This is a genomic window from Prevotella sp. P4-119, from assembly GCF_002251345.1.
Classification (GTDB): Bacteria; Bacteroidota; Bacteroidia; order Bacteroidales; family Bacteroidaceae; genus Prevotella.
This window is the reverse complement of record NZ_NPJB01000027.1, coordinates 1-49,628: the sequence shown is the minus strand read 5'-3', so window position 1 is coordinate 49,628 and position 49,628 is coordinate 1. Positions and strand designations below refer to the sequence as shown.

Annotated in this window: 41 protein-coding genes and 2 pseudogenes; 19 read left to right on the top strand and 24 right to left on the bottom strand. The window is 44.8% G+C overall.

Features of this window, described 5'->3' with window-relative positions; translation table 11 throughout:
• Positions 1 to 442: 442 nt before the first annotated feature.
• On the top strand, positions 443 to 2,344 hold the full coding sequence (locus CIK89_RS03075) for a HAMP domain-containing sensor histidine kinase (protein WP_158214961.1): 1,902 nt from the start codon (positions 443 to 445) through the stop codon (positions 2,342 to 2,344).
• Positions 2,345 to 2,759: 415 nt separating this feature from the next.
• Here CIK89_RS03075 and CIK89_RS03070 read toward each other — a convergent pair whose 3' ends face one another.
• The 3 genes from CIK89_RS03070 to CIK89_RS03060 are packed head-to-tail and all read right to left on the bottom strand — an operon-like array spanning position 2,760 to position 5,235.
• The gene (locus tag CIK89_RS03070) at positions 2,760 to 2,891 is read right to left on the bottom strand and encodes a dehydrogenase (protein ID WP_094389973.1); all 132 of its coding nucleotides are present in this window, start codon (positions 2,889 to 2,891) and stop codon (positions 2,760 to 2,762) included.
• 8 nt (positions 2,892 to 2,899) lie between these two features.
• Positions 2,900 to 4,378 carry a DUF4270 domain-containing protein gene (locus CIK89_RS03065; RefSeq protein ID WP_254046602.1) on the bottom strand — a complete coding sequence of 493 codons (1,479 nt, stop codon included), beginning with the start codon at positions 4,376 to 4,378 and terminating at the stop codon, positions 2,900 to 2,902.
• Positions 4,379 to 4,437: 59 nt separating this feature from the next.
• Positions 4,438 to 5,235: a glycogen/starch synthase gene (locus CIK89_RS03060; protein WP_094389971.1), complete on the bottom strand. Its 798-nt coding sequence runs from the start codon at positions 5,233 to 5,235 to the stop codon at positions 4,438 to 4,440.
• 176 nt (positions 5,236 to 5,411) lie between these two features.
• Here CIK89_RS03060 and panC point away from each other — a divergent pair, with 176 nt between their 5' ends.
• Positions 5,412 to 6,263, top strand: coding sequence for a pantoate--beta-alanine ligase (panC, locus tag CIK89_RS03055; RefSeq protein WP_094389970.1), 852 nt, complete (start codon positions 5,412 to 5,414; stop codon positions 6,261 to 6,263).
• Positions 6,264 to 6,265: 2 nt separating this feature from the next.
• The gene (gene panD / locus CIK89_RS03050) at positions 6,266 to 6,610 is read left to right on the top strand and encodes an aspartate 1-decarboxylase (RefSeq protein WP_094389969.1); all 345 of its coding nucleotides are present in this window, start codon (positions 6,266 to 6,268) and stop codon (positions 6,608 to 6,610) included.
• A gap of 152 nt (positions 6,611 to 6,762) precedes the next feature.
• Here panD and CIK89_RS03045 read toward each other — a convergent pair.
• From CIK89_RS03045 to CIK89_RS03030, 4 genes and pseudogenes are all read right to left on the bottom strand, one after another.
• Positions 6,763 to 7,614 (bottom strand): annotated as a pseudogene (locus tag CIK89_RS03045) (IS3 family transposase); the annotation flags it as partial.
• Positions 7,599 to 8,129 carry a helix-turn-helix domain-containing protein gene (locus tag CIK89_RS03040; protein ID WP_094389967.1) on the bottom strand — a complete coding sequence of 177 codons (531 nt, stop codon included), beginning with the start codon at positions 8,127 to 8,129 and terminating at the stop codon, positions 7,599 to 7,601. The gene CIK89_RS03040 and the pseudogene CIK89_RS03045, both read right to left, overlap by 16 nt.
• A gap of 115 nt (positions 8,130 to 8,244) precedes the next feature.
• The gene (locus CIK89_RS03035; protein WP_094389966.1) at positions 8,245 to 9,408 is read right to left on the bottom strand and encodes a hypothetical protein; all 1,164 of its coding nucleotides are present in this window, start codon (positions 9,406 to 9,408) and stop codon (positions 8,245 to 8,247) included.
• Positions 9,409 to 9,579: 171 nt separating this feature from the next.
• A complete protein-coding gene (locus CIK89_RS03030) occupies positions 9,580 to 10,620 on the bottom strand; it encodes an AraC family transcriptional regulator (protein WP_094389965.1) in 1,041 nt (346 codons plus the stop codon).
• A 204-nt stretch (positions 10,621 to 10,824) separates the two neighbouring features.
• On the opposite strand from CIK89_RS03030, the gene CIK89_RS03025 reads away from it, so the two are divergent.
• The gene (locus CIK89_RS03025; RefSeq protein ID WP_094389964.1) at positions 10,825 to 11,853 is read left to right on the top strand and encodes an asparaginase; all 1,029 of its coding nucleotides are present in this window, start codon (positions 10,825 to 10,827) and stop codon (positions 11,851 to 11,853) included.
• Between the two features lie 126 nt (positions 11,854 to 11,979).
• Here the strand turns inward: CIK89_RS03025 and CIK89_RS03020 are convergent, their stop codons facing one another.
• From CIK89_RS03020 to CIK89_RS03005, 4 genes are all read right to left on the bottom strand, one after another.
• Entirely contained in the window at positions 11,980 to 14,121 is a 2,142-nt protein-coding gene (locus CIK89_RS03020; protein ID WP_094389963.1) for a peptidylprolyl isomerase, read from the bottom strand.
• Between the two features lie 197 nt (positions 14,122 to 14,318).
• Entirely contained in the window at positions 14,319 to 15,596 is a 1,278-nt protein-coding gene (locus CIK89_RS03015; protein ID WP_094389962.1) for a hemolysin family protein, read from the bottom strand.
• Positions 15,593 to 16,252 carry an LPS export ABC transporter periplasmic protein LptC gene (gene lptC / locus CIK89_RS03010; RefSeq protein ID WP_094389961.1) on the bottom strand — a complete coding sequence of 220 codons (660 nt, stop codon included), beginning with the start codon at positions 16,250 to 16,252 and terminating at the stop codon, positions 15,593 to 15,595. The genes CIK89_RS03015 and lptC overlap by 4 nt, the downstream gene beginning before the upstream one ends.
• A gap of 89 nt (positions 16,253 to 16,341) precedes the next feature.
• Positions 16,342 to 17,637: a hypothetical protein gene (locus CIK89_RS03005; RefSeq protein ID WP_094389960.1), complete on the bottom strand. Its 1,296-nt coding sequence runs from the start codon at positions 17,635 to 17,637 to the stop codon at positions 16,342 to 16,344.
• Positions 17,638 to 17,737: 100 nt separating this feature from the next.
• Here CIK89_RS03005 and CIK89_RS03000 point away from each other — a divergent pair, with 100 nt between their 5' ends.
• From CIK89_RS03000 to CIK89_RS02975, 6 genes are all read left to right on the top strand, one after another.
• Positions 17,738 to 19,051 carry a DUF4105 domain-containing protein gene (locus CIK89_RS03000; RefSeq protein WP_094389959.1) on the top strand — a complete coding sequence of 438 codons (1,314 nt, stop codon included), beginning with the start codon at positions 17,738 to 17,740 and terminating at the stop codon, positions 19,049 to 19,051.
• Positions 19,048 to 20,427 (top strand): alkaline phosphatase family protein, encoded by a 1,380-nt coding sequence (locus CIK89_RS02995; RefSeq protein WP_094389958.1) that lies wholly within the window; start codon positions 19,048 to 19,050, stop codon positions 20,425 to 20,427. The genes CIK89_RS03000 and CIK89_RS02995 overlap by 4 nt, the downstream gene beginning before the upstream one ends.
• A gap of 117 nt (positions 20,428 to 20,544) precedes the next feature.
• Positions 20,545 to 23,937 carry a preprotein translocase subunit SecA gene (gene secA, locus CIK89_RS02990; protein ID WP_094389957.1) on the top strand — a complete coding sequence of 1,131 codons (3,393 nt, stop codon included), beginning with the start codon at positions 20,545 to 20,547 and terminating at the stop codon, positions 23,935 to 23,937.
• A gap of 120 nt (positions 23,938 to 24,057) precedes the next feature.
• Positions 24,058 to 24,756, top strand: a complete 699-nt coding sequence (locus CIK89_RS02985) for an ABC transporter ATP-binding protein (RefSeq protein WP_094389956.1) — start codon at positions 24,058 to 24,060, stop codon at positions 24,754 to 24,756.
• Positions 24,757 to 24,880: 124 nt separating this feature from the next.
• A complete protein-coding gene (locus CIK89_RS02980) occupies positions 24,881 to 27,400 on the top strand; it encodes an ATP-dependent Clp protease ATP-binding subunit (protein WP_094389955.1) in 2,520 nt (839 codons plus the stop codon).
• A 265-nt stretch (positions 27,401 to 27,665) separates the two neighbouring features.
• Positions 27,666 to 29,003 (top strand): NADP-specific glutamate dehydrogenase, encoded by a 1,338-nt coding sequence (locus CIK89_RS02975; RefSeq protein ID WP_094389954.1) that lies wholly within the window; start codon positions 27,666 to 27,668, stop codon positions 29,001 to 29,003.
• Positions 29,004 to 29,299: 296 nt separating this feature from the next.
• Here the strand turns inward: CIK89_RS02975 and CIK89_RS02970 are convergent, their stop codons facing one another.
• From CIK89_RS02970 to CIK89_RS02955, 4 genes are read right to left on the bottom strand one after another with little or no spacing between them, the layout of a single operon-like run.
• Positions 29,300 to 29,914 (bottom strand): DUF6057 family protein, encoded by a 615-nt coding sequence (locus CIK89_RS02970; protein ID WP_094389953.1) that lies wholly within the window; start codon positions 29,912 to 29,914, stop codon positions 29,300 to 29,302.
• 38 nt (positions 29,915 to 29,952) lie between these two features.
• Complete coding sequence (locus CIK89_RS02965; RefSeq protein WP_094389952.1) at positions 29,953 to 32,046, bottom strand: alpha amylase C-terminal domain-containing protein; 2,094 nt, start codon at positions 32,044 to 32,046, stop codon at positions 29,953 to 29,955.
• Between the two features lie 7 nt (positions 32,047 to 32,053).
• A complete protein-coding gene (locus tag CIK89_RS02960) occupies positions 32,054 to 32,500 on the bottom strand; it encodes a YhcH/YjgK/YiaL family protein (protein ID WP_094389951.1) in 447 nt (148 codons plus the stop codon).
• 27 nt (positions 32,501 to 32,527) lie between these two features.
• Entirely contained in the window at positions 32,528 to 33,658 is a 1,131-nt protein-coding gene (locus tag CIK89_RS02955) for a phosphatidylinositol-4-phosphate 5-kinase (protein ID WP_094389950.1), read from the bottom strand.
• Positions 33,659 to 33,800: 142 nt separating this feature from the next.
• Here CIK89_RS02955 and kdsB point away from each other — a divergent pair, with 142 nt between their 5' ends.
• From kdsB to CIK89_RS13795, 4 genes are read left to right on the top strand one after another with little or no spacing between them, the layout of a single operon-like run.
• Positions 33,801 to 34,553 carry a 3-deoxy-manno-octulosonate cytidylyltransferase gene (gene kdsB, locus CIK89_RS02950; protein ID WP_094389949.1) on the top strand — a complete coding sequence of 251 codons (753 nt, stop codon included), beginning with the start codon at positions 33,801 to 33,803 and terminating at the stop codon, positions 34,551 to 34,553.
• 40 nt (positions 34,554 to 34,593) lie between these two features.
• Positions 34,594 to 34,725, top strand: coding sequence for a hypothetical protein (locus CIK89_RS13895; RefSeq protein WP_256387813.1), 132 nt, complete (start codon positions 34,594 to 34,596; stop codon positions 34,723 to 34,725).
• A gap of 3 nt (positions 34,726 to 34,728) precedes the next feature.
• Entirely contained in the window at positions 34,729 to 35,496 is a 768-nt protein-coding gene (gene nudC / locus CIK89_RS02945) for an NAD(+) diphosphatase (RefSeq protein ID WP_094389948.1), read from the top strand.
• A gap of 30 nt (positions 35,497 to 35,526) precedes the next feature.
• Positions 35,527 to 36,951, top strand: coding sequence for a GH25 family lysozyme (locus CIK89_RS13795; protein ID WP_254046273.1), 1,425 nt, complete (start codon positions 35,527 to 35,529; stop codon positions 36,949 to 36,951).
• 9 nt (positions 36,952 to 36,960) lie between these two features.
• Here CIK89_RS13795 and dinB read toward each other — a convergent pair whose 3' ends face one another.
• The 6 genes from dinB to CIK89_RS02910 all read right to left on the bottom strand — a co-directional run bounded on the left by dinB (position 36,961) and on the right by CIK89_RS02910 (position 41,816).
• The gene (gene dinB, locus CIK89_RS02935; RefSeq protein ID WP_094389947.1) at positions 36,961 to 38,052 is read right to left on the bottom strand and encodes a DNA polymerase IV; all 1,092 of its coding nucleotides are present in this window, start codon (positions 38,050 to 38,052) and stop codon (positions 36,961 to 36,963) included.
• A 64-nt stretch (positions 38,053 to 38,116) separates the two neighbouring features.
• Complete coding sequence (locus CIK89_RS02930; RefSeq protein WP_094389946.1) at positions 38,117 to 38,365, bottom strand: hypothetical protein; 249 nt, start codon at positions 38,363 to 38,365, stop codon at positions 38,117 to 38,119.
• Positions 38,366 to 38,388: 23 nt separating this feature from the next.
• Positions 38,389 to 38,601 (bottom strand): DUF4250 domain-containing protein, encoded by a 213-nt coding sequence (locus CIK89_RS02925; RefSeq protein ID WP_094389945.1) that lies wholly within the window; start codon positions 38,599 to 38,601, stop codon positions 38,389 to 38,391.
• 71 nt (positions 38,602 to 38,672) lie between these two features.
• Complete coding sequence (gene tilS, locus CIK89_RS02920; protein ID WP_094389944.1) at positions 38,673 to 39,986, bottom strand: tRNA lysidine(34) synthetase TilS; 1,314 nt, start codon at positions 39,984 to 39,986, stop codon at positions 38,673 to 38,675.
• A 29-nt stretch (positions 39,987 to 40,015) separates the two neighbouring features.
• Positions 40,016 to 41,194 (bottom strand): class I SAM-dependent rRNA methyltransferase, encoded by a 1,179-nt coding sequence (locus tag CIK89_RS02915; RefSeq protein ID WP_094389943.1) that lies wholly within the window; start codon positions 41,192 to 41,194, stop codon positions 40,016 to 40,018.
• On the bottom strand, positions 41,163 to 41,816 hold the full coding sequence (locus CIK89_RS02910) for a 3'-5' exonuclease (protein ID WP_094389942.1): 654 nt from the start codon (positions 41,814 to 41,816) through the stop codon (positions 41,163 to 41,165). Before CIK89_RS02910 ends, CIK89_RS02915 begins: the two co-directional genes overlap by 32 nt.
• A 117-nt stretch (positions 41,817 to 41,933) precedes the next feature.
• On the opposite strand from CIK89_RS02910, the gene CIK89_RS02905 reads away from it, so the two are divergent.
• From CIK89_RS02905 to CIK89_RS02885, 5 genes are all read left to right on the top strand, one after another.
• Positions 41,934 to 44,387, top strand: a complete 2,454-nt coding sequence (locus tag CIK89_RS02905; protein ID WP_094389941.1) for a DNA translocase FtsK — start codon at positions 41,934 to 41,936, stop codon at positions 44,385 to 44,387.
• Positions 44,388 to 44,447: 60 nt separating this feature from the next.
• On the top strand, positions 44,448 to 45,047 hold the full coding sequence (locus CIK89_RS02900; RefSeq protein ID WP_254046601.1) for a LolA-like putative outer membrane lipoprotein chaperone: 600 nt from the start codon (positions 44,448 to 44,450) through the stop codon (positions 45,045 to 45,047).
• Positions 45,044 to 46,540: a DUF5687 family protein gene (locus CIK89_RS02895; protein ID WP_094389940.1), complete on the top strand. Its 1,497-nt coding sequence runs from the start codon at positions 45,044 to 45,046 to the stop codon at positions 46,538 to 46,540. Before CIK89_RS02900 ends, CIK89_RS02895 begins: the two co-directional genes overlap by 4 nt.
• 26 nt (positions 46,541 to 46,566) lie before the next feature.
• The gene (gene rlmH, locus CIK89_RS02890) at positions 46,567 to 47,037 is read left to right on the top strand and encodes a 23S rRNA (pseudouridine(1915)-N(3))-methyltransferase RlmH (protein ID WP_094389939.1); all 471 of its coding nucleotides are present in this window, start codon (positions 46,567 to 46,569) and stop codon (positions 47,035 to 47,037) included.
• Between the two features lie 316 nt (positions 47,038 to 47,353).
• Positions 47,354 to 48,391, top strand: a complete 1,038-nt coding sequence (locus tag CIK89_RS02885) for a low specificity L-threonine aldolase (RefSeq protein ID WP_094389938.1) — start codon at positions 47,354 to 47,356, stop codon at positions 48,389 to 48,391.
• Between the two features lie 155 nt (positions 48,392 to 48,546).
• Here the strand turns inward: CIK89_RS02885 and CIK89_RS02880 are convergent, their stop codons facing one another.
• The 3 genes and pseudogenes from CIK89_RS02880 to CIK89_RS02875 all read right to left on the bottom strand — a co-directional run.
• Positions 48,547 to 49,044, bottom strand: a complete 498-nt coding sequence (locus CIK89_RS02880) for a hypothetical protein (RefSeq protein WP_094389937.1) — start codon at positions 49,042 to 49,044, stop codon at positions 48,547 to 48,549.
• Between the two features lie 36 nt (positions 49,045 to 49,080).
• Entirely contained in the window at positions 49,081 to 49,191 is a 111-nt protein-coding gene (locus CIK89_RS13435) for a smalltalk protein (RefSeq protein ID WP_158214686.1), read from the bottom strand.
• A gap of 253 nt (positions 49,192 to 49,444) precedes the next feature.
• Positions 49,445 to 49,628, bottom strand: a pseudogene (locus CIK89_RS02875) (hypothetical protein); the annotation flags it as partial.

Here is a 49,628-nt window from a genome sequence, read left to right as displayed (position 1 = left end):
AAGGAGTCGGCTATAAGGACTTTGACAACATGATTTTGACACCCTGCACTAAAGGGTGACAAGATATACCAGCCGTGCCAAGGCTACTATCTTTGTGGTGGTGACACCCCGTGATTGCAAATTAACCAATGGCACTGCTGGAGATGGAACCCAGTCTGAGTAAAACTCGAAGAGGAAAGTATCTGATTATCACAGGTCGGAAGAGGAACTGTGACGGATAACTATGCACCACAATTATGCGTTCTTGTGGGTTTTGTTGCTTGTGCAGGGAAATGAAATTAGGTTTTATAGAGGAAAGATAGGGAAAAAATGTTTTGATTGAAAATATTCTGGTTAATTATTCGCAGAAAGCAATAAAAAACAGTATCTTTGCATCATGAATAGGATTTATAAGAATATTTCCTTTTGGACACACATTTGTCTATTGTTGCTTATGTTAGGCATGCCTCACCGACTTTTAGCCGATGACCGCATTCTCTATGTGACTTCTTATGAACCCGACAACAAGATAGTTGCTGATAATTTGGGAGAGTTTTCCAATTATGTCAAGACAAATATTCCCAATTCGCGTCTTTTTGTGGAGAGCATGAACTGTAATGGAATGATCGACATAAAAGACTGGCGCAAATGGATGGAAGGCATCATCAGCAAATACAATAATGGTCACATGCGCCCCGATATCGTAGTGCTGACGGGCCGTGAGGCAGTATCTACTTTCCTTTCTATTCCAAACCCAGAGTATAAGAAAATCCCAGTGCTCGTAGGTGGTTGTAGCTTTTCCATGGTGGAATTGCCGGATGATACAACCGATGTGGCATCGTGGACCCCTGAATTAAAATACTTGCGCTCTGATTATCAGGACTATAATCTTATTGGTGGTATTCTGACGCGCTATTCTGTTGAGAAAAATATAGAGTTAGCCAAACGGATGTATCCTCATGCGAAAAACTATTATTTCGTTTCCGATAATTCGTTGGGCGGTGTGTCATTGCAAGCCTTGGCACGCAAGGATATGCGGCAAGCTAAGTTCAGCAATATTAAGATGCATTATTATGATGGGCGTACAGGCTTTTTTGATACGTTAGCCAAGAAAATAAAACGGCTTAATCCCGAAACTGATGTACTTCTGATAGGCTCTTGGCGACTTGATGCTAACAACAGTTTCAATGTGAGCCATTCTGCAGAACTGTTTCGTACGCTCAATCCGTCACTACCGGTATTCTCTGTTGCGGGATCGGGTATGAATGGATGGGCTGTGGGTGGTTGGATTCCTGAATATGCTAACAAGAATGAGAAACTTGGTGAGATGTGTAAGGATTATCTTGAAACACGCTCTGACCAAGGATGGGTATATCTGAATGAAGGTTTTGTCTTCGACTATCGGCGCATGCAGGATTTAGACATCAGCGAGAGCCGGTTGCCCGAAGGTTTTACGATTATAAATGAGCCGAAACCATTCTTCGAGAAACATAGTGTGGTTATCGACTACATCCTTTTTGCCACGGTGTTTCTCAGTATAGGACTCAGTATTGCCATTGTGGCACTTATCAAGTCTCACCGCTTACGCAAAGAACTGATTCAGAAAGGAAAGGAATTGGAAGAGGCACGTGATAAAGCCGAGGAAGCTAATCATATGAAATCGGCTTTTCTTGCCAATATGAGTCATGAAATCCGCACGCCACTCAATGCTATTGTGGGATTCTCAGATTTGTTGGCTACACAGTCAGAAGATTTGGGCGTTCAAGAGAAAACCCATTTCAGCAATGTCATACAAGAGAATACCAATGCGTTGCTCAATCTCATCAACGATGTGCTCGATCTCTCGCGTATAGAGAGTGGACATGTAAGGATGGAGTTGACTCTGTGTGATGTGAAGCAATTGTGCCAGACAACAATAGAATCGGTAGAGATGACGTGTCGTAAACCCATACATTTCGTTTTTGAGTGTGACGAACCGTCTGTTCATTTCGTTACCGATAAGACACGTCTGCGGCAAGTACTTGTCAATCTGCTTACCAATGCCATTAAGTTTAGTGACAAAGGTAATATTACTGTGTCACTTGTTGTGGACCATGATGACGAGAGTGCTTCGTTTGCTGTTACCGATCAGGGATGTGGCATCAAACCGGAATATGCTGAAAAGATTTTCGATCGTTTTGTCAAACTTGACCAGTTTACCAAAGGCACTGGTCTTGGATTGCAGATATGTCGTCAGATCATAGAGATACTTGGAGGACGTATATGGCTCGACAATACCTATCATGGTGGCGCTCGCTTCCGTTTTGTTCATCCTACCAATCTGGAGGAGGCAATGCCAGAACCCTTACCGTATCATGTATTCTGAATGATTGCAGTTTAAGTTGTGCTATTTATTCCCGGTGTGTTCGGGTCGTCAACGAGATTTGTTCGGGTTTTGCTGTTTCATCATGTGATATTTTGGGGGCTTCAGGAATTTGGAGTGATGGCATATTAAATAATCTATGATTGTTTTAAAATTATCTTGTATAAGTTGTTTACAGCAAAGAGTTTACTTAATACTTGGGCTATTAAAAACAATCTCTTCTTACATTATATGCAAATTAAGACTTTTGAATTCTCTTAGTCTTGTATATTAAGGGTTTTGTGGGAAACAGAATTTCCCAAATTGCTGATATACACCATCATTGATCGTTCATCACTCGAAATGTCAGATGAACCTTACTATATTGATGCGAAACAGAAAGCCCCGATTTCATCTTTCATGAAATCGGGGCTTTTACTTATAGTGCTTCGTCGTCAGGCCGTTGTATCGATGGTTTCTTGATCTTGGGTAGATGTTTCTTCTTACGGAGATAAGCGGCTTTGCGAGCCTCATATTCTTCGAAATGCTTCTCCAGAAAATTATCGGCCATAATGATGACTATTGGTTTCTACTGTATATGACGGTAATGTGGAGTGGGGTATGGGCATTCTCGCTACCTCCCACAAGGCGAACACTGGTCAGCGACATCTCGTTGTTGATACCGGTAATAGTGGTTGTCGTCTGATAGTAAGATGTTGACGAGGTGGTCACAGTCTTGACAGGCACCAATACAACCTTGTTCCAATTAGGATGTGTTGCAGTATAATTGCTACCACCAGCCTGCTTCTTCTTATAGAGATGATTGATGAGGTTGGAGATATTGCTGTATGTATAGGTATTCTTTGTACTGCTGTATGTTGCCAAATACGATGTCTTGTTGTCTGTGACTTTCAGATTCTCAAAGAACGAATAGAGACTGTCTTTCTCTACCATCAACAATTGTGTGGGTTGCTGAAGGAGGTTATTGCTGAGATCGTTTTGGGTATTCATCTTGTTGAATACAATCTTAGCAGACGTGATCGTATCATTCTCATGGTTGCGCTTGATGTCATCAATGGGCAGGGTCACTTCTGTGAAAATACCGGCAGGTGTTTTCAGATAGGTGCAACTATTGTCTGAAGCCAAGCGAGCCACAGTCTTCTTGTCGTTGGTGATACGGGTTGTCTGCAATACTTCCTCTGTGCCGTTAAAGGTTTTGCTACCCACGTAGGTCTTGCCACCCTCTTTGCCACGGAAATAAATCATCAGCTGTGTACGACTCACCTCGTTCATCAGTCCCAGTCCGTCTGTAATCTTGAAATAGAAACCGGGACATACTTTATGGATGAAGTTATATGAGTTCTTAAAGTATTCTGGATGAGCATAGTAGGTGCGCATCAGGTAGGTACCATAGTTGTTGTAGGTATTACCATCCTTGTCGGTATATTCCTTGTTGAGGGGAATGCTGACATACTCATAATAGGAACCTGATTGCTGCACTTTACGCAGACTGTCACTCAACTGAAGATTGACGATAGAGAAAATCTTGTTTTCGTGCAGTCCGTCTTCACGGATATGACCCTTTGCAGCAGGATCGAAATTAGTATAGTAGGTTTTTCCTTCTTCTACAGGATTGCCAATCTCAAAAACAGAGAGTTTCAAAGCTGCGAGAGAGTCACCTTGCCACTTGTTGACAACAACATTCAGTACGCATGAGTCTGCTACGATTTCATTGTCAATCAGACTTGCCACACTATCCTTTGGAGGGAAGATGGCATTGCTTTCGTTTTCAAGCAAGGTAAACTGCGACATGTAGTCACTCGTGATATATGATCCGGTCTCTGGATCTTTGATGCGACCGAGATAGCTGTATTCACTTCGTGAAATCACCGAATCGACCACAAGCGACCGAGAACTCACCTGAAAAGAGTCGGTTGCAATAGCAAACAAGTCAGCGCTGTCGCTAATAGAATTACCGACGTTTGCTGTTTCCTCGTCGCAAGAGCAGATTGCCATCAGTGGGAGGACAATAGCTGTTAATAGTGTTTTCTTTGTCATTGAAGTAATGATTATCTTAATGATATCCTAATTTATCTTTTACCTTATTAAGGTTTGCATTAAATCTTTTCGTAGAACTCTTCATAAGCCTTACCGAAATCAGCATCGGGATAGGCGAGAGTGGGGATGCCCTGCTCTGCGGCGTAGTTCATCCAGTCTGCTTCTGTGTCTTGATGGGCAGCAATGACACCGTCGCTATAGTCGATAGCCAACTTTGCCAGTTCTGTAGCATCAAATACTTCGTTGTATTTTGTGAGGGTGTCGGCTGTAATATCGCGGAACTCAAGACACTTTTTGAAGTTGGGCGCCAAATCACTTGTCATCTGGTTGGGGAACAACGAGGTGACTACCTTGGTATTGGCAAATGAAGGTTCATCATAATAGGCCTTTTTGATAAACAAGGGTACTACGGCTCCCATCCATCCCTGTACGTGGATGATATCGGGTACCCAACGGAGCTTCTTAACAGTTTCCAATACGCCACGAGCGAAGAAAATTGCACGCTCGCCATTGTCTGCATAGTCCATACCGTTTTCATCCTTGTCCATCTGACGACGAGTGAAATAATCATCGTTGTCAATGAAATATACCTGTATGCGAGTCTGGACGATAGAAGCTACCTTGATAATCAATGGATGGTCGGTATCGTCGATGATAAGATTCATACCTGAGAGACGGATCACTTCATGTAGTTGACCGCGACGTTCATTGATATTACCCCATTTGGGCATGAAGGTGCGAATCTCGTGACCACTCTCTTGCATGACTTGAGGCAATGCCTTACCCATGTGTGAAAGGTCTGTTTCCGGTACATAAGGAACAATCTCTTGGTTGATGAACAATATCTTCTTTGCCATATTATTGAATGATTTAATCTTTGCAAAGATACGAATTTTTTTTCAAAAAATGATTTGTAAATGCGATATTTTAAGGTTTTTGTACCTTCTTTTGGCATATTTTCACCAAATCCTTTCATTATTTGATAAAAAAGTAGTTATTTTGCACTCGCTTTAGAAAAACAAAGAAATTTGAAATGAAAGTTTTCAGTAAAATCGTAGATCTTCAAAACCAATTGTTTGAAGACCGAAAAAATGGAAAAGAAATAGGTTTGGTTCCAACCATGGGTGCCCTCCATGAAGGACATGCATCGTTGGTTAGGCGTAGTGTCAAGGAGAATGGCATTACCGTAGTGTCGGTGTTTGTCAATCCTACACAGTTCAACGACAAGAATGATTTGAAAAATTACCCACGCACGCTTGATGCCGACTGTCAGTTGCTCGATGCGTGTGGAGCTGATTATGTGCTGGCTCCTTCTGTGGAGGAGATGTATCCTACTCCAGACACTCGTCAGTTTGAATTTCCGCCAGTTTCAACGGTAATGGAAGGTGCACACCGTCCCGGACACTTCAATGGTGTGTGTCAGGTGGTGAGCCGCTTGTTTTATATCGTTAAGCCCAATCGTGCCTACTTTGGTGAGAAAGACTGGCAGCAGATTGCTGTCGTCAAGGCTATGGTGAAACAACTCGGTTTGAAAGTGCAGATTGTGGAATGCGACATCGTGCGCGATGCTGACGGATTGGCACGCAGTTCACGCAACACCCTGTTGGCTAAAGATGAGCGCGCCATAGCACCTGCCATCTACAAGACCCTGAAGGAAAGTATCTCTTACGCTAAGACGCATACTGTGGGCGAAACCCATGATTTTGTGGTCAATACCATCAATGCGGTGGATGGCCTTGAAGTGGAATATTTCTCTATCGTTGACGGTAACACCTTGCAGGATATTGCCGCTTGGGACGATACTCCCTACGTCGTAGGTTGCATCACAGTATATTGTGGAAAGACTCCAATCCGACTCATTGATCACATTAAATATAAGGCATAGTCATGATGATAGAGGTAATGAAGTCAAAACTTCACTGTGTGACAGTGACAGAGGCAAATCTTAACTATATGGGAAGTATCACCATCGATGAAGATTTGATGGATGCTGCCAATATGATAGCAGGGGAGAAAGTCCAGATAGTAGATAATAATAATGGCGAACGCTTTGAAACCTATATTATTAAGGGAGAACGAGGCAGTGGCTGTATTTGCCTGAATGGTGCTGCAGCACGTAAAGTGCAAGTTGGCGATGTGTGCATCATCATATCCTATGCCTTGATGGATTTTGAAGAGGCTAAATCGTTTACGCCGACCGTTGTCTTTCCTAAAGCAGACAACAGTCTGTAATCAAGTGCTAATGTCAGGGTAAACATCGGCAGAGAAGATGACTGCCTGCAATCGTACAGCAACAATATAGTCTCTGCATCAATCAGATAAACAAAAATAAAGGAGGGAACCTCAGTGATGTGACCCCGAAAAGTTGGACATTAAATTAAACATTAATTATTCAACTCTCTATAGTAGTGAGCTCGGTATTGTGCCGGGCTCATTCCTTTTAACCTCAATTTTTGTCTTTTATTGTTATACCAATCAATATATTTTCTTAATGACCTTTCAAAGTCCTCTATGCTTTCAAACTTGTTAGCATATAAGAGTTCGTTCTTCATCAGGCCAAAGAAATTCTCCATGATTGCATTGTCCAGACAGTTGCCTTTACGGGACATGCTTTGTGTGATATTGTGGTCTTTCAGCATCTTCTGGTACATGCCATGCTGATAATGCCAGCCCTGATCTGAGTGCAGTGTGAGACCATCCAGTCGTGGATACTTCTTAAAAGCCTTCTTGAGCATATGTATTACCATCTGCAAGTTAGGACTGCTGGAAATAGCGTAAGATATAATACTGCCATCAAACATATCCAATATGGGCGACAAGTATAGCTTTCTGTCATTTATGCACACTTGTGTAACATCTGTAGTCCATTTCTGATTGGGTCTGTCTGCGCAAAAATTACGTTCCAGTACATTCGGAGCAATCTTGCCTATTTCCCCCTTGTAGGAGTGATAGTGCCGTTTCTTGGCATTTGCCTTAAGTCCCATCTGATTCATCAGTTTCTGTACAGTCTTGTGATTAATGACTATATCTTTGTTGCGCAGTTCCATACAGATTCGTCTGTACCCATAGCGCCCATGATTCTTGTCATAAATCTGCTTTATACTAGTCCTGATTCTATCATATCCATCGCTGTCATCCATATGCGATATATGGTAATAGAATACAGAACGAGCCATCTTCATCCAATGCAGCATAAACTGCAGGGGATGTCCCTCGCGCCTTAGTTCTTCGATGGCCCTTGCCCAATCTCGCGTAGTCGGGCATTCCTTTCCTCGACTAAGGCTCTCACTTTTTTTAGCAGAGCATTCTCTGTCTTGAGTTCTTGCACTTCCTTACGGAGCCTTTCAAGTTCTGTGAGTGGTTTACTGTTCTTTTTGGGTCTTCCCATACCTGGTGGTCGCCCTCGCCTTTTTGTGCTGTTCAAAGCTGCCAAGCCATCCGTTCTGTATTGCTGTAACCATACAGATATTCGTTGGGAGCAAGCTCCATATTTGAGCGAAGCTGCGTGCAAAGTTAAATGATTTTCTTCAATATCAAGCACGATTTCTTTCTTTAATGCAAGATCTGCCCTTATATTCTTTCTTTTAAATAAACCAGAACGCCCGTCTGATTGATAGCGGTTCCATAGAACATGAAGGCGGTCTTCATTTATGCCATACTTCATGTGAATTGCATGAATGGATGTTCCTTCTTTGATCATTTGCATGTACTTCAGACATTCTGCATAACCATGCTTCTTTCTCTTTTGCATAATAAACCCCGAAAGTTTTTTGTCTAACTTTCGGGGTTCACTTCAAAAGATGCACCCTTCATTTCTTTTGGTCCTGTGGGAACGGACCTACGCAAACTAAGTAATTCTAAATGTTTCAGCTCTGTGGCTGAGTCTTCTTGCTTAAAATCTCTTGCCAGTTGAAATTACGAATCAGACCTGTGACGGTTTCGAATGTCATAATGAAAACTGAGATGAAACAGAAGATAAATACGCCCACAACCATCAGTCCGATCTTCATCACGATATAGATGAAGTTGGCGGGGTTGACCTCTTTACGGGTCTCCGTATAGCCGTTGGAATAGCGATATTTCACAATATCGTCGGGGAGTAACTGCATGGCAAGACCTACTCCGAAGAAGAATGCTGCCAAACGGAATCCCCACTTCTGCAAGCCTCGCATGAGACTTGCCTGGCGACGGTGACGTGATAATATATAGCCTCTGGGGTAGCCTGATATGATATATAGCGGGATGAGAATGATGAGGTAGATCATCCACGCACGTTTGGTATTGCTGCTGCTCTTCATAGAGTCAACAGCTCCCTGGGTATCTTTCAGCGCCAGTTCTTTCACAGCCTTGAAATCTTTTGCTGCGAGTTCCTCAAAGCGCTTCTTGTATTTCTCGTAGTCTTCCTGTTCCTTTTCGGAAGACTTCAAATAGGCTTTCTTCCTTTCGTCGGTAGAGGCGGTGTCTGCCTGCTGCTTGTATTTTGCAGAATTGAGGCGTGAACTCTCTGCCCTCTGGTTATAATCGGTGAGATAGTAGGCTTTATATGCATTGGCACCATTGAGGCGCTCGTTGTAGTTTAAATTCCTTTCCCAAAGGACGGTATCCATCTTCTGATAAGCAATAGTGGTGTCGGCTTTCTGCCACAACTCTACTATCTTCACGTCTTTCTGGCGGTTTTGGGCTGATTCCTGATCTAGGTTGCTGAAATACCAAAAGATGCAGGCACCGAGAATACTTCCAGCGATAAGTGCCAATTTCCAAGTACGGTGACGCTTGCGAGAATAGTGCACTACCTCTTTTAGGTCGCGTATGCGCTCATTGAACTGTTCGTCGTTAGGATCATCTGCCGAAGCCTGTGCCTGTTGGATGAGATCCTCCATGCGGTCGATTTCTTCTGGTGAGGTCGGATAGACGTTGTCCCAGTCGGTACTTCCCATCTTGATGTCTTTTGCTTTCACATGCGATGAGGTGAAAAGAGCTTGGTCAAGGTAACCCCAAGCGTCATAGTTTTTTTGTTGCTGTTCGTCCATAATTGTTTTATTGGGTTAAGTAATAATTGTCTTGTCGACTACGATGTCGCAAAGGTAATGCTTTTATTAATAAATCGTGTTTCATTGGGTAAAAAAACATGCTCATTAAAACAAAATCAGCATCTATCATTTGGTAAACGCTGATGTTCATCGGGTAAAAACTGCTTAGTATCAGGACGATGTGTGGATTTTACGATATTCTATGGGTGAACAGTCATGATAGCATGCAAATACACGGCGGAACGTAGATTGGGAGTTGAAACCTGATTTTTCTGCCACGATTGCCAGCGAATCAGATGTGGTGCGGAGCAGATGTTCGGCATGACTGATGCGTAGTTTGTTGACATAATCATAGAAGGTCTGACCGTTTTCCTGGTTGAAATATCTGCTGAGATAGGTACGGTTGGTACCAACCAGCGTGGCAACATCTGAAAGTTTAAGTTTGGGGTTGAGGTAGATTTGTTCCTGATAGAACAACCGTTGCACGATAGTGGCTATTGTACTCTGCTCCATATCGCTTTCATCTTGTGGTTCGTCGATGGTTTCAGTATTGACGAGTTCGTCTATGACAGATTCGTGGCGATACAGAAAATAGCTCAATACCATCCATAATGCCAGCGAGCATATCATGTATAGGTCGTCAGCATACGCTGTGCGCCGTAAAGAGGCTATGGTCCATACGATGAGGATAAAGAAGAAGCTGAACAATACGCCTTGCAACCAGTTGAGATTGATATTTTCCTGATAGGAGAAGCGGTCTTTCAACTGGCGATGGTAGTCGGAAATGAGCATCAAGGTTACGACAAGTGTGCCGATACCATAGATGGCGCCCCACCCTACAAGGCAGTGAAACCAAATAGGTGCATTGGTTATAAACAGTACTGCGATGAGGACAATAAAAACGGTCTCATGGAGTATGACTTTCTTCCAAGTAAGCCATCCGGGCTTAACAAGTTCCTTGAGGATGAAATTATAGATCGGTATCACCACCATGTCCATGGCTGTGAGTTCGTTCCACAGACCATCGTTCACTATGTTCTGGTTTTCTATGTAGAGGAAAAGGTCCTTGAAACTCTCTGCACAGGTGATAATCATGAGGATGGAAAACAGCCGTGAGAGCATATCGCTTCCTTTGCGCCAAAACATCCATGCCATCATAGAATAAAACATGGTACACAGACCATATATATAATAGGTGAGCGAATCAATCATCGGTGTCGTCCTTTTTTTGTAAGTAGCGTTATGTTTTTAGTAAATGCAAAATTACGAAATAATAATGGAAAAAAGAAAACTTAACGCCGTTTTTTCTTCGATTTCAAACAAAGTGTAACTTCCTAACCCTAATATCGGCTAATTTCTTTGGAGTTTCACTTTTTATTTGTAACTTCGCAGCGGTCTATAAACATTTTCAGCAAGATGCAAAGCAAAATCCTACTCATTTACACAGGTGGAACAATCGGTATGAACCGAAATCCACACACAGGCGCTTTGGAACCTTTCGATTTTGAGCACCTGCTCTACAATGTGCCAGAACTCAAACAGTTTGACACGAAGATTGATACCATACAGTTTGAGCCTCCTATCGACTCCAGCGACATGACGCCTGCCCGATGGACTGAACTGAGTCACATCATCGCCAGTCACTATGACGCATACGATGGATTTGTCGTGCTTCACGGTACTGACACCATGGCATATACTGCATCTGCCCTATCCTATCTGCTGGAAAACCTCACCAAGGCGGTCATCATCACAGGGTCGCAGCTGCCCATCGGGATGTTGAGAACGGACGGAAAGGAGAATCTCATCACCTCGATAGAGATTGCTGCAGCGAAAGACCATGAGGGTCATGCGCTCGTCCCTGAGGTTGGCATTTATTTCAATGGACGCCTGCTACGAGGCAACAGGACAACGAAGCAAAGTGCTGAGGAGTTTAATGCTTTCGAGTCGTTTAACTATCCTCATCTTGTGGATGCAGGAATTAATATCACCTACCATACGGAAAGGATGCTCAAACCGGATTGGGACAAACCGATGATCCCGCATTTCAAGCTCGACAATAATGTGATTATATTCTCGCTCTTTCCCGGCATACGCGAAGACTTGGTGCGCCACGTGATTGCCACACCAAATCTGAAGAGTATCGTCATGCGTACCTTCGGTTCGGGCAATGCCCCCCAACGACCTTGGGTGATGCACGCGCTGAAAGAGGCTACGCACAACGGCAAGGTGGTGATCAACATCAGCCAGTGTATTCAAGGTGCAGTAGAAATGGGCCGATACGACACGGGGTATCAGTTACAAGAAGCGGGGGTCATCAGCGGCTACGATTCAACAGTGGAAAATGCGGTGACCAAACTGATGTATCTGCAATCGATTTTTGATGATCCGGAAACGGTAAGATATTACATGAGGCAAAGCATCCGTGGAGAAATAACCGTCTGACATCGGTAGTGTTTCGGGATATGCCACACAAACATTTCGCTTGATCCTGCCACACATCGATTACAAAAAAATAAGCCCCACACCTTCAAGGTATGGGGCTTAAATATTATCTTCCAGTTTCTACTTTTAGAAGAAGAGGTAGCGGTTGTCAACTACTTCAGCCTTCTGGTTGAGTTCCTGCATGTAACGTCCTGCTGCACGCATTGCCATCTGCTGAAGCATCGCCATCTGCTGCTTCACGTCAAACTTAGCACCTGCCTGCAGACTGCGCTTAGTCACTTGGAAGATGTAAGCACCACCATTGCCCTTGACAGGAGCCTGACACATCTGTCCCTGCTTAACAGCTGAAACTGCACCACTCAAAGCGGGCTCGCTGGCACCTGTGCTCTGTACGAATGCAGGAGCAGAGAATGTGATCTGGTCAACATTGCTGATGACAGCACCCTTCTGCTTGGCAGCGGCAATGGATTTAACACCATTCAACTTAGCAGCGGCAACTTCAAACTTCTTATCGCGGATGACTTCCTGACGTACCATGTCTTTCACGTCGTCAAGGCTACGATAGCCTACACGGTGAATCTTGGTCAGCGCAATAACCATCATGTGGTCGTTGTTTCCACATTCGTAGAGTGGTGAAACATCGCCTGGCTTAGCATCAAATACCCATTTCATAGCTTCACGTGTTGAGCGTACGCCTGCCACATAGTGCTCTGAATTGACCATATCCTGACGCTCCATCACTTTGAAACCAAATTTCTGAGCATTCTTCTCCAGTCCCTCCAGTGTTTTGTTTTCACTGACAAACTGGCTGAACTTGTTGTATGCCTGGTTGTAGGTTTCCTTAGAGAAATCAATAGTGTGCTTGATGATGGCCACATCATATTTGGTGGTCATCGCCTTGCGGTTGGTCACTTGAAGTACCATATTAGCCTGTGAGAGACTGAGCTTCACTACCTCGCCAACAGCAGTGTTGTTGAGGGCTGCGATGTATGCCTTCGTATCAGCATCGAGCGTCTGTGCACTTTCGTACATGGCAGAAGTCATCCATGTCTTCTGACCAGTCTGACCATACTTCTTAGCGAGGGCTTCAAAATCAGCATTACCCTTCAAGGCTGTATAAACGCTGTCTGCACGCTTTGCAGCTTCAGCTGTTTCGTCGCCTACCTGAATCATGCGGAACTCGATAGAGTCTGGCTGTTCTACTTTAGCGATGAGCTTGATGACGTTCAAGGTGTTGTCATAGCTTGTTTCGAAAACAGCAGAGGTCTGACCTACAGCCATAGAGTCAAGTTTGGCAGCTACATCAGCTGGGAATGCACGCTTGGTGGCTGCAATGCCTGTGTAGGCAACCTGTGACCGAGCTTTGCGAACAACTTCAGAAGGAGTCATTCCGCTTTCAAGTTTCAGCTTGGCTTCGCTCATGGTCTTGTTCAGCGCAGCACGGTCAGTCTTTGAAGGGAGAACCTGGAAGTCAACATACTTGATGTCGCGGCTTTCAACGGTCTGTTTGAACATTTCCTTCATCTCGTCATACTTAGCCTTCAGATCGCTGTCGGCAATCTTCACCTCGTTGTCTTTGATAGAGGTGTATGGGATAGCAGCCAAGGTGATGTTGCTTTCAATATTGTTATCATCGAAAGCCATCTTTGCTGAAACAGGGTTAGACAGCAGGCAATGACCCAGGAGGCTCTGGTATTTCATCATCAGCGTCTGCTGACGCAGCTGCTTCTCGATGAATTTCCAATAGTCGTAGATCTTCTTGTACTGCTCTGCAACCTGTTGCTGTTGTGGCTGTGACTGCATTTTCTTATACTCATCAAGGAATTTGGTGAGCTGGGTTACGTCAAAACGTCCTGTCTGCTGGTTGATGAAAGGAGTCTGAGCCAACATGGGGTTGGTACCGACCTTCAGGATATTCTGAAGTTCTGCATCGGTAACGGTCAGACCTAATTCGTTGGCCTCTTTCTCCAGGATGGTGGTATTGACCACTTCCTGCCAGATCTGGTCTTTCAGCTGATTGAGTTCATCGTCAGAAAGGCTTTCGCGACCTTGGGTCATCTTGATTACTTCCTGATACTCGTCGACCATTGCCTGAAAGTCCTGAACGGACACTTTCTTACCTAACACTTCGCCGACTTGTTGACGTTTCTCGTTGTTTGTTGCTTCGCAAGAGCGAAACATTTCTTCGGCGATAAAAGCAAAGAGGGCCAATCCAATCACGGTGGCGAGGACAGGTCCCCAGCTTCTGATTTTTCCAATTACTGCCATTGTTTTTTAATTATTTTATTTTTTTGTTATTGCTCTAAGTTTTTCATTGACATGTTCCACTTGTCTTTTTCTGCCATGCTGTCAGTATAGGCAAAGATGTGCAACTTGTGGGTCATGTTTCCGCTTTTAGCGTACAAAGTTAGTAAAAAATAGTCATTAAACGAAAGATAATCACAAAAAAGTGTAGTTTAGAATCGTTATTCTTCTACTTTCAACCTTACAAGTTCTATCTTTGTCATGGTATTTTTTACTATCTTGAATTCAAAATGCCCGATTTTGACCACTTCATTGAGTTTCGGAAAACTTTGATATTCATGAAGAATGAGGCCTCCGACTGTCATATAGTCGTCGCTTTCGGGCAGGTCGAGGGAGAACATCTCGTTGACCTTTTCTATTTCCAGTCGGGCAGAAAGCATATATTCGCCTTCACCCAACTGTTTTGCCACATAGTGCATGTTGTCATGCTCGTCTTCAATATCACCGAAGATTTCCTCAACAATGTCTTCAAGCGACACAAGGCCACTGGTGCCACCGAATTCATCGATGACCACTGCCAATGATTTCTTTTCTTGAAGGAATGTGTGCATCAGTTTGCTTGCTGCCATCGTTTCCGGAACATAAGGCATTTCGCGGATCATGCTACTTGGAATCGGGTCTTCGCCCACGATTTTAGCGCCTATTCTGAAAAGATCTGATGAATGGACATAACCGATGACGTGGTCAATATCTTCACGATAGACCACAATCTTGGAGTGACCACTTTCTATGAATCTGCTTTTCAGCTGGTCCATCGATGCCTTCTCTATATCCACCGATTCTATCTCTGTGCGGGGAACCATACAGTCGCGTACCTTGGTATCAGAGAAGTCGAGTGCATTATGGAAGATCTTGACCTCTTCAATCTGTTGTTCGTCAGGAGCATTGTCTATGCTGGCCTGTACGAGATAGTCCAAATCTACTTTTGTAAATGCCTTGTCGGCACTATCGTTGTCGATCTTCTGTCCTGACAACCGCAGCAGACCTTTTGATAGTACTGTGGCAAAACGCGAGATGGGAAAGAGTGTGACGTAGCACGCCATGGTAGGAACAGCAAAGAATCGCAGCATCGTATTGGGACTCGCCTTGAATATCGTCTTGGGCAGAAATTCTCCCGTAAAGAGCACAATGACTGTGGATAACAGCGTGTCGGCCGTGACACGACTTCCGTCATTAAGTGAGGCAAACAAGGTGTTGTCGAATATTGCTGCAAAGAGAATGCCATATACTACCAGAGCGATATTGTTGCCCACTAGCATGGTGCTCACAAAGTCGTTGGGGTGGCGGTAAAAGAAGGAAATGGCCTTGTCTGCCAGTCCGTTTTTCTCCCGTTCCATCTCCGCTCTAAGTCTGTTACTGGAGACGAAAGCTATTTCCATGCCTGAAAAGAAGGCTGAAAATATCATGGTAATGATGATACCTACTATAAGATTTGTCATGGTTGTGATGTTTTGGTCGTTGCGGCACGCCTGACAGCCGGTTGGCGTTGTGACTGTTGTGTAGTGGCAGTATCGGAAAGTGTGGCAGTCTTCTGCTTGTCGGGAGCAGTGTTCTCGCTTTCCCCACTCATATCCGACTCCAGGAAGGAACCGACACTATTGGTGACTTCATAACGTTGCATGCGTTCGTCACTCCGAAAATACGTGCCTTGCATTTCGCGTTCGGGCGTGATAACCTTGGAAAATTTATGGGAATAGAATTCATGGGCAATACCGTCCCAGAACAGTTCTTCGCTTCTGAATATAAGTCCGTTTACATTACGTATGCGCACTCTTCCACGCAGTTCCCACAATTTCTTTTGATCATAATACCACGCAGTATCGGCCTGTATATAACCTTCTACATGAAACTTCTCATCAAACTGTTCAAGGAAAATGCCCTTTTCAAAAGTCCAACGACTGGGGTTCTTCACGGTATTGACATCCCACCGTTCAGTAACGATGCGGTATTTGATGACACCAGAGTCGCTGATGAGGGTGTTGATACCATAACTTGTCATCATCGAGACAGAGTCACGGTCACGCACAGCAGGTGCAGTATGGTCTTTTGGCTTTTGGCAGGACCCTGCCCCCACAGACAACAGCAGGGCAAGCATAGTGCCCGCCCAGATGTTGGAAGAATGGTATTTTCGCTTAAGTATCAATTTACAAGTGTTGTTTGTTTATTATATGTTCTGAGACAGACTTATTCTACTTTCCACTTAGCAAACCATTTCTCATTGAAGGTAATGCCAAGATTGATGCGGAAGGTATTTTCTGTTATCAGATTGGTGGCTGACTGTCTTGCCCATTGGACACTAATGTTGAGAACAGAACGGTTACCCCATTTGTTGACCAATGGGATGCCCATACCTGCACTCACGCTGAGTTCTTTCGGTCCATCTTGTCCGTTTACTTTATAATAAGGTGTGGCGTAAGATGCGCCAAAACGATAGTGGGTGTGCGTAAGAAGATTCTTAAGACTCAAGGAAGTCCAGTTGGATGCACTTGGAATCCAATCAAGTCCAACAGTCATCTTGTGGCGGTTGTTGAGCAATCCGCTTACAAGTTGATATTTGTTGTTTTCGTATTTAGGATAATCGATGTTTGACCAACGCTGGAAAGAATAATCCGCACCAACTGTGAGCGTTTTGTTGTGACACCATGCAAAACCAAGACCCAATGTCATTGGGAGCTTGAAAGCATCGTCTATAGTCGCCGTGTCTGACGTCATTACACTATTCTGGGTATCGGTATTGGTATTGATCAGCTGTGCCTCGCCTCCCATTTTATGACCTAATCCGAATGTTGCACCAATGGTCAATACATCTTTCTTACCTAAAGCCTGTTGGTACTGCGCTCCAAAATCGAGTTTGTAGGTATTGACGCTTGTTGAATAAATACGGCTCAGGGTATTGGCTGCAGACTGGTTGGTGGTGTTGGTAATGCTGCGCTCTGTATTTCCCCAGAGATAGCCAGCGTTGACACCGACAGAAAATCCTTTAACAGGTTCCCAACCGGCACCGACATATACTTCACGCAATCCGCCGTTACCGCTATGGGTCTCTATACTATAGAGTGAAGAACTGGCAACATCGGTGCGCGAATAGGAATAACCTACATTGGTGAATGGTACGATACCGAAACTAATACCCAAACTGGGCATTGCACGGAACATAGCCACTGCATATTCAAAATCAGCATTCTTGGCATTCACCTTTGTGTTACCTTCCTTAAAATTTGTAATTTGTCCGGAAAGCCCCACGTCAAAAATCATAGTTAGGGAGTCGGCTGCAGAATACGATGCAGGGTTGAGCGTATTCACCTGATTTCCGTAGCGGAAGCCAAGGCCAAGACCATTCATGCCACGATTAAACCCTTGTGACTGTTCTGACAAAATACCGAGGCCATATTGGCTGTAAGGCGAGTTGGTGCCACTCTGAGCGCTAACAGTCAGGGCACTGGCAAAAAGGAGTATGCCATTTATAAAAAGCTTCTTCATCTATTTGTTTTGTTTATCTTTTCGATTACGGCTTGCAAAATTATCGAAAAAAAACGAAATAAAAGCACGATAAGTGGAAAATATAGGTTAATTTTGCATCGTGAAACATTTAGAAAACATTTTTAATGCTCTTAAAGGGGGACTTTTAACACTCTCGCTGGTATTGTCGCAAGCAGTATGGGCACAACCTTATGCCCCCGTTGGAAGCAATAGCGGAACTGTTGCTGTGGAAGATGAAAACAAAGAAAAAGCGTCGGATACGAACGCAACAGGCCAGCCCGACTTGTTTGCCCAGCGAATGGATTCTGTAGAAATCAGTCTCCTAACTTGTCAGCCCCACGACGAAATATACAGTCTTTACGGACATACTGCAATTCGCTATCATGAATTGTGGCCTAAAGGCATTGATGTCGCTTTCAATTACGGTGTCTTTGACTTCAGAAAGCCTTTCTTTATAGGAAGATTTGTATTAGGATGGACCGACTACGAATTAGGAGCTTACCCCTATACTTTATTTAAAGAGGAATACCGACGCTTTGGAAGCATGGTTACCGAACAGGTTCTCAATCTTACTACCGAAGAGAAGCTATGCTTGAAAAATGCACTTGCAGATAATCTTCAGGACGGAAACCGTATCTATCGTTATAATTACTTTTATAGCAACTGTACTACGAAGGCACGCGATATTATAGAACAATGTATTTCCGGGAAGCTCATATATGAGCCACGGGATAATTATCAGCCAACCTATCGTGAAATGATTCATGAGATGACAAAACGTCACCCATGGGCTGCTTTTGGCAATGACATGCTGTTGGGAATCCGTTCTGACATAAAGACAGACCAAAGGCAACAAGAATTTTTGCCTAATAATCTCATGTATGATTTTGACCATGCACGCATCTTCGCTAATGGCGAATATCGTCCGTTGGTGAAAGAACGAAGAGTGGCTGTTCCGGCTGGTGTTCAGCTGTTAAAGTCTGAGTTTCCATTATCGCCAACAGCATGCGCTATCATCATCAGCTTATTGGCGTTAGCTCTATTTGTTGTTCAATGCCGAGTACATAAGATTCTGTTAGCTTGGGACATACTGTTGGTCGCCATACAGTCAATCATCGGACTGTTGCTCTTTGTGATGCTTTTCTCTGAGCATCCTACGACCACCCTGAATCTGCAGATCCTGCTCTTCAACCCTATCCCACTTTTTTTTCTTTATAAGGTTGTTCGAGGAAAGAAAACAATCTATTGGAACATAGCCTTAGTCCTTGTTATATTCTTCCTTATTGGAGGAATTTGGCAGGATTATGCAGAAGGCATCTGGAGTTTGGCATTATGTTTGCTGTTACAAAGTATCGTACATATAAAAAATAATAATAAAGTGCCAGAACAAAGGCAGCAGAAACCTGCAAAATGAAGAATAGATATATCTACATCACACTCATGAGTTTGCTTGGGCTTACAGCAGAAGCACAAGCACAACTTATAGCACAGGCTCCTAGACTGGTGGTCAATATTCAAATAGACCAACTGCGTACTGACTTTCTGGAAACATACGCTCCTCTTTATGGGCCAGACGGATTCAACAGATTGTTGAAGCACGGAATGGTGTTTACGAATGGAGCGTACAATTTCTCACCTGTTGACCGCGCATCAGCCATTGCCTCTGTCCAGACCGGAACATCACCCTACTATCACGGAATAACAGCTTTTGAATGGCTCGACAAAGAAACCCTACGTCCACAACAATGTGTGCGCGATACTAAGGTTGGATATTCACCTAACCATCTAGGGACTTCTACTTTGGGAGATGAATTAAAGATTGCAACCAATGGTATCGGAAAGGTCTATTCGTTTGCAGCAACTGCCGATGCAGCCATCCTTTCTGCCGGACATGCAGCTGATGGAGTATTGTGGGTCAATAACAACCAATGGACATCCACCACGTATTATCAGCCTTACGACAAATGGATTTCCGGTTATTCCAGACTATATGCGCCAGGAACAGACGTCAATGCAGGAATTACAACTGCAGCGTTGGAATGTGTCAAACAGGCAGGAATCGGTATTGATGATAAACCCGACCTGATCAACCTCACCTATGAGGCTGGTCGCACGATGGAGTCGTATGTAAAACTCGATGAGAATATTTCAACCCTCATTCAAGGAATAGAAGGACATCTCAATAGAGACCGCATCCTATTTGTGATTTCAGGAACAGCCTATCGGGAGGAAACAGAAGATGATCATGCTACTAATGCACGCTTCCGAATCCCAACAGGAAATTTCTATATCAACCGAACGGCAAATCTTCTCAACATGTATCTTGGTGCAATCTTCGGACAAGCACAATACATAGAATATTGCTACCATAATCAGCTATTCTTCAATCGTCAGACTTTAAGACAAAAGAATATCAATCTCGGAGACTTGATGGAGCGTTCGCAGGAATTTCTCCTTCAAATTTCCGGAATACGTAACGTCTATACTGCTAATCAGTTGTTAACAAGCGATAATCATCTGCTTGAACCTATCCGCAACGGATTTAATATAGAAAAATGCGGTGACTTGATTATTGACATCACTCCAGGTTGGCAACTCGTTAACGAGGAAACCTTGGAAAAGTCAACATCACGCGCTTACAACATTCCTTTCCCTATTATTATTTACGGAGACGGTGTCCGGAGCGAACGCGTACAGACACCTGTCACAGCCGACAGAATTGCTCCAACAATAGCCCGTTCCATACGCATCAGGGCTCCTAATGCCTGTTCGGCAGTCCCTCTTTTCTAAAGACGACGGACAATAAATATCAGTTAACTTGCAACTTTACGGAATATTATTAGTAACTTTGCAAGCGTTTTTACGTAAAAAAATAAAAGTAATCAAAGAAAAAGAAACAAAACAAATATGAACTTAACGAAAATATTGACATCACTCTTCGGTAATAAATCGACGAGAGATATGAAACTCATTCAGCCGTTGGTGGAAAAGGTTAAAGCCGTATATCCTGAAATACAGAAATTGGACAACGACCAGTTACGTCAACGCACTCGCGACATACAAAAACGCATACAGGAATCTGCCAAAGAACAAAAAGCAGAAATCAAGAGACTTAAAGATACCATCGAAGAAACACCTATTGATGAACGTGCCGACATCTTTGCCAAAATCGACAAACTGGAGAAAGAAGTTCTCGACATCTTTGAAAAACAGCTTGACGAAGCGATGCCTGAGGCTTTCAGCATCGTCAAGGAAACTGCACGCCGATTTGCCGAAAACGAAGAAACAATTGTTACTGCAACCGATTTCGACCGCGAACTGGCATCAGATCCAAGAAAAGACTTTATTACCATTGACGGAGATAAAGCTATTTATCACAACCATTGGACCGCAGGAGGAAACGACCTTAAATGGGAAATGGTACACTATGATGTACAGCTGTTTGGTGGTACTGTGCTCCATCAGGGAAAAATTGCCGAAATGGCAACTGGTGAAGGTAAAACCCTCGTAGCCACTCTTCCTGTATTCCTTAATGCCCTGACAGGAAACGGTGTCCATGTGGTAACTGTCAACGATTATCTAGCTAAGCGTGACTCTGAATGGATGGGACCGCTTTACATGTTCCATGGTCTTTCTGTAGATTGTATCGACAAGCATCAGCCTAACTCAGATGCAAGACGTCGTGCTTACCAGTGTGACATTACTTTCGGTACCAACAACGAATTTGGTTTCGACTATCTGCGTGATAATATGGCCACCTCACCACAGGACCTCGTCCAGCGCGCACACAACTATGCCATCGTCGATGAGGTAGATAGCGTGTTGATTGATGATGCACGTACTCCTCTGATCATCTCTGGTCCTGTTCCTAAAGGTGACGACCAGATGTTTGAGGAATATCAGCCTCTCGTAGAAAAAATCGTGGCTGTACAGCGTCAACTTGCTACACAATACTTGGCAGAGGCTAAGCAGAAAATCAGCGAAGGACAAGCAAAAGGTGACAAGAAGCTCACAGAAGAGGGTTTCCTTGCCTTGTTCCGTTCGTTCAAGTCGCTCCCTAAAAACAAACCGCTCATCAAATTCCTCTCTGAAGAGGGTATTAAAACCGGACTTCAGAATACTGAGAATACCTACATGGAGAACAACAACCGACGCATGCCAGAAGCAGTTGAACCTCTGTACTTTGTAGTTGATGAAAAGCTGAACTCATGTGACTTAACCGACAAAGGAACGGCATGGTTAGCCCAACAGGTGAATGACTCAGAACTCTTTGTATTGCCCGATATCGCCGGACAGCTGTCGGCTCTTGAAGCAGATAGCAGCCTTTCTGAGGAAGAGCGCGTGACCAAGAAAGATGAGTTGCTCAGCCATTACGCTATCCAAAGCGAACGCGTACACACCTTGCAGCAGTTGCTCAAAGCATACACCATGTTTAATAAAGATGATGAGTATGTTGTGATTGACGGTGAAGTGAAGATTGTCGATGAGCAAACCGGACGTATCATGGAAGGACGCCGTTGGAGCGATGGATTGCATCAGGCTGTGGAAGCCAAGGAACATGTGAAAGTGGAAGCTGCAACACAGACCTTCGCCACCATTACACTCCAAAACTATTTTCGTATGTACCATAAACTCGCAGGTATGACAGGTACTGCTTCTACCGAGGCAGGTGAGTTTTGGGACATCTACAAACTCGATGTTGTTGAAATTCCAACAAACCGTCCTGTTATCCGTAAGGATATGGACGACAGAATCTATAAAACCGCACGCGAGAAATACAATGCTGTCATTGAGGAAATTGAGGAAATGCGCAATAGCGGACGCCCTGTACTTGTAGGTACAACCTCCGTTGAAATCTCTGAATTGCTCTCTAAAATGCTCAATATGCGAAAGATTCCTCATCAAGTGCTGAATGCCAAGCTCCACCACAAGGAGGCTGACATTGTGGCAGAGGCAGGACGCAGTAATTTGGGACGTGTAGAGATTGTTGATGAAGAAGGTAATAAACACGTAGAAGAACGTATGCTTGGTGCCGTGACTATTGCAACCAACATGGCTGGACGTGGTACCGACATCAAACTGACTGCAGAAGTGAAAGCTGCAGGAGGTCTGGCAATCATTGGTACTGAGCGTCATGAAAGCCGACGGGTTGACCGTCAGTTGCGTGGACGTGCTGGACGTCAGGGAGACCCAGGTTCATCAGTATTCTATGTATCTCTTGAAGATAAGCTCATGCGTCTGTTTGGTTCTGAACGTATTGCCTCTGTTATGGACCGCTTAGGTTTCAAGGAAGGCGAACGCATCGAGAGTCCGATGATGAGCAAGCAGATTGAACGTGCACAGCGTAAGGTAGAGGAAAACAACTTTGGTATCCGTAAACGTCTTTTGGAATATGATGACGTCATGAACCGTCAACGTACCGTTATCTATGAGAAACGTCGCCATGCCTTGATGGGAGAACGTATCGGAATGGATATTGCCAATATGCTTTGGGATCGTGTTGCTACTACTATCGAGCAAAACGACTATGAAGGATGCCGTGAAGCTTTCATTCGTTTGTTTGCCATGGAAGTGCCTTTCACCGAAGAACAACTGCAGTCTGGACATCTTGAAGAACTGGAAGAAAACTCCTACAAGAAAGTGATGGAAGCCTTTGAGCGTAAGACAGAACACATCTGTGAGATTGCTCAACCCGTCATAGAGAAAGTCTATACCGAACAAGGTGACCGTTTTGACAGAATAGCAGTTCCTTTGACTGACGGACGACGACTCTATCAGATTCCTTGCAACCTAAAGGAAGCATACGAAACAAAATCGAAGTCTATTGTCAAGCAGTTTGAAAAACAAATGTTGCTCCACGTCATCGATGAGGCATGGAAAGAAAACCTCCGCGCACTCGACGAACTTCGTCACTCGGTACAGAATGCTTCATACGAACAGAAAGACCCCTTGCTCATCTTCAAGTTGGAAAGTGCAAAGGTATGGGATAACATGATTAACGATATGAACAATCGCATCGTCTCTGTACTCATGCGCACCACTATTCCGGAAATGCAGCAAGTGGAAGAGGCTGGTCCAGAACCAGCTCAACGTCCACACCAGCAATACACGGAAAACAAACCAACCGTTGAGCAGGAGCAGATGAGGGATCCTAACATGCGTGCGGCAGCCGCTCACGACACACGTGCACAACAGCCACGTACTCCTATCGTCAAGGAAAAAATGCCAGGACGTAACGACCCATGTCCTTGCGGTTCGGGTAAGAAATTCAAAAACTGCCACGGACGCGGATTAGTATAAACAAATCATGCAGCACACCACACGTTATCATGCGGTGTGTTGCATTCTCAATAAGTTGCACACGCTGTGCGCAGCGAAAAAACAAATAACTGTCAAGGATAAAACCAATAGAAATCAACAATGATTACCATAAACAATCTTCAGAAGAATTTCGGAACTACAGTAGCTTCTTCCATCGAATACTTTGAAATAACAGATGGAGAGATTCTCGGCCTCGTTGGCAACAATGGTGCAGGCAAGACTACCCTATTCCGACTCATGCTCGATTTGCTCAAAGCGGATTCCGGCTTTGTCACTATTGATGGCATTAACCCCAGTGAGAATGAAGATTGGAAACAACATGTTGGCGCTTATATCGATGAGGGATTCCTGATAGACTTTCTTACGCCAGAAGAATATTTCGCCTTTTTGGGAAAAGTGTCAGGAATGACCAAAGAACAATCTGAGAAGCGTATGGAAGATTTTACTGACTTTGCTGCAGGAGAGATTTTTGGACAGAAGAAACTAATCCGCAACCTATCGGCTGGTAACAAGCAGAAGGTGGGTATTATATCTGCCCTATATAGACGTCCCAGCATCGTCATCCTCGACGAACCCTTCAATTTCCTTGATCCGAGCAGTCAGACACTACTCAAACACTTACTGACTGACTATGTGGCACAGACCAAGGCAACCCTACTGATCTCAAGCCACAATCTTCAGCACACAGTAGATATTTCTACACGAATAGCTCTACTCGAACACGGATGCATTATCCGTGACTTAGACAATAAAAACCAACAAGCCATACACGAGCTGGATTTGTATTTCGGCAGTTAACACATGGACAAAAAACATCTCTCCAAACTATATAAATTTTAATAATAAGAAAGGGATGTCTGAATTTGCCACAAACTGTGTGTAGGTTATCGTTGGCACGTTATTTGCAATCATGTTTTCAGTTATGACAAATCAGTTTTCAGAAAAGATATCAGAAATACTCGCATACTCGCGAGAAGAAGCCATACGGCTCGCAAACCGTTGTGTGGCCCCAGAACACCTGTTGCTGGGAATGATGCGCCTACGCGAAAGCACTACCAACAGTCTGTTTCATCGCCTCGGCATCGACAGTCAATCGGTCAAGGAAAAACTTGAGGAACTTGCCCGTAACGAGAAAGTTGCCATAAGTGAAGAACAGTCTGACATCATTCTCACTCCACAAGCTAACAATATTTTGAAACTGGCCGTTCTTGAAGCACGTTTCGGTCACAGTCAACAAGTGGAAGAAGAACATCTGTTGCTTGCCATCATGCACGATGCGGCAAACAATGGTGCAAAACAAATTTTGGAATCCAACAACATGAACTACGAAGAAATACGTTCTTTACTCCATGTCACAAATGGTGTAGGACTTCCTGAGGAAGAATTCGAAGAAGAGCAGAAAAAAGCTAATTCTTCTAACCAAAGCAATGGAAATACTACCACTACACAACAAGACAAACAGAAATCGAAAACTCCCATGCTCGATAATTTCTCAACCGATCTGACTCTTCAGGCTCGAAACAACAAACTTGATGAGGTTGTGGGACGAGAGAAAGAGATGATGCGGGTCATGGAAATTCTGGGACGCAGAAAGAAGAATAACCCTATTCTGATTGGTGAACCTGGCGTAGGAAAGAGCGCTATTGTGGAAGGATTGGCACAAGCCATCGCCAACAAGAAATGCCCTCCTTTATTGTTTGGTAAACGTGTATTAACGCTCGATCTTACAGGGGTTGTTGCTGGTACGAAATATCGTGGACAGTTTGAAGAACGCATACGGCAGCTCATTAAGGAACTCGAACAGAATGATGATGTCATCATCTTCATTGATGAAATCCATACCCTCATAGGCGCTGGTTCAACACCAGGCTCTATGGATGCTGCCAATATTCTCAAACCAGCATTGGCACGTGGTGTGATACAATGTATCGGAGCTACCACACTTGACGAATATAGAAATTCCATCGAAAAGGATGGAGCTTTGGAACGCCGATTCCAAAAAGTCATAGTAGAGCAGAATACTCCCGCAGAGACGCTTCAGATACTTCACAATATCAAGCATCACTACGAGAAGCATCATCACGTGAACTATACCGATGAGGCTCTTGCTGCATGCGTTAGTCTCACGGAGCGATACATCAGCGACAGACAACAACCGGATAAAGCCATTGATGTAATGGATGAAGTCGGGGCACGTCTGCACTTGACAAACACACAAGTTCCGGCAGAAATCATCGAAAAGGAAAAACAACTCAAGGAGGCAAGCGAAAAGAAACGCCAAGCGGTGAAAAACCAGAATTACGAATTGGCTGCCAGTCATCGTGATCGAGAAGCGCAACTCCAACAGGAACTGGATGCCCTTAATACTAATTGGCAGAATGGTGAAGACATAGACCGCCAGAATGTCAGTCTTAAGGATGTACAAGACGTTGTTTCGATCATGACTGGTGTTCCTGTACAACGCTTAGCGCAAGCCGAAGGTATCCGATTGAAAGGCATGAACCTGAAACTGCAGGAAGAGGTTGTGGCACAAGACAAAGCCATCGATAAGATGGTAAAAGCAATCATGCGCAACCGGGTGGGACTGAAAGAACCTAACCATCCTATCGGCGTATTCATGTTCATTGGTCCTACGGGAGTAGGTAAAACCTATCTGGCGAAGAAACTCGCAGAATTTATGTTCGGCAGTAGTGATGCGCTCATTCGTGTTGACATGAGTGAATATACCGAATCGTTCAACGTGTCCAGACTGGTTGGTGCACCTCCAGGTTACGTTGGTTACGAGGAAGGTGGTCAGTTGACCGAACGCGTTCGTCGTCGTCCCTACTCCATCGTACTACTTGATGAGATTGAAAAGGCACATAGTAACGTTTTCAACCTCTTGCTTCAAGTTCTCGACGAAGGTCGTCTGACTGATGGTAACGGACGCTTTGTGGATTTCCGCAATACGGTTATCATTATGACCTCTAATGCAGGTACACGCCAACTGAAGGATTTCGGTCGGGGTGTAGGCTTTAACACAGCAGGAAACAGTTCATTCATGCTCAATGACCAGGATAAGGAACATGCGCGCAGTATTGTGCAGAAAGCATTGTCTAAACAGTTCTCACCAGAGTTTCTGAACCGCATGGACGAGATTATCACCTTTGAGCAGTTGGATTTAGAGGCTATTAAGAAAATCATCGACATCGAACTACGCGGACTTTTCAAACGTATGGAAGCACTCGGCTATCAAGTGCAGATAACCGACGAAGCCAAGGCTTTTGTTGCAGAACGCGGCTATGATGTGCAATTTGGTGCGCGTCCATTGAAACGTGCGATTCAGAACTATATAGAAGATGGTATTGCAGAACTTATCATCGATGGAGAACTGGAGGCTAACAGTACCATATCAATAAGCAAAGAGGAAGGAAAAAGTGAATTGACTATCCAAAAGATATAATCTTCACCTTCTTACTCCAATATATGAATACTAAGGCATCATCTACCTTTCAAAGGTAAGATGGTGCTTTTTTCTTATTGTGCTCCCAAACAGGCGAAAAAGCAATGTTTTTTTCTGTTTTTATACATATTTGCTACAAAAAGAAAGAAATATAGCATATTTTTTGATAATTTGTTTGGTATTTCAGATTTTTGATGTAATTTTGCAACCGAAAATAAAAAAGAAGTAGAAAAAACGTTATAATTTAACCAAAAAAGAAAAAATTATGAATGCAGCACAAGTTGTAGAAAATCTGAAACAAAGATTTCCCAATGAGCCTGAGTACATTCAGGCCGTAAGTCAGGTACTTCCAACTATTGAGGAAGAGTACAACAAGCACCCTGAATTTGAGAAAGCTAATCTGATTGAGCGTCTTTGCGTGCCCGATCGCGTTTACGAATTCCGCATCACATGGGTTGACGATAAGGGAAATGTTCAGACCAACATGGGATATCGCATCCAACACAACAACGCCATTGGTCCGTACAAAGGCGGTCTGCGTTACCACAAGAGTGTAAATCTGGGAATTCTGAAGTTTCTCGCTTTTGAACAGACTTTCAAGAACTCGCTGACAACACTTCCTATGGGTGGTGCCAAAGGTGGTTCCGATTTCTCTCCACGTGGCAAGAGCGATGCAGAGGTTATGCGCTTCTGTCAAGCATTCATGAACGAACTGTATCGAGTAATCGGTCCTGATGAAGACGTTCCTGCTGGTGACATCGGTGTTGGTGGTCGTGAAGTGGGTTACCTCTTTGGACAGTACAAGAAGCTCACCCATCAGTTCCAAGGTGTACTTACCGGTAAGGGTATCCCCTTCGGAGGTTCATTGATTCGTCCTGAAGCAACAGGTTACGGTACAGTATATTTTCTGACTTCTATGCTGGCTACTCGCGGCATCGAGCTGAAAGGCAAGAAGGTTCTGATTTCTGGTTCTGGTAATGTGGCTCAGTATGCTACAGAGAAGTGCATCCAGTTGGGAGCCACAGTACTCACCTTGTCAGACTCAGATGGCTACATCTTCGATCCCGATGGAATTGACGCTGAAAAGCTGGCTTATGTGAAAGAGCTGAAGAATGTTGAGCGTGGTCGTATCAAAGAGTATGCAGAAGAATATCCCAATGCTGTTTATCATGCTGGCGAGCGTCCTTGGCATGAGAAGGCTGATATTGCCCTTCCTTGCGCTACCCAAAACGAGATTAACGGCGAACAGGCACAGGCTCTTGTTGACAATGGCGTAATTGCCGTGGCAGAAGGTGCAAACATGCCTTCACTTCCTGAGGCTATCAAGATTTTCCAAGACAACAAGTTGCTTTATGCTCCGGGAAAAGCTTCAAACGCTGGTGGTGTATCAGTATCTGGTCTTGAAATGTCTCAGAACTCAGAGCGTCTGAGTTGGACCGCTGAAGAGGTTGACAACTACCTGAAGCGTATTATGAACGATATTCACGAAAACTGCGTGAAATACGGTACTGGTGCTGACGGATACATCAACTATGTGAAGGGTGCCAATGTTGCAGGCTTCATGAAGGTTGCATCAGCTATGATGAGTCAGGGTATTGTATAAGTTCACAGCAATCTATCTCACAAACACATATATAGATTAGCCACTGTAAATTGGGAGAGACGAGTTAAGCGTTTCTCCCAATTGTTTTTTGTGAGCACGCCCTACACCATTAATTTGTAATGAAGAGGTAAGACGTTTCAATACCTCATCAAGTTCATAACAACTCAGATTCAATAGGTTTTACACGCGTAAAATAAGTCAATTGTTAAGTATTGGGGGGTACGCAAAATACAAATTAAACCGAGGGCATCCCGAATGAATCATGATACATGAAGCAGACGAATTACAAAGTCTGATTATCTGTTTTGTAATTTATTGATTGCTTTTCCGCAGAAATAATAATACCAATAGGTATCTTTATAGTTGGTCTGCATATTGATAAGCCATTCGCGTTGCTTAGGATATCTCTGCTGAAGACTTTTCATCTCGTCAAAATCTGCCTCCATAGCAAGATTATTGAACACGATGATCGGTTGTGCACGCAGATGTTTATATAGAACGAGGGCTTCTTGGTAGTGTTTGGGCAAACTGCTGTTAATTGGATAGTATGTTGGAAGTAATTTGACAAATTGGTCAAGCTGACAATCTATCAAATAGCCACACAACATTTTATCGCCTCCGCAGTGTTTCATATCCCTACCTGACCCGGAAATGGGATAAGTAAACAGTTCATCTCCTAATCGATGCTGTTGATAAAGCGCTTCAACTCTAAGGGCTGTCAGTAGTGAATCAGTCTTGTCTGATTTGCATCCAATTTGAAGTGCTGCATCATAATCTCCCTTATTCATCAGGGTTTCCATCTGTTTTGCATATTGCTTCACGTCAGAAGATCCTGCGACCATACCGATGACAAGCATCAGTATGGTCACAAGTGAGAGAATCAGCCAAATACGGCGGATATTGTATTTCATAAGTATGCAGAGGTGTGGTTGTTTTACCTTTGTTCCACTTACAGTTTTCTGAGCACCACAGCTGATCTGGCTGGTAGATAGAGCTTGAGCCACTCTTTGCGGTCTTTCACATAGAGTTCATCGTAGTTGGTCATGTGAGTCATCGTGTCATCTGCGAATCCATTACCACCAAACTCCTTGGCATCTGTGTTGAGCACTACTTCATAGGAACCTGTAGGTACAAGGAATCCATAGTCAGTATAGGAGTGTGTTGGAGAGAAATTGAATACAAAGACAAGGTCGCCTCTCATAAAGCAAAGCACCTGATCTCCATCATTATGCCAAATTTCTGTTACGGGTGTGTTCTGGAAATTTCGTTGGCTCTTGACCACTTCCAACATTCTGCGGTCAAAATCACCAAGCCAGTGGTAGCAGAGTTCTTTGTTATCTACAAGATTCCATTGGCGTCTTGCATATTTGTACGACCATCCATTTCCTTCACGCGGGAAGTCAATCCATTCTGGATGTCCGAACTCGTTACCCATAAAATTGAGGTAACCGCCATTTATAGCTCCAAGTGTCACCAGTCGAATCATCTTATGTAGCGCGATACCCCTTCGAACTATTTCGTTTTCGTCGCCTTTCTTGAAATGCCAATACATATCGGCATCTATGAGTCTGAAGATGATGGTTTTATCTCCCACAAGAGCCTGATCATGGCTTTCACAATAAGATATGGTTTTCTCGTCCGGTCGTCTGTTCTTCACTTCCCAGAAAATGCTACAAACGTTGACATCCTCATCCCTTACTTCCTTAATGGTCTTAATCCAATAGTCAGGAATGTTCATAGCCATTCTGTAGTCGAAACCATACCCACCGTCTTCAAAACGTGCGGCAAGTCCTGGCATACCCGATACTTCTTCGGCAATCGTTATTGCCTTGGGATTAACTTCGTGAATCAGTTTGTTGGCCAATGTCAGATAGCAGATCGCATTGTCATCCTCATGTCCGTTGAAGTAATCTCCATAGCCTGTAAATGCTTCCCCAAGTCCGTGAGAGTAATACAGCATAGACGTAACTCCATCGAAGCGGAAGCCGTCGAAATGGTATTCTTCCAGCCAATATTTGCAATTGGAGAGTAAGAAGTGTAAGACGTCATCCTTTCCGTAGTCAAAACACAAAGAGTCCCATGCTGGATGTTCATGACGTTCACCAGGATAAAAGTATTGATTGGGATCTCCTGCAAGATTTCCGAGTCCTTCAACTTCGTTTTTCACAGCGTGCGAATGAACAACATCTATGATGACCGCAATACCCATTTTATGGGCAGTATCAATCATTTCCTTTAATTCGTCAGGAGTTCCGAAACGACTTGAAGGTGCAAAGAATGATGATACATGGTATCCAAAGGATCCATAGTAGGGATGTTCCTGGATGGCCATAACCTGAATGGCATTATATCCATCTTTCTTAACACGTGGCAATACGTTTTCCTGAAATTCACGATAAGAGCCAACCTTTTCGGCATCTTGTCCCATTCCAATGTGGCATTCATAGATAAGCAATGGTGAAATGTCAGGCTTAAAGGTCTTTTTCTTAAAGACATAAGGATGTTCAGGGTTCCACACCTGTGCTGAGAAAATCTTGGTCTGTTCGTCTTGTACCACACGTTGACACCATGCTGGTATGCGTTCACCCTCTCCACCATTCCATTTGACTTTCATTTTATATAGGTCTCCATGTTTAATGGCCTTTTCCGAGAGTTTGAGTTCCCAGTTTCCTGTACCTTCAATACGTTTGCATTTATATTTGGGTGATTCCTGCCAGTTGTTGAAATCTCCGATGAGGTATATTTCTGTTGCATTAGGTGCCCATTCACGGAACACCCAGCCTTTTGCAAGCTTATGAAGTCCGAAATAGAGGTGTCCTGATGCAAAATCAGAAAGAGTCTTTTTCCCGTTTCTCGTCAACTGGGCGATTTTCCATAGGGCATGCTCATGTCTTCCACGAATGGCATCCTCGTAGGGTTCAAGCCAAGAGTCATTTTTTACCAGACCAATATGCTTGTTTTCCTGTTTCACACTTTTACGTGTCGTTCTCTTTGCCGCAGTCTTTGCTCCGGCTTTGGATTTTGTAGTTTTATTTGTTGTCATGATGATATTAGGCTTTAACTTTAAAAATGGCTTTCTTTATTTCATCTACACCTGCAATACACGGGGCATGACCATCCTGTGGGAAGAAGATGGCAAAACATCCGGGCTGAGCTGTCACATAACTCTCGGCAGCAAGTCCGGGTATTTTGGTAATGTCTTTCTCTTCGTTATATGCAGCCTCCGGAAGTGCTTCACGGGGAGTATATCCGTATGTTTCAGCAGCAGAGAGCGGTATCTGTATGTCGATCATCTTATTGTGGGTTTCGATAACAGCCTCGTCGGGTGTCTTTCCTTTGGCTGTCTGGATGTTGACAAAGAGGTCTTTACCCACTATCTCATGTTTGCCTTCCTCAAGTGTGTTGAGGTCGTGCTGGTTGATAAACTCCACAACTTTTGAAAACAATGGGTTCAACGACTCATAGTCTTTCAGATGTTTTAGTTCGTCGATAATCATAATTCTATTGATTTATTTAAGGGTTGCTTATTTTGTTTTGTCTTCCTCACGATGTCCTCTTGTATAGTTACCTTGTGCTGTAACATTACCGTTGGCGTCCTTTTCTACAAAACGTCCGTCACGTCTGTCATCTACATAGGATCCCTCAAAGCGTTTGCCGTTTTTATCCTCTTCTACGGCAGGTCCGTTTCTTCGTCCGTTGATAAACTGTCCTTTGAATTTTGACCCGTCTGCAAAACGTGCTACACCTTGTCCGTGTATGGTTCCGTTTTTGAACTGTCCTTCAAAGACATCGCCGTTCTTCATCGTCAGTTTTCCGTATCCATTAGGTTTGTCGGCTTTCCATTCACCTTGATAGACGTTCCCGTTTTTCCACACAAGTATGCCCTGGCCTTGTTTGTCGCCATCCACAAAGGCTCCTGTGTATTTGTCGCCATTGGCAAATTTGAAGACGCCCATACCGGTACGTTCGCCCTGTACATAGTCACCTTCATAGACGTCGCCACTCTGAAATTTATAAATACCTTTTCCGTGTGGGGTGTCTTCTTTCCATTGTCCTACATAAACGTCACCATTGGAGTATCTGAACACTCCTTTGCCATCACGTAAATTATTTGCGTACATGCCGTCATAAGACGAGCCGTCTGGCCAATGATAAACACCTTTTCCTGATTTCATGTCGTCTTTCCACAGACCTTCATACCAAGTGCCGTCTTTGAACGTATAACGACCTTTTCCTTCGCGTTTGTCCTGTTTCCACATGCCATCATAGACGTCACCATTATAGTAGTACATCTTACCATGACCCTGTTGTTCGTCAATATACCAGAGTCCTACATACTTATTATTGTTTTGGAAATAGAACGTTCCAACGCCATGCTGGTGATCTTGAAACCATTCTCCCTCATATTTTTCACCATCGGAAAAAGTATAAGTACCCTTTCCCTGACGTTTGCCTTTGGAGTATAGACCTTCATACCAGTCCCCGTTTTTATAGGTTGCCCGACCACGTCCGTCTGGCTTTCCGCCAACCATCTCACCTTGGTATTCGCCACCGTCGGCCGTTGTACACGCACCGACTTTTATCTTCTGCGCCGGTAGTGTCAATGCTGCCGTCGCTAATGTTATCGTAAGGAAATATCTCAGTCTAATAATCATTGATTCTATTTTAATAGCAATAAATCGGAACAAAGGTATGAAAAAAAATCGGTATTTATCATTTTTGTTAGCGTATATTAACGCACCATAAGGATATTTTTGTACCTTTGCAATGAAAACAAATAAAAAATCCTATAGAAAAATGAAATTCATAGCTATCATCCCAGCCCGATATGCATCTACAAGGTTTCCAGGCAAACCGTTGGCTCTTTTGGGTGGACGCCCAGTCATACAACATGTATATGAAAAGGCAGCACAGGCGCTCGACGAGGCTTATGTTGCTACCGACGACGAACGCATCGCTCGTGTGGTAGAAAGTTTTGGCGGACACGCCATCATGACAAGAGCTGACCATAAAAGTGGTACCGACCGTATTGAAGAAGCTGCAGAAAAGATAGGCACAGATGCTGATGTCGTGATTAACATTCAGGGCGACGAACCGTTTGTTGATGCTTCACAGCTCAAAACCTTACAGTCGCTTTTCGATTGTGAGGAAACGCAAATTGGTACACTTGGAAAACGCTTTGACTCCATGGAAGCTACGGAAAATCCTAACTCTCCGAAGATTGTTTGCGACAAACAGGGCTTCGCCTTGTATTTTAGCCGTTCTGTCATTCCGTTCGTACGTGGACAGGAACCTAAATCGTGGCTCAACCACTATCCATATCTCAAACATCTTGGACTTTATGCCTATCGTCGCGAAGTGCTCAGAGAAGTCACCCAACTTCCTCAGTCCCCCCTCGAACTGGCAGAGAGTCTCGAACAGTTAAGATGGTTGGAAAACGGCTACCGCATTCGTGTCGGATTGACTGATGTTGAAACCGTTGGTATTGACACCCCTGCCGACCTTGAACGCGCAGAACAGTTTCTTATCAATCAAGGGAAACAGAGATAACGATTTTCTATTATAATCACAATCTATCCACAATTCACACATGAAAAGAGTTTTGATAGAAAAACAGGGAACGGTAGAAGCTCTCCCACTCAACAACTGGCGATTCGTACCGGAGGAATGGACAAAACCGGCTATCGAACGTGACCGTCGTCTTATTTTCAAGGAGGATTAAGCCATGGAACAATATTTCGTATTTTGTCAATCAGACCTTGTCTTGGAGAAAGACGGTGATGTATTACGCATTCCTACCGAACCTCCTGTCGAACTCAAGCCTTGGACCAACATTCTCCATGTTGCTGGTGCGAAAGCCTACCGTATCGACCAACCTCTGACTGACAATCCACGCTATGAAATGTGTGGACTTCGACAGAGTTACTATCACCTTTCAAGTCACGACTATCTTCTCGCTGGAAAATGCCACGAACTGCTTTATTGGGATAGTAATACCAAATTCTGTGGAGTTTGTGGCGCTCCTATGAAATTCCATACAGACATCTCCAAGCGCTGCACACAATGTGGTAAGGAGGTGTGGCCACAACTGGCTACTGCTGTCATCGTACTCGTCAGCCGAGGCGATGAGGTGCTTTTGGTTCATGCCAAGAATTTCCGTGGCGATTTCTACGGTCTTGTAGCAGGATTCGTGGAAACCGGTGAGACGCTCGAAGAGGCTGTTTGCCGTGAGGTCATGGAAGAGACCGGACTGACCATCAAAAACCTGCACTATTACGGTTCACAGCCTTGGCCCTACCCTTGCGGACTGATGGTTGGGTTTCTTGCAGAATATGACAACGGAGACATTCAGCTGCAGCGATCAGAACTCTCACGTGGCGCGTGGTTCAATCGTCACCACTTACCACAAATTCCAGAGAAGCTCTCCATTGCCCGTCAAATCATCGACTACTGGCTGGATCTGAAGTCTAAAGAAGATTCTAATAAAGAATAGTCAAAAGATTATTGTTCAGGAGGTTTAAAAATGTGTACTAAACGTCGGATAGATCTTGTCGTCTGCCTACTGGTAGTAGGAACAGCTATTGCTATTGGTTGGCGGTATTACCGCGATTGGTTGAATAACCGCAATATGGGTATTGGGCCTAAATGGGAAATTATCATGGCTGGCAGACCATCTGATGACTCACTTCACCATAGGCTTGATCAGATTCGGAAAGAGAGAGAGGCTATGGACGATTATTTTGCTGTACATAATGTGACCGACGAGGGATTTGATTTGATAGCACAACACGACAACCAACTGCAACAAGAACAAATTCGACTGAAGAGTCTGCTGCAGACTGATTCCACACGTCGTATCATAGGCAGACGCTATATTCCTGAAACAAAGCGCCCCTTGATAGCGGTACGCATCAATGGTGGCTATTGGAAGGCAGGAAGATTCCATTTCGGTCTGCTCAACGGTCCTGCTGTCTGGCGGGATCCTCAGGGACGTATTGTTTGTGGTCTGTGGGATAACGATACCATCGTGGTAGCACGACGTTACGATGACGAAGGCTGTTATGATGGACAGATGGACACTTTGGGACTGGCTTCCGGACAAGGAAGTATCGTACGACAAGATGGAAGCAGTTACACCGGCATGTGGGTGAATGACCGTCCCGAAGGATGGGGATTTGAATCCTCTTCGCATGGCATAAAAGCTGGCGAATGGCGAAAGGGAAGATTCCTTGGGGAAAAAATCAAATACACCTCAGAACGCATCTATGGCATCGACATCTCTCGCCACCAGCATGAGAAAGGACGTAAACGGTTTACAATCAACTGGCGTCAAGTTCGCATCACTTCACTCGGTTCGAAACACAATAAACATGTCATGGGGCGTCCTGATTTCCCCATTTCCTTTGTTTATATCAAAGCTACTGAAGGCATTTCCATCCGCAATCGCTATTATGCTGCTGACTGTCAACAGGCACGACGTCAGGGCATACGTGTAGGAGCATACCATTTCATGTCACTCAAAACCTCAGCAGAAAGACAAGCACGCCATTTTCTGCGATATGCACAATTTCGCCGAGGCGACTTTCCGCCTGTTCTCGATGTCGAACCCTCTCATGCTCAGATTGCCGCTATTGGTGGTGCAGAACAGTTATTCAAGCATATTCGTACCTGGTGCAATATTGTTGAGCGTTCCACAGGACACCGCCCCATACTCTACGTCAGCCAGATGTTCGTCAACCGCTATCTGTCCAAGGCTCCTGATATCAAGCAGCGTTATCAGGTATGGATTGCCCGTTATGGCGAGTACAAGCCTGACGTACATCTGGTATTCTGGCAACTCAGTCCTGAAGGCCGTGTTGCAGGCATCCACGGTCCTGTTGACATCAATGTTTTCAATGGCTATGGTCTGCAGTATCAGGAGTTTCTTCGCAATAATACCATGAAGTAACTCTGTGAGTCATTCGTCTGGCCAGGGTTCAAACTCCAGTTCCAGTTCTATATATTTAGCAGGTTCTGACGGGTTAACACGCTTATGGTTAGAGACACCCAAGCCCAACAGTCGGATGGGATGTGAATGAAACTCAACCTGACGGATCAACTGTTTGGCTAAAGGAAGGATATCGTCTTTGCAACGGAGAACACGGTCAACGGTAATGCTGCGGGTGATTTGCTGAAAGTCCTGAAACTTGACCTTCAGCGTTAGCGTACGCCCCTCAAAATTGTTTTTCTCTATCCGCCCAACCAAATTCAGTACCATGTGGTAGAGTTGAATGGTAACGGCGGAATTGTCGCTGATGTTATTGTCAAAGGTTTGTTCACAACTCACACTCTTACGCTCCCATTCGCTGATCACGGGACGTGAGTCTATGCCTCGTGAGAATTCGTAAAACACCTGTCCCATCTTGCCAAATTCTTCCGTGAGTTGGTTAAGGGGCGTGTTGCGCAGATCTAATCCGGTGAAGATACCCATGTGGTGCATTTTCTCTGCAGTCTTTGGCCCCACGCCCCATATCCTATCCACTTTGAGTCGGGAAATAAAGTCTAATGCCCTGTCGGGATGAATGACCGTCAGACCGTCGGGCTTACGCCAGTCAGAGGCTATCTTCGCTATAAACTTACAGTAGCTCACACCTGCCGATGCGGTAAGTCCCGTTGTCTGATAGATGCGCTGTTTGATTTCTTTTGCAATATCCACCGCCAGTTCAATGCCTTTCTTGTTTTCTGTTACATCGAGAAAGGCTTCGTCGAGGGATATGGGTTCTATGAGGTCGGTATATTCGTGGAATATCTCGTGCAAATGTGCCGATACTTCTTTGTATCGTTGGAAATGGGGCTCTACGATGATGAGTTCTGGACATAGCCGTTTGGCCAACTGAATAGACTGTGCCGAATGTACTCCAAAGCGTCTGGCTTCGTAGCTTGCTGTTGACACCACACCACGTTCGGCATCATGTCCTACTGCAATAGGTTTGCCTTTTAGTTTTGGATTGTCTTGCTGTTCTACAGCAGCAAAAAACTGATCCATATCCACATGAATAATCTTCATCAGGGCGATTGATGGATTACCATCCTATATTGTTAACGTGTCTCTTTCCGTATTCTTTTTCAAGCGGTTAAAGCAGTTGTTCCAACTGTTCTACCGCATCCAGGAGTTCTTCGGCAAAACGCCTATGGTCGCGCAAGAAGTCGGGTTTACCTTTTGCCAATGTGGCATAAAGATCTTCATTCATCGATTCTACATAATCAGAAATAGCCATTTCAATATCGTCTTTCTGCCACGACAGGGTAGAAAATTGATAGATTCGTTGCTTTTGGTGAAAGAAGCTGTAGGTTGTTTCTATAGCATCATGAGGAATATTCATCGTCATAGTATTCGTTAGAGCGGTCAAAGGTCGGTATTGTTTTCATAGCCTTTGGGTCGAAACTGATGTTGTTCCTCAGAATAGACGAATCCATGGGCGTAGAGATAGTCTTTCAACGCCTGTGGCTCTTGATTGTAACAATAGCAAAGGGCTTCCAAAGAGTCAAACTCTTCATCACGCAGAAACATGTTGATGCTTGATACTAGAATTGCGGGGTCTTTCGGTAGTTTGTCCATAATGAAATGATTGATGAATTGAATATTTGTATGATCTCTTTTGATATTCTGATAGCGATTTCTATGGGAGGTTATGCTTCCAAATCAATCTCAATGGTGAGTATCCGTTGGGTAGTATCATCAACAGCCACACGATTGTCACAACGTTTTCCCATGAGCCAAACCACGACACCCGAAGCATCCACTACCACACGCTGGCGGCGCTTGTCCAAAAGTGTCATCTTGCAGTCGGTCATCAGATCACTCAACAACTTATGTCCCTTCATGCCAAAAGGAATCATCACATCTCCTTGTTGTACCAGTCTGACGACAAGAGGAAAGCGTATCTTGTCGGCATCAACGGTAATCTTGTGTGACGCTTTGGAAACCTTGAAGTCACGGGGTTTATCTGCCATCCCGACTCGGAGTTTTTCGTTATGCTGCATGACATAGACTCCTGGTTCTGGAATTGTGATCTGCCGAAAAGCAGGCTTTTGCTTTTCCATAACAATCCGATCTCGGTCGATGACCAATTCATAGTCTTTCGACATGAAAGCACGACCGGTACCATCCGCCATCATGCTATTGAAAATTTGCGTACATTGTCGGGCATTAAAGCCTTTATCCCGCAAGAGTTCATACAACAGGTAGTCATTTCCCACATCCTCCAGAATTTCCTGTTTGGTATATTCCGTCTGGTTTCTCAAGGGCTTCAACAGTCTTTCCATCACCTGTTCTGCTCCTGCCATTCTTTCTGCCATGAGGAGAATGTTTTCGGCAGCCTTCGGATTGATTTGCTTCAACAGGGGTACGATATGATGTCTCACCTTATTGCGTGTAGCGTCATCCTCAAGATTGGTGGAATCGGTAACAAAGGGCTGCTGACGGTCTGCCAAAAACTGTTCAATCTCTGCCCTTGTCACTCCCAACAGGGGTCTTAACACATTCCCTTGTCGTGGACTGATACCTGTAAGGCCATGTATGCCCGTACCTCTTGCCAGATTCATGAGAATGGTTTCTACCGAATCGTCACGATGATGAGCCACGCACACCCCCTTCGCGCCGATATCCATTCTGAGCTGTTCAAAATAGCCGTATCGCAACTCACGCGCAGCCAGTTCGATACTCATGTGATGCAGTTCTGCGTAGGTCTGCGTATCAAAATGGATGCGATGAAAGGGAATGTCGAGCTTGTGACAAAGGGATTCGCAGAACGCTTCGTCCCTATCCGATTCTTCCCCTCTCAGGTGGAAATTGCAATGGACGGCATGGATATTGATCTTCATCTCGTGAAGAACGAGTAGCAATGCCACACTATCAGCCCCACCGCTTAACGCAACAAGATACATTTCCCTGTCGTCAAGCAGCTGATGCTGACTCATGAAGGCCTTGACTTTCTCCACCATTCGATGTCCTCCTGTTATTACATGTTATTTTATTCCACGTAAAGGACGAGTCCTTTGAGGTACTCTCCTTCCGGATGATAAATATTGATAGGATGATCGGCAGGCTGATGGAGCTGATGGAGTATTCTCACATTTCTTTTTGCTAATGCAGCAGCAGTAAACACAGCATTTCTGAAATGGTCTTTCGTAACCACCTGTGAACAAGAGAAGGTAAAGAGGATACCTCCCCTTTCTATTTTTTCAAATGCTTTCTGATTCAGACGGGTGTAGCCCTTCAGCGCATTATGCAGCGCCCCTCTGTGCTTCGCAAAGGCTGGCGGGTCGAGGATAATCAGATTATAGTTGTCGCCTGCTTTCTCCAGGTATTTGAAGGCATCTTCACAAAAGGCCTCATGGCGCTGGTCGCCAGGGAAATTGAGCGATACGTTCTCTCTGGTCAGGTCGATGGCTTTTGCCGAACTGTCAACAGAGTGTACCAGTTGTGCACCTCCGCGCATCGCATAGAAAGAGAATCCGCCGGTGTAGCAGAACATATTGAGCACACGCTTCCCTGCTGCATATTTCTCCAGGAGTGATCTGTTTTCGCGTTGATCCACAAAGAATCCGGTTTTCTGTCCTTTCAGCCAGTCAACTCGGAATTTGAGTCCGTTTTCCAACGCCACGTTATTGTCGCTTCCTCCGTAAATGAATCCGTTCATGTCTGTTGCGTCCATAAACGGCAAGGTTGTTTCGCTCTTGTAATACACATTGGAAATGCGCGATTCCATCACATCGACGAGTGCCTTGGCAATCTCCTTTCTGACCTTGTGCATGCCGATGGAATGGGCTTGCATCACGGCAGTATCGCCATACACATCTATAATAAGTCCGGGCAGATTGTCGCCCTCTCCGTGTACCAGTCGGTAGGTATTGTTCGATGGCGAGTCGGCAATGCCGATGGATTGACGCATTTTCAGCGCAGATGAGATTCGTGAATGCCAGAAATCGTCGTCAATTTCCCGATCCTCGAAGGTGAGCACACGAACGGCGATAGACCCCTCTTGGTAGTGGCCCACGGCAATGAAGTCGCCATTTCTATTTACGAGGCAAACGGTATCGCCCTCCTCTATTCCTTCTTCGATAGCCTGTATAGCTCCCGAAAACACCCAGGGGTGGAATCTTTTCAGACTCTCCTCCTTACCTTTCTTCAGTATGATCTGTGGATACATGTTCGTCGTCTGTTTTTATGAGTTCATAATCGCCGGTCTGCTCCAGTCTGATGAGTTCTTCATAGAGCAGGATGCACGACCAAGCATCTGTTGCTGCGTAGCGTTTTTGTTTTTCCGTCAGGATGTCAGCCTCCCAGTTGGTGAGTCTTTCTCGTTTGCTGATGCGCATGCCGAAGAAGTTGGCATAGATCTTCTGCAGACTCATGTCTTCCACGCCGACTTCTTTGACTCTATCCTGAAGGTCGATGAAATGTCCTGGTTCAAAATCGCCAATCTTATGGAGCATCTTCACGTCGTCGTGGAGCGACAACCCTATCTTGGGTACTGTAGTATCTTCCAGCAAACGCTTGATGGATGGAGAAAATTTGAGGTAGTTGAGACGCAAGAGAAAGCAGATATCGTGGCTTGCCACTTGAAGTAGCGATACCGTATAGGTATGTCCTTTCTTAAATGAGGGTCTTGTCTCTGTATCCAGTCCGATAATGGGTTGGCTGAGCAGGTAATCGACCGCTTTTTCTGCCTCGGTCTCGCTGACTACAACCTCGATTTTTCCCTCGAAAAGTACACGTGGCAGGCTGGGTATCAACTTCTTGTCGTATTTACTATAAATGGTCTTTTTCATCTATCATTTGTTTTCGGTGTGCAAAAATACAAAAAAAACACGATAAAATGTTGATTTCTGACAATTTTCCATTACTTTTGCATATTAAATGATTAAAACATACCACCATCATATATTATGGCAAGAAAAAAGAAAGAACCCAAGACACCATCAGTAAGAGAGACTTTTGGCCTCGATAAAATACACTTTAGCGATCGCATTCTCCCCTTTTTAGGCTTGTTATTGATTGCCATTGCAGGATTTATGGCCTTCGCTTTCATTTCCTATTTCGGCACGGGAGCTGCCGACCAAAGCATATTGGAGAATCCACGTGCCGGTGAGATTCTCAATCTCAATGGTGAGTTTACCAACAGTTGCGGTTCGTTGGGCGCGAAGGTTTCTTGGTTCTTTATCAAGAAATGTTTTGGTCTCCCTGCCTTCCTCATTCCGTTTTTTCTCCTCCTTGCGGGCATCCGCATGTTGCTGACCTATAAAGTCAACCTGTTGAAATGGTTCATGTGTCTGACCCTCATCATGCTATGGTCGTCACTCACGTTGGCTAAATTCCTATCGCCGCTGTTCGTCGATATGCACTACAATCCCGGAGGCGATTACGGACAGACTGCTTGCGATGTGGTAGAAGGACTGGTTGGCACACCGGGCTTAACGCTATTGCTCATCATCCTGGCTATTGCGTTTCTGACGTATCTGAGTGCCGAAACCATTATTATTATCCGCAAGATTTTCAATCCTTTACGCTATGCCAAGAAGATCCACATGGAGATTCAAGTGGGTAAAGGTGAGCCGGAGGCGGACACATCTACCTTGGAGACGGTGGAAGACCCTGAAGTGTTTGACGATCCCGATGCACAGATTGTGGAGTTCGACCAAGTGAACGACCCACAGACGGAACCTATTCCCACGTTACAACGGTCTGAAACACCAGGCAATAAAGGCTTGTCAACAGAACCTGTTGCTGACGATAGTGCCGTGGAAATGACCGTTGATACTGGTGAAAAAGAGGAAAAAGCCACAGGTAAGAATTTGGCAGGTGAGAATGGCAGTCTTTCTACGCCTTATGACCCCAAGCTCGATTTGGAAAACTACCACTACCCCACGCTCGACCTGTTGAAGAAATACGACGATGACGGCAAACCATATATTGACATGGTGGAACAGAATGCCAATAAAAAACGCATCGTCGATGTGCTCCGCAATTTCGGAGTGGAGATTAGCAGCATCAAAGCTACCGTTGGTCCTACCATCACCCTCTATGAAATTACGCCTGCGCCTGGTGTGCGCATCTCGCGCATCCGCAATCTGGAAGATGATATTGCATTGTCTTTGTCAGCACTCGGCATTCGTATCATCGCACCGATTCCCGGCAAGGGCACCATCGGTATTGAGGTTCCTAATGCCAAACCCAATATCGTGTCGATGGAGTCTATTCTCAATTCCAAGAAGTTCCAGGAAACAACCATGGAACTGCCTTGTGCGTTGGGTAAGACCATCACCAACGAGGTCTTTATGTTCGACCTGGCAAAGGCGCCTCACCTTCTGGTGGCTGGTGCAACAGGACAAGGTAAGTCTGTAGGTCTTAATGCCATCATCACCTCGTTGCTTTACAAGAAGCACCCGTCGGAATTAAAGATTGTACTTGTTGACCCGAAAAAGGTGGAATTTAGCGTCTATTCATCTATCGAGAAACACTTCCTTGCCAAGGTTCCCGACGATAATGCCGACCCCATCATTACCGATGTTACCAAGGTGGTACGCACGCTCAACTCGCTGTGTAAAGAGATGGATACCCGTTACGACCTGTTGAAAATAGCACAGGCACGTAATATCAAGGAATATAATAAGAAATTCATCAGTCGCCAGTTGAACCCAGAGAACGGCCATCGCTTCCTGCCCTATATCGTGGTCGTTATCGACGAGTTTGGCGACCTCATCATGACAGCAGGCAAGGAGGTGGAACTCCCCATCGCACGTATCGCTCAGTTGGCACGTGCCGTGGGTATCCACATGATTATCGCCACCCAGCGTCCTACTACGAATATCATCACCGGTACCATCAAGGCCAACTTCCCAAGCCGCATAGCATTCCGTGTCGGTGCCATGATTGACTCACGCACCATTCTCGACCGTCCGGGAGCCCAACAGCTCATAGGACGAGGCGACCTCCTTTACCTCAACGGCGGAGAACCTGTGCGCGTACAATGTGCCTTTGTTGATACTCCGGAAGTGGAGCGCATCAACACTTTCATCTCGCAGCAACAGGGCTATACGTCAGCCTTCGAACTGCCTGAGCCTGATACTGCCGACGGTGACCTTGGTGAAGCAGCTGATGTCGATATGTCACACCTCGACCCGATGTTTGAGGACGCTGCACGACTCATTGTCATGAATCAAAGCGGAAGCACCAGTCTTATCCAGCGTAAATTTGCCATTGGCTACAACCGTGCAGGCAGACTGATGGATCAGCTCGAACGTGCAGGAGTGGTCGGTGCTGCCCAGGGCAGTAAGCCACGCGAGGTGCTCATTCAGGATGAGGTAAGTCTGGAAAACATTTTAAACCAGTTGCGCCATTGATATTCAAATCTCCATTATCGCATATCACAACATAAACAGTATATCTAAAAACAGATCATCATGATGAAAATCAGATTATGGATTATAGGCCTTTTGGCCACCGTCTTTACTACTGCGGCAGCACAGAGCGCCAAGAGTGTTCTCGACAAGACTGCCCAGGTATTGTCTAACAAAGGAGGCGTTACAGCCGCTTTTACCATCCGTGGAGCGCAGAACACCGGTGCCAGCGGTACCATCTCGGTAAAAGGTCGTAAGTTTTATGCCAAGACATCGGCAGGAATCGTATGGTTTGACGGCAAGACCCAATGGACCTATGTTCCTCAAAACGACGAGGTAAACATCAACACCCCTACCGCCAGCGAACTGCAAGCCATCAACCCCTATGGCTTTATCTATCTCTATCGCCGGGGCTACACCCTCTCCCTGCAGACCAAGGGACAGCATTATATCGTTACCATGAAATCGCAACGTAATGCCATCCGAGAAATGGTTGTCACCATCTCGCGCCAAAGCTACGTACCCTCACAGGTGCGCATGATGCAAAACAGAAAATGGACCACGGTAAATATCAGCGGTTTCAAGCGTGCCAACCTCTCCGATGGACTGTTTCGCTTCAACAAGAAAGTTTGTCCTAATGCCGAAATTATAGATTTACGATGATATCCTTTTTCAAACTCTATCTTCTGCTGCGCAGAAACAATAAGTTAAGTGCGAAGCGTAGTGTCATGTTCGAAGCAAACCAATATGGCAAACTCTTCGGATATATCTTTTTGGGTTTCATGGCAATCTATATGATAGGAATTGGAACATTTCTCGGATGGGCTTCGGCAAAAAGTCATGAGCCGGCGTTCATCCTGTTGCTCATGCCCCTTTTCTTAATACTGGATTTCGGTTCGCGCTTTCTGGCACAGCAGACACCACTCATGCTCGTCAAGCCCTACCTGCTCATGCCCTTCAGTCGCTACCGTGCCATCGACTGTTTTCTTATTGACCAGCTGTTTTCCAGCAGCACCCTTATCTATCTCACACTTTTCATCCCCTATTTCTTTATTAATATATGTGGAGGAACACCATTCATAGCCGCTGTCGGCATGACGCTGTTGCTGCTGATGATGGTGGTGGTCAACAGCCAATGGTATCTCCTGGTACGTACACTCGTCAATCAGAAGGTGTACTACTGGATATTACCCGCCCTGTTCTATGGCTGTTGCATACTCCCCTTCCTGCTGATGAGCGACAAAGAGATAGATAAATCTGTGGATCATATCATGGACTTCCTCTGCGACTACGGATTTTCCTGGATGTCGGTATTGTTGTGGGCAGGATTGCTTGTTTTGCTGTTCTCACTCAACAGATGGTTGCAGATGCACTTTATCTATGATGAGATATCCAAACAAGAGAAGACCAAACTCAAGCACGTGTCAGAATTCAACCTGCTCAACCGCTTTGGACAGATGGGAGAATATCTCAAACTGGAGATTAAGAGCACCATGCGCAATAAAGCCATTCGCGGACGTTTCATCCAGGGCATTTGCATCATCGTCATGCTGTCGCTGCTTATCGCCTATACCGATATATACGATTCACCTACTATGCTCAACATCTGGTGCCTGTATTGCTTTGTGTTCTTCGGAGCAGTAAACCTCATCAAGGTCATGGGACCGGAGGGAAACTATATCGACCTGCTCATGGTCTATCGGGAGAACATCCTCACACTTTTACGCGCGAAATACTATTTCTATAGCGCCATCGTTCTCATCCCGTTTCTGTTGCTGCTTCCTGCCATCATCTCAGGGAAATTCTCTTTGATGATGATATTGGCATACATCTTCATCACTATCGGTCCGGAATACTGCTTGCTGTTTCACATGGCAATATGGAACAGACAGACACTTCCGCTGAATGAGAAGATCACAGGACGCAATCAGATGGAAAACAAGCTCCAGATATTCATAGAACTCGTCGTGTTCTTCGTGCCCATCATTCTGGTCAGCCTGTTGAGCGCATTATTCGGAGATGTCACAGCATACACCATTCTCACCATCATCGGACTGGCTTTCACGCTCGCCATGCCAATATGGATGAAGTCCATCTATCGCAGAATGATGAACCATCGCTATGCGAATCTTGAAGGTTTCCATTCATCAAGATAATATACCCCCGAAAATCATAGAACCACATGAAGACTGTACTCCTGCAAGTAGGCAAAACCGTCAACAAGCATTTTGTTACCATTATAGACGATTATGTGGGACGCATCGGCCACTACATGCCCTTTGAGATAGTAACCATCCCCGAACTGAAAAACACGAAAGGGTTGAGTGAGGCGCAGCAGAAACAGGCCGAAGGCGAACTCATCCTCCGCCAGTTACAACCGTCAGACACCGTTGTCTTGCTTGATGAACACGGCAAGCAGATGCGAAGCATCGAATTTGCAGCATGGCTGGAACAAAAGCGTGCCACAGCGCGTCGCTTGGTTTTCATCATCGGAGGCCCTTATGGTTTCTCCCCCGCTGTCTATCAGCGAGCCAACCATCAGATCAGCCTGTCGATGATGACCTTCTCTCATCAGATGATACGCATGACCTTCACCGAACAGATTTATCGTGCATGTACCATTATCAAGGGAGAACCCTACCATCATGAGTGAATAAAGTCGCACCGAAATTATCCACGGAACACACAGAGCGTTTAGGTTATAGGTTACAGGTTATGGGTTATGGGTTATGGTTTAGAGATTCTAGTTAAAGATTATTATTTCTGGCCAAAGGCATATTTCATTAAAGATTTCCTCCAAAGATTTACCTATGGTTTGTTTTGTCGTGACTCAGCATAGTGAAAGCGCGCTCTCACTCTGTCTTCGCTACTCCAAAACATCTTGCGAAGCAACCCCAAAAAAATCTTTCCGTGCAATCCGTGCGACATAAAAAATATTAATATAGTAAAACGCAAAAAGATAAAAAACTATGATTTCATTCGAAAGTGATTACAACAATGGTATGTTGCCAGAGATACTGGACGCTTTAGGCACTACCAACAAAGAGAAAACCTCTGGATATGGTTTTGATCCATACTCAGAAGCAGCAAAAGAGAAGATCCGTAAAGCCATCGACAATAAGAATGCCGATGTGTTCTTTCTTGTAGGCGGTACACAGACCAATACCACCGTTATTGATGCTGTTCTCATGGGATGCGAAGGAGTGATAGGGGTAGATACAGCCCATATTGAGGTACACGAGTCGGGGGCAGTAGAAGCCTTTGGTCATAAGGTCATTACGCTGCCGGGAGAGAATAGCAAATTGTCTGCCAATACCCTGTCAGCCTATATGGATACATTTCTTGCAGACGAAACGCATCCTCACATGGTACAGCCTGGCATGGTTTATATCTCGATGCCAACAGAGTTTGGAATGGTATATACCAAGGAAGAACTGACTGCGATCTATGCAACCTGTCAGAAATACGACCTCCGCCTCTTCATCGATGGAGCACGACTGGGATATGGTCTGGTATCAGAAGCCTGCGACTACGACTTGCCATTCCTTGCCAGCCATTGTGATGTCTTCTATATCGGCGGCACTAAAGTGGGCGCCATGATGGGCGAAGCCGTTGTTTTCTCAGGAATGAAGGCACCGAAATACTTCTTCACTAATGTAAAGCGTCATGGAGCCTTACTTGCCAAAGGCAGAATGTTAGGCATCCAGTTTGACACGCTCTTTACCGACCAACTCTATTTCAAGGTATCGCGCCACGCCATGACCATGGCAACTTGCCTCCGCAGCATTTTCCAGAAACACGGCATCGCCATAGCCTATGATTCCCCCACCAATCAGCAGTTTGTCATCCTCTCACCCACCCTCTATGATGCCCTTTCCAAGAAAGTAGCCTTCGAGATATGGGAAAGAAAGAGCGATACCGAAATCATCTGCCGTTTCGTAACGAGTTGGGCAACTAAAGAAGAAGAGCTCGATGAGTTAGACCATATTCTGCAAACTCTAAAGTAAGTAAAGTTTAATGTCACACGGAAATTATCCACGGAAGACACGGCCAAATAAAATCTGTGTCATCTGTGTGCTCCGTGGATAAAGAATACAGCGCCCCTTGACAACAAGGAGCGCTGTGACGATGAAGGAATGATGGTTAAGAGGAAAACGGAAGACTAACCCTCCAGACCTCCGCCACCAAGCTGTTCTGTACCCTGGTCGCTTCCACCGGGCTTCTGCTCAGTACCCTGGTCACCGCTGCCAGGATTGGTAGTAGAACCGGTATCCTCGCCGTCCGCCTTAGGTGCATCGATGGAGTCAGGCAACTTGATGTTAAACTCCTTGTCCATGTACTTAAACAACACCTGGTTGACGTTAGAGAAGGCGAAGGTGCGTTTCAGCTTCAGGGCATACTGGTAGATGGGAGTACCCTTGATGCCGTTCTTCTCGTTCGGGCGGTTAGCCTTAAGCCATGCGCTGCTGGCAGCCTGCTGCTTGGCGAACTTCTCGCGCTGCAGCTTCTGCTTCTCGGTAGCAGGACCCTTGTATGGGTTGGCGAGTTTGGCGAGATGGATTTTGTTACTAGACTTGTTAGTGGCGAAGTAGTCGTTAGACTTGTTACCATACTTACCACTGATACCCTTGATGATGTCGATTGCTTGAATTGTAGCCATAATAATTGTGTTTTTTTAAGGTTAATAACTAATTTGTCAGATGCCGACGCAACTCTGAACGCCGAGTGTGGCGAGGAGTGCTGTGATCACGCTTACGATAAACTGGAGTACAGTCTTGAGCGTTTCTTTGTTTTTTGTGTTACTCATGGTATAAGATCATTAAAGTTACTACTTAGCTGTTGTCACCTGCTACATTCGGGGCGCCTCCGAGATGCATTCGGCTTCTGCCAGCCTTTTTTGTTTCTGTTGCAAAGATACAACATCCCCAAAAATCAATCATACGTTTCTATACGTTTCCTGCGATTCGAGGATATTTTATCAAATTTCTTACAAAATTATCTTATTATACACGAAACACACATCTTCCGTTCGCCAAACAGAAACTGTTGCGCCTCGCCACTCAACCACGGATGTGCGAATCGGCAGGCGGAAACCAAAAAGCCACATCAGGGCGCACAGGTTTCTCCTTGTTGGCACCTTTCGACTTCATGTTTCTTTGCCATTCCACGAGCTTCTGCAGCTCCACTTCATCATGCTTTCGCGCGAAACGCATCATCGCTTCAACATATCCCTGCAGTTGGCCT

Bases quoted from the DNA above. Each gene is read 5' to 3' on its own strand.
- CIK89_RS02905 (WP_094389941.1), top strand. From the start codon at position 41,934: ATGGCAAGAAAAAAGAAAGAACCCAAGACACCATCAGTAAGAGAGACT.
- panC (WP_094389970.1), top strand. From the start codon at position 5,412: ATGAAAGTTTTCAGTAAAATCGTAGATCTTCAAAACCAATTGTTTGAA.
- CIK89_RS03015 (WP_094389962.1), bottom strand. From the start codon at position 15,596: ATGACAAATCTTATAGTAGGTATCATCATTACCATGATATTTTCAGCC.
- CIK89_RS02975 (WP_094389954.1), top strand. From the start codon at position 27,666: ATGAATGCAGCACAAGTTGTAGAAAATCTGAAACAAAGATTTCCCAAT.
- secA (WP_094389957.1), top strand. From the start codon at position 20,545: ATGAACTTAACGAAAATATTGACATCACTCTTCGGTAATAAATCGACG.
- CIK89_RS03075 (WP_158214961.1), top strand. From the start codon at position 443: ATGCCTCACCGACTTTTAGCCGATGACCGCATTCTCTATGTGACTTCT.
- CIK89_RS13435 (WP_158214686.1), bottom strand. From the start codon at position 49,191: ATGAGTAACACAAAAAACAAAGAAACGCTCAAGACTGTACTCCAGTTT.
- CIK89_RS03035 (WP_094389966.1), bottom strand. From the start codon at position 9,408: ATGGACGAACAGCAACAAAAAAACTATGACGCTTGGGGTTACCTTGAC.
- CIK89_RS03040 (WP_094389967.1), bottom strand. From the start codon at position 8,129: ATGCAAAAGAGAAAGAAGCATGGTTATGCAGAATGTCTGAAGTACATG.
- CIK89_RS03025 (WP_094389964.1), top strand. From the start codon at position 10,825: ATGCAAAGCAAAATCCTACTCATTTACACAGGTGGAACAATCGGTATG.
- CIK89_RS02910 (WP_094389942.1), bottom strand. From the start codon at position 41,816: ATGAAAAAGACCATTTATAGTAAATACGACAAGAAGTTGATACCCAGC.
- CIK89_RS02965 (WP_094389952.1), bottom strand. From the start codon at position 32,046: ATGACAACAAATAAAACTACAAAATCCAAAGCCGGAGCAAAGACTGCG.
- lptC (WP_094389961.1), bottom strand. From the start codon at position 16,252: ATGCTTGCCCTGCTGTTGTCTGTGGGGGCAGGGTCCTGCCAAAAGCCA.
- CIK89_RS03030 (WP_094389965.1), bottom strand. From the start codon at position 10,620: ATGATTGATTCGCTCACCTATTATATATATGGTCTGTGTACCATGTTT.
- CIK89_RS03060 (WP_094389971.1), bottom strand. From the start codon at position 5,235: ATGGCAAAGAAGATATTGTTCATCAACCAAGAGATTGTTCCTTATGTA.
- CIK89_RS02960 (WP_094389951.1), bottom strand. From the start codon at position 32,500: ATGATTATCGACGAACTAAAACATCTGAAAGACTATGAGTCGTTGAAC.
- CIK89_RS13895 (WP_256387813.1), top strand. From the start codon at position 34,594: ATGAAAAGAGTTTTGATAGAAAAACAGGGAACGGTAGAAGCTCTCCCA.
- CIK89_RS02995 (WP_094389958.1), top strand. From the start codon at position 19,048: ATGAAGAATAGATATATCTACATCACACTCATGAGTTTGCTTGGGCTT.
- nudC (WP_094389948.1), top strand. From the start codon at position 34,729: ATGGAACAATATTTCGTATTTTGTCAATCAGACCTTGTCTTGGAGAAA.
- kdsB (WP_094389949.1), top strand. From the start codon at position 33,801: ATGAAATTCATAGCTATCATCCCAGCCCGATATGCATCTACAAGGTTT.
- CIK89_RS02880 (WP_094389937.1), bottom strand. From the start codon at position 49,044: ATGGCTACAATTCAAGCAATCGACATCATCAAGGGTATCAGTGGTAAG.
- CIK89_RS02970 (WP_094389953.1), bottom strand. From the start codon at position 29,914: ATGAAATACAATATCCGCCGTATTTGGCTGATTCTCTCACTTGTGACC.
- CIK89_RS02980 (WP_094389955.1), top strand. From the start codon at position 24,881: ATGACAAATCAGTTTTCAGAAAAGATATCAGAAATACTCGCATACTCG.
- CIK89_RS02885 (WP_094389938.1), top strand. From the start codon at position 47,354: ATGATTTCATTCGAAAGTGATTACAACAATGGTATGTTGCCAGAGATA.
- CIK89_RS13795 (WP_254046273.1), top strand. From the start codon at position 35,527: ATGTGTACTAAACGTCGGATAGATCTTGTCGTCTGCCTACTGGTAGTA.
- CIK89_RS02955 (WP_094389950.1), bottom strand. From the start codon at position 33,658: ATGATTATTAGACTGAGATATTTCCTTACGATAACATTAGCGACGGCA.
- CIK89_RS02985 (WP_094389956.1), top strand. From the start codon at position 24,058: ATGATTACCATAAACAATCTTCAGAAGAATTTCGGAACTACAGTAGCT.
- CIK89_RS02925 (WP_094389945.1), bottom strand. From the start codon at position 38,601: ATGGACAAACTACCGAAAGACCCCGCAATTCTAGTATCAAGCATCAAC.
- CIK89_RS03070 (WP_094389973.1), bottom strand. From the start codon at position 2,891: ATGGCCGATAATTTTCTGGAGAAGCATTTCGAAGAATATGAGGCTCGC.
- CIK89_RS03020 (WP_094389963.1), bottom strand. From the start codon at position 14,121: ATGGCAGTAATTGGAAAAATCAGAAGCTGGGGACCTGTCCTCGCCACC.
- CIK89_RS03005 (WP_094389960.1), bottom strand. From the start codon at position 17,637: ATGAAGAAGCTTTTTATAAATGGCATACTCCTTTTTGCCAGTGCCCTG.
- CIK89_RS02895 (WP_094389940.1), top strand. From the start codon at position 45,044: ATGATATCCTTTTTCAAACTCTATCTTCTGCTGCGCAGAAACAATAAG.
- CIK89_RS03065 (WP_254046602.1), bottom strand. From the start codon at position 4,378: ATGACAAAGAAAACACTATTAACAGCTATTGTCCTCCCACTGATGGCA.
- CIK89_RS02930 (WP_094389946.1), bottom strand. From the start codon at position 38,365: ATGAATATTCCTCATGATGCTATAGAAACAACCTACAGCTTCTTTCAC.
- CIK89_RS02915 (WP_094389943.1), bottom strand. From the start codon at position 41,194: ATGTATCCACAGATCATACTGAAGAAAGGTAAGGAGGAGAGTCTGAAA.
- CIK89_RS02900 (WP_254046601.1), top strand. From the start codon at position 44,448: ATGATGAAAATCAGATTATGGATTATAGGCCTTTTGGCCACCGTCTTT.
- tilS (WP_094389944.1), bottom strand. From the start codon at position 39,986: ATGGTGGAGAAAGTCAAGGCCTTCATGAGTCAGCATCAGCTGCTTGAC.
- panD (WP_094389969.1), top strand. From the start codon at position 6,266: ATGATGATAGAGGTAATGAAGTCAAAACTTCACTGTGTGACAGTGACA.
- rlmH (WP_094389939.1), top strand. From the start codon at position 46,567: ATGAAGACTGTACTCCTGCAAGTAGGCAAAACCGTCAACAAGCATTTT.